Here is a 54,288-nt window from a genome sequence, read left to right as displayed (position 1 = left end):
CCGTGCTGGAGCGCCACCTCGGCGACCGGCTGGAGGCGATCCACCTGTTCGGCTCGGCCCTGGACGGTGGACTGCAAATCTTCAGCGACGTGGACCTGATGGTCACGGTGAGCGCGCCCCTGGCCGAGCCGGTGCGCCGCGCGCTGATGGTGGATCTGCTGTCCGTCTCCGCGCCACCCGGCACCGAGGGACCGCTGCGCGCGCTCGAAGTCACGGTGCTCGCGCGCGGCGACGTGGTGCCCTGGCGGCATCCCGCGCGGCGCGAACTGCAGTTCGGCGAATGGCTGCGCGACGACCTGTTGGCCGGCACCACCGAGCCCGCCATGGAGGACCACGACCTGGCGATCCTGCTGAGCAAGCTGCGGCAACACAGCGTTGCGCTGATGGGGCCGCCCGCGGCCGAGCTGTTCGAGCCCGTGCCTCCTGCCGATTTCGCGCAGGCGCTGCTCGACACCGTGGCGCAGTGGAACGAGGCGCCCGACTGGGTGGGCGACGAACGCAACGTGGTGCTCGCCCTGGCGCGCATCTGGTTCAGCGCGGTCACCGGCGGGATTGCCTCCAAGGACACCGCCGCCACTTGGGCGCTCGAGCGCCTGCCCGAAAGGCATCGGCCTGTCCTGGCCAAGGCGCGCTCGGCCTACCTGGGCCACGCGCGAGACGATCTGGCCGAACACGCGGAAGGCGTGGCGGCGTTCGTGCGGCATGTCCGGGCCGAGATCGAGCGCGTGGGTTCGACGGATTGAGCCTACGCCCACTGTGCCGATCAAATCCGCCTATATTTTTCACCCATGAACCTGCCCGCATCGCCCATTGCCGGGGTCGCCAGCCCGACCTCGATCGACAAGAAAAAGATCAAATTCCTGCTGCTGGAGGGCGTGCACCCCTCTGCGGTGGAGGTGCTGCGTGCCGCTGGCTACAGCCAGATCGAGAGCCTGCCCGGCGCGCTGCCCGAGGACGAGCTCAAGCACCGGATCGCCGACGTGCATTTCCTGGGCATCCGTTCCCGCACCCAGCTGACCGCCGAGGTGCTGGCCCATGCCCAGCGGTTGGCGGCGGTGGGGTGCTTCTGCATCGGCACCAACCAGGTCGACCTGAGCGCGGCCAGCGCGCGGGGCGTGGCGGTGTTCAATGCGCCGTTCTCCAACACCCGGTCGGTGGCCGAGCTGGTGCTGGCCGAGGCGATTCTGCTGATGCGCGGCATCCCCGAGAAAAACGCGGTGTCCCACCGGGGTGGCTGGCTCAAATCGGCCAGCCATTCCTACGAGATCCGGGGCAAGACGCTGGGCATCGTGGGGTATGGCTCCATTGGCGCGCAGTTGTCGGTGCTGGCGGAAGCGCTGGGCATGCAGGTGGTGTTTTTCGATGTGGCCACCAAGCTGCCGATGGGCAACGCGCGCCAGGTGCCGAGCCTGGCCGATGTGTTGAGACAGGCCGACGTGGTGAGCCTGCACGTGCCGGAAACCGCCGCGACGCAATGGATGATCGGTGCGGCCGAACTGGCCCTGATGAAAGCCGAGGCGGTGCTGATCAATGCGGCGCGCGGCCAGGTGGTGGTGATCGAAGCCCTGGCCGAAGCCATTCGGCAGAAGCGCCTGCTGGGTGCGGCGATCGATGTGTTTCCCCAGGAGCCCCGCAGCAACGACGACCTCTTCGAGTCGCCGTTGCGGGGTCTGGACAACGTGATTCTGACGCCGCACATCGGCGGCTCGACGAAGGAGGCGCAGGAAAGCATCGGCGTGGAGGTGGCGGCCAAGCTGGTGAAGTACAGCGACAACGGCACCACGACCTCGTCGGTCAACTTCCCCGAGGTGGCGCTGCCGGCCCACCCCGGGCATCACCGACTGCTGCATGTGCACCAGAACGTGCCGGGCGTCATGTCCCGCATCAACCAGGTGTTCTCCGACAACCACATCAACATTGCCGGGCAGTTCCTGCAGACCCGGGGCGAGGTGGGCTATGTCGTGATCGATGTCGATGCGGCTTATTCGGACATCGCGCTGGCCCGCCTGCTCGATGTGCCGGGCACGCTGCGTTGCCGCGTGCTGTTCTGATACTGGCCCGGCGCCTGGCCCACATGGCGGCTGAAGGCGGTGCTGAAGCTGCTGGCCGAGCCGTAGCCCACGCGCTCGGCCACCTCGACCAACGCCATGCCGTCGCGGCGCAGCAGGTCCTTGGCCAGCGCCATGCGCCAGGCCAGCAGGTATTCCATGGGGCGCAGACCGACGGCGCGTGAGAAGCGGTCGAAGAAGGCCGAGCGCGACAGCGCCGCCTGCCGGGCGAGTTCGTCCACCGTCCAGGCGCGCGCGGGCTCGCCGTGCAGGAGGCGCATCGCCGCCGCCAGCCGCGCATCGGCCAGGCCGCGCAGCAAGCCGGGTGGGGCGCCTTCGCCGGTGGTGGAGCGCAGCGCCTCGATCAGCAGCACCTCCACCAGCCGGCCCAGCACCAGCTCGCGGCCGGCGCGCTGTTCGGTCGATTCCTCTCGCACCAGCCGCACCAGCACCGAGAGCCGCTCGATGCCGCGCACGTGCAACAAAGCGGGCAGCAGCGAGACCAGCAGGGCCGCGTCGGGCGAGCCGAAGGCGAAGTAACCGCCGAGCATGCGCACGTCCGGCGGGCCGTCGGGCCGGCCGTGGCGCAGGTCGCCCTGGGCGCCGGCCGCCTGCAGGGCGTCGATCGCCACCGGCTCCACCGGCTCGAAACCCGAGAGCGTGAAGCCCGGCGTGGCCGGCATCAACACGAAATCGCCCGCTTCCAGGGTGATGGGTTCCTGGCCCTGGACGGCGAGCAGGCAGCGGCCCTCGAGCAGGGTGCAGAAGCTGGGCTGCCCGAAGGCCGAGTAGCGCACGCCCCAGGCGCCGGCGCCGCTGATCACTTTCGAGAACACCGCGCGGGGCCGCAGCAAGGCGATGACGTCGGCAAGTGGATCCACCATGATTGGACTTTGGCGAATGATTGATGGACTTTTGATTCTAGTAAGTCCGTTTTTGTCGCGATATCGTGGCGACCTTCTCCACTTCATTTGCAAGGATCTCTCCATGAAAACCGTTCTGATCACCGGCTGCTCGTCTGGCTACGGCCTCGAAACCGCGCGCCACTTTCTCGCCCAGGGCTGGCACGTGGTGGCCACCATGCGCACGCCGCGCTGGGACCTGCTGCCGGCCTCGGAGCGCCTGACCGTCCTGCCGCTGGACGTGACCGACCCGGCCAGCATCGCCAGCGCCCTGCAGGCCGCCGGGCCCATCGACGTGCTGGTGAACAACGCCGGCCTGGGCCTGTTCGGGGCCTTCGAGGCCACGCCCCTGGCCACGGTGCGCGAGATCTTCGAGGCCAACACCTTCGGCACCATGGCGATGACGCAGGCGGTGCTGCCGCAGTTCCGCGAACGCCGCGCCGGGCGGGTGGTCAACGTCACCTCCAGCGCCACGCTCGCGCCCATGCCGCTGGTGGCGGCCTACACCGCGAGCAAGACCGCCATCGAGGGCTTCACCGCCTCGCTCGCGCACGAGCTGCAGGCCTTCAACGTGCGCGTGAAGCTGGTCGAGCCGGGTTACGCGCCCACCACGCGCTTCACCGAGAACGGCGCGCAGCGCATGCAGGGGCTGATCCCCGAGGCCTACGCGCCCTATGCGCAGAGTGTCTTCGCCAGCCTGGGCTCGGCCTCGGCCTTCACGGTGGAGTCGGACGTGGCCGAGGCCGTGTGGCTGGCCGCGAACGACGCCTCACCCCGGCTGCATTACCCGGCGGGCGCGGACGCGGTGGCGCTGGCCCGGCAGGCCGCCTGACGCGCGCCCGGTGCGGCTCACTCCGCCTCGATGCCGGCGGCCTTGATGACGCGGCCCCACATGTCGGTCTCGCTGGCCTGGAACTTCACCAGCTCGGCCGGTGAGGTGGGGAACACCTCGCCGCCGCTGCCGGCGAAGAACTGGCGCACGGCCTGGCTCTCGATGGCCTTGTGCAACAGCTCGTTGAGCCGCGTCACCACCGGCGCCGGGGTGCCGGCCGGCGCGTAGGCCGCGAACCAGTAACCCATGTCGTAGCCCTTCACGCCCGCTTCGGCGATGGTGGGCACGTCGGGCAGCGACGCCATGCGCCTGGCCGAGGTGACGCCCAGCGCACGCACCTTGCCGGTGGTGATCTGCGGCATGCCGGTCGAGGCGTCGGTGAACATCATGGTGATCTGCCCGCCGAGCAGGTCGGTGATGCCCATGGGGTTGCTGCGGTAGGGCACGTGCAGGATGTTGACGTTGGCCATCTGCTGGAACAGCTCGCCCGCCACGCGGCTGGACGAACTGCCGCTGCCGAAGGACAGCTTGCCCGGCGCCTGCTTCGCGGCGGCCAGCACGTCGGCCACGCTCTTGTAGGGCGCGTCCGCGCGCACGATCATGATCTGGCCGCCCTTGCCGATGCCGGTGATGGCGGCGAAGTCCTTCACCGGGTCGTAGGAGAGCTTCTTGTACAGGTGTTGGTTGGCCGCGTGCGTGGTGTTGGTGGTGATGAGCACGGTGTGGCCGTCCTTGGGCGCGTTGGCCGCGGCCTGGGCCGCGATCATGCCGCTGGCGCCGGCCTTGTTGTCCACCACCACCGGCTGCCCGGTCTGCTCGCTGACCGATTGGCCCAGCGCGCGCGCCAGGATGTCGGTGGCGCTGCCGGCGGCGAAGGGCACGATGAAGGTGATGGGCTTGGTGGTGAGCGAAGCCTGGGCGAAGGCGGCCGGCAGGGCCAGCAACGAGGCGAGCGCGACCACGGCGTGGCGGCGGGTGAAGGGGCTGTTGTTCATGTCTGTCTCCTGGGGTGGATGGTGAAGGAAGAAGCGCCTCAGCCCGAGGGGCCGTGCAGTTGGGAAACCAGGTGGGCGGGGACCTCGAGTTCGAGTTCCAGCAGATGGAAGGACAGGGCCTTGCCGTGGCTGTCCAGGTTCAGGGCGTCGTTGACACCGCCGTCGAGCACGTCGTCCAGCACGAAGTTCATCGCGTGCAGCCTGGGCAGCAGATGGCGCACCACCTGACTGGGCTGGCGGTACCGGAAATGCGCGGCGACGCGCTCGGCGGTGATCTGCGCCACGATCAAGGGGTAAAGCGCCTCGCTCCAGGCGATCACGCTGATGTTGGATCGGTTGCCCTTGTCGCCGGTGCGGCCGTGGGCGGCGCGCCAGAGGGGCACGGTGAGGACGGTGGGGCTCACTGGAGTACCTTCGCCCTGTGGGCTGCGGTGCGAGCTTGCTTGGGAGCGGCCCTGCGCTGCGCTCATGCGCCGTCTCCTTCGTCCAGCAGGCGAAAGCCGGTGGGCACCAGCGCGCGGTCCATGGGGCAGGAGGCGGTGCCCAGGGTGGGGCGCAGCGCGGTGCGCACGCCACCACCACCCGCCGGGCCGCAGGTGTAGAGCGCCGTCACCTCGCGCATCAGCCGCTGCGCCATGGCCTTGTCCGCGTGGCGCGTGGCCACGCGCAAGCGCACGTCGGTGGCCGAGCCGGGATCGGTGTGCTGCAGCCAGCGGCCCTGGTCGTCGGCCAGCACGCTGGCCACGCCGATCAGGTCGATGCGCAGCGGGCCCAGCCCGTTCAGGCGCTGGGTGAGCACCTCGGCGGCAAGCCTGGCGCGCTGCTCCGCGCGCACGCCGGCGTAGGAGATCTCGCCCTCGGCCAGCCAGCCGCTCTCGAAGCACACGTTCACCTTCAGCGTGTCCGGCCGCCCATGGCCGCGCACGCCGCTGAGCCGCACCCGGTCCCGGCCTACCTGTTCGACGCGGGCCTCGGTGATGTCGGCCACCACATCGGGCGTGAGGTAGGCGCGCGGGTCGTGCACCTCGTAGAGCAGCTGTTCCTTGACGGTGTGCCCGTCCACCATGCCACCGGTGCCCTCGGGTTTGAAGACCGTGCAGTTGCCGTCCTGCGCGATGGCCGCAATGGGGTAGCCCACTCGCGCCAGGTCCGGCACGTCCTTCACGCCGGGGTCGGCGTAGTAACCGCCCGTGACCTGCGCGCCGCACTCCAGCAGGTGGCCGGCCATGGTGGCGCCCGCGATCCGGTCCCAGTCGTCCAGGGCCCAGCCATGGTGGGCCAGGGCCGGTCCGAGCACCAGGGACGGGTCGGCGACGCGGCCGGTCACCACCACGTCGGCGCCCGCGCGCAGCGCATCGGCGATGGGCTGCGCGCCGATGTAGGCGTTGGCGCTGATGACGGCGCGGCCCGCCAGCTGTGCCGCCAGGTCGGCGGACATCAGCGTGTCCGCCACGCGGTGGGCCACGTCGTCGCCGTGCACCACCGCCACGCGGGGTTCGCGCAGGCCCAGGGAGCGCGCGATGGCCTGGATGCGCCGGCCCGCGCCGAGCGGGTTGGCCGCGCCGAAGTTGCTCACGATGGGAATGCGGTGCGCCAGGCAGCGCGCGAGCACGGGCCGCACCAGCTCGTCCAGCATCGGCTCGAAGCCGCCGTCCGGGTCCTGCAGCCGCGCCAGTTGCGCCAGCGCCAGCGTGCGCTCGGCCAGGGTTTCGAAGATCAGGCAGGCCGGGCCGCCGGTCTGGATGAGCGCATCGACCACCGGCCCGGCGGCGTCGGTGCGGTCGCCGGAGAAGCCGGCGGCCGAACCCACGTGAATCACCGTTGTGTTTGCCATGCCGCGCACTGTAGGCGCCGGGCACTCATCCTGTGAAACTCAAACTTCAGATATATTGATCTGAAATGCAGATCAATCTGTCCACCCGCGAACTGCGTGCCTTCGTGGCGCTGGCCGAGCAGCGCAACTTCACCCGCGCGGCCTCGCTGTGCCACCTGTCCCAGCCCGCGTTCTCCGCGCTCATCCAGTCGCTGGAAGCCAACCTGGGTGGCCGCCTGTTCGAGCGCACCACGCGCCACGTGGAACTCACCGCCGAGGGCGAGGCCTTTCTGGACGCCGCGTTGCGCCTGCTCAAGGACGCCGACACCGCCATCGAAGGGGTGCGCGACCATGTGGCGCGGCGCCGGGGCCGGGTGGCGATCGCCATCCTGCCCTCGCTCGCGGCGGGCTGGTTGCCGCCCCTGCTCGCGCGCTTCCACCAAGCCCACCCCGGCATCGAACTCGATGTGGCCGACGTGCTGTCCGACGAATGCCTGGAGCGGGTGCGCGCCGGCCGGGCGGACTTCGCCCTGGCCTCATCGCGCACCGACGCGGCCGAGCTGCACACCGAGCGCTTCTGCTCGGACGATTTCCATGTGGTGTTTCCCGAAGGCCACGCGCTCGCGGCCGGTGCGGGTGCGGTGCGCCTGGCCGAGTTGCATGCCTTCCCGATGGTGCAGCTGGCCCGCTCCAGCAGCGTGCGCCAGTACGTCGAGGCCGCGATCTACCCGCACCGCATGCGCACGGTGATGGAGCTGGAGCAGCTCAGCACCGTGGCCGGCATGGTGCGCGCGGGCCTGGGCATCACCATCGTGCCCTCGCTCACGCTGTTCCACTTCGAGCAGCCCGGCCTGGGCGCGCGCCAGATCAAGTCGGCCGGGCTGAAGCGGCAGGTGTTCCTGGTGCGCCGCGCGGACCGCGCGCTGTCCTCGGCGGCGCAGGGGCTTCACAGCCTGCTGATGAAGCACCGGCCCTGAGCCGGTGTTCCCCGAGGTGGCTTCCGAACTTTCCGGACGATGGGGGCACTTAGCGGCCCATGATCAACCGTTCCCAAGATTCTTTCGTGCATTCCAGCAGCGTCGGCTGGCCCAGCAACTCCTCGCTCAGCGCCGACGACGTGCGGATGGACAAGCGGTCCACGCTGGCCGTGCACCAGCTGTTCTTCGACCAGTTGAACCACGTCGCCAACCTGGGCAGGGGCCCGCTCAAGGGCCATTGGTTCAAGGGCATCGACAGTGGCGATGAAAGCGCCATCCGCGAAAGCATGGACGCCGCGCTGTCGCAGAACAAGTGGGCCGCCGTTCAAACACTCCATCTGTATGCCAGGGCGCTCAGAGAGCACCAGACGACGGGCTCCTGCTGCCTTTCCCACACCGACCGGATTCAGAAGCTGATTGCGCTGCGCCTGACCAGTGAAGACGTGTGGCGCGAGCTGAGCACGATCGATCTTTCGCGTGGTGTGAACGTCATCGGCGACCAGAACAACGTGAACGTCGGTGGCGACCACAACACCGTGAATGTCATCGGCCACAGCAACCAGGTGACCGTCAACGGCCACCACAATCAAGTGGCCCGCACCAACCCCATCGATGCCTGGACATCGGCCCACAACGCCAACGTGTCCACGACGGCCAATCCCAACCATTCCGACGTTCTCGGCCTTCGCGAGAACGCCTTTCCCTGAGGCGGTCCGGTCAACCCAGCTCCGCCAGCCCCGGGTTGAACACCACTTCCCACAGGTGCCCGTCCGGGTCCTGGAAGTGGCCGGCATAGCCGCCGTAGAAGGTCTCTTGCGCGGGCTTGACGATGCGCGCGCCGGCTTCGGTGGCCTGCCGCATCACGGCGTCCACCGCCTCGCGCGAGTCCACGTTGTGGCCCAGCGAGAGTTCCAGCGCGCTCGACGCCTGCGCGGTGGGCGAGAGCAGCGGCAAGCCGGTGTCGGCCGCCAGGCTGCGGCGCGGCCAGAGCGCGAGCTTCAGGCCGTTTTGCAGATTGAAGAAGGCCACGGCGCCGTTCTCGAACTCGGTGCCGATGATGCCCTTGGTGGCCAGGCCCAGGCCGTCGCGGTAGAAAGCCACCGCGCGTTCGAGGTCGTCCACGCCGAGGGTGATGACGGTGATGCGGGGCTTCATGGCCAGGGCTCCCTTCAGCGGCGCAGCTTGTAGCCGGTGCGGAACACCCACCAGATGAAACCCAGGCACAGCGCCATGAACACCAGCGTCATGCCCGTGCTCACGGCGATGTGCACGTCGGCCACGCCGTAGAAGGCCCAGCGGAAGCCGCTGATGAGGTAGACCACCGGGTTGACCAGCGAGACCGTCTGCCACAGCGGCGGCAGCATGTTGATGGAGTAGAACGCGCCGCCCAGGAAGGTCAGCGGCGTCACCACCAGCAGCGGGATCACCTGCAGCTTCTGGAAGTTGTCGGCCCACAGGCCGATGATGAAGCCGAACAGGCTGAAGGTGACGGCGGTGAGCAGCAGGAAGCCGAGCATCCACACCGGGTGCGCGATGTGGTACGGCACGAACACGCGCGCCGTGAGCAGGATCAGCAGGCCCAGCATCACGGACTTGGTGGCCGCCGCTCCCACGTACCCCAGCAGCACCTCGATCCACGACACCGGCGCGGACAGCAACTCGTAGATGGTGCCCGACCACTTGGGCATGTAGATGCCGAACGAGGCGTTGGAGATGCTCTCGCTCAGCAGCGAGAGCATGACCAGGCCAGGGATGATGAAGGCGCCGTAGGTGACGCCGTCGATGTCGCCCATGCGCGAGCCGATGGCCGTGCCGAAGACGATGAAATACAGCGAGGTGGTGAGCACCGGCGCGAGGATGCTTTGCGTGATGGTGCGGAAGGTGCGCGCCATCTCGAAGCGGTAGATGGCCTTGATGCCGTGGATGTTCAGGCTCATGCGCGGGCCTCCTGTTTCTTGTGGACGAGGCTCACGAAGATGTCTTCGAGCGAGCTTTCACTGGACTGCAGGTCTTTGAAGTCGATGCCCTGCGCGTGCAGCGTGCGCAGCAGTTCGGCGATGCCGGTTTCGTCCTTCTGGGTGTCGAAGGTGTAGGTGAGCGTGTGGCCGGCGCCGGAGAGTTCGAGCGGCCAGCGCGCGAGCGCCTCGGGCACGCGCTCCAGCGGGTGCTGCAGCGTGAGCACCAACTGCTTCTTGCCGAGCTTGCGCATCAGCACGTCCTTGTCTTCCACCACGATGAGTTCGCCCTGGTTGATGACGCCGATGCGGTCGGCCATGTCCTCGGCTTCCTCGATGTAGTGCGTGGTCAGGATGATGGTGGTGCCGCGGTCGCGCAGCTCGCGCACCATGCGCCACATGTCGTGCCGCAGCTCCACGTCCACGCCCGCGCTGGGCTCGTCGAGGAACAGGATCTTGGGCTCGTGCGACAGCGCCTTGGCGATCAGCACGCGCCGCTTCATGCCACCCGAGAGCGTGAGGATCTTGTTGTCCTTCTTGTCCCAGAGCGAGAGATCGCGCAGCACCTTCTCGATGTAGACCGGGTCGGGCGCCTTGCCGAACAGGCCCCGGCTGAAGCTCACCGTGGCCCAGACGGATTCGAAGGCGTCGGTGTGCAGTTCCTGCGGCACCAGGCCGATGGCGGCGCGCGCCGCGCGGTAGTCGCGCACGGTGTCGTGCCCGTCGGCGATCACCACGCCCTCGCTCGCATTCGCAATGCCGCAGACGATGCTGATGAGCGTGGTCTTGCCCGCGCCGTTGGGGCCGAGCAGGGCGAAGATCTCGCCCCGGCGGATGTCGAGATCGACGCGCTTGAGTGCCTGGAAACCGCCCGCGTAGGTCTTGCTCACGCCGCGCACGGACACGATGGGGTCGGCGGTGTTCACCGCCTGGGAAGAAAGGGACATGGAGCCTCCTGAAGCGCCACACTCTAGCACTGTTTTTGTGTACAGTGGTCATCCCATGCCGAACGTCCACATTCCGATTCAGGCCATCAAGGGCCGGGGGATCAGCCACCAGCAGCCGCACCGCTTCCTGCGCGACGAGCGCCAGGCGTTCGACGACGGCTGGGGTGCGCTGGACGAGGCCGCACTCGCGCGGGGCGAGGTGCCGCCCCCGGCCACCCAGGTGACCTGGGAAAACTGCAAGAGCGCGATCACCAGGAACGACTCGCCCGACGTGGGCTTCATGCTCGGCCTCAACCCCTACCGGGGCTGCGAGCACGGCTGCGTGTACTGCTACGCGCGGCCCACGCACAGCTACCTCAACCTCTCGCCGGGCCTGGACTTCGAGACCAAGATCATCGCCAAGCGCAACCTCGCCGAGGTGCTGCGGCGCGAACTCGCCAGCCCGCGCCACGTGCCCGGCCTGCTGGCCATCGGCACCGTGACCGACGCCTACCAACCCATCGAACGCGAACTCAGGCTCACCCGGGCCGCGCTCGAGGTGCTGGCGCAGGCGAAACACCCACTGGCCATCGTCACCAAGGGCAGCGGCGTGGAGCGCGACATCGACATCCTCGCGCCCCTGGCCGCGCAAGGCCTGGCAGCGGTCTACGTGACCATCACCTCGCTCGACGGCAAGCTCGCCCGCGCGCTGGAGCCGCGCGCGGCCGCGCCGCACCGGCGCCTGCGCATCCTGCGCACGCTGGCCGACGCGGGCATTCCGGTGGGCGTGAGCGTGGCGCCGCAGATCCCCTTCATCACCGACGACATGGAGCAGGTGCTCGAAGCCGCGTGGGACGCCGGCGCGCGCCGCGCCTTCTACACCGTGCTGCGCCTGCCGTGGGAACTGAGCCCGATGTTCCGCCAGTGGCTGGACCTGCACTACCCGGACCGCGCCCTGCGCGTGATGGCGCGCGTGCAGGAAATGCGCGGCGGCAAGGACTACGACGCGGACTTCGCGCAGCGCATGCGCGGCAGCGGCATCTGGGCCGACCTGATCCGCCAGCGCTTCAACAAGACCTGCGCGCGCCTGGGTTTCAACACCGAGCGCGAGCCGCTGGACACCTCGCAGTTCAAGCCGCAGGCGCTGCGGGCGCAGCAGGAGCTGTTCTGAACCGCGCGATCAGCCCGGCATGAGCTCCGGCGCCGCCGCCAGATACTCCGTGGCGCGACGCTTGGCGCGGATGTCGTCGTACACGCGCTGCGCCTGGGCCGGCGTCATCTTCAGCGCGACCGCGAGTTCTTCGGCCGAGCGGCCGTGTTCCAGCGCCCACAGCGCGATGTCCATCTGCGCGTACGGCAGCGCGAAGTAGAACTCGTCCTGGCCTTGCGGCAGGGTGTAGGTGTCGGTCGTGGGCACGGCGTTGCAGATCGCGTCGGGCAGGCCGAGGTGGCGCGCCATGGCGTAGACCTGGGTCTTGTAGAGGTGCGCGATGGGTTTGAGATCGGCCGAGCCGTCGCCGTTCTTCACGAAGAAGCCCTGGTCGTATTCCAGCCGGTTGGGCGTGCCCACCACGGCGTAGTTGAGCCGGTCGGCGTGGTAGTAGTCCATGGTCTTGCGCACCCGCTGCTTGAAGTTCGTGGCGGCCACGATCTGCAAATACTCGCGCAGCGGCAGGCGCACGCTTTGCTGTTCACCGCCGGGCGATTGCACGACGAGTTTGAAGAAGTTGATGCCGCCTTCCACACCGCCGGCGATCACGATCTTGTTCTTCCAGCCTTCGCCGTACGCGGGCACCACGCGGCGGATGGCTTCGTCGCGCTGCTCGTAGCAGCCCAGGGCTTCGAGCGCGGGCGCGATGTCGTGCACCTGGTATTCGATGCCCAGGTGCTCGGCCAGCTGGCGGCCGCGCTCGGTGCTGAAGCCGCTGGAGTCGCGCTCGGGCAGCAGCAGGCCGAACACCTTTTTCGCCCCCAGCGCGCGCACGGAGAGCGCGGCGCACACCGAGCTGTCGATGCCGCCGCTGATGGCCACCACCAGGCCGCGCCGGCGCAGCTTCTGCGTGAGCACCTGCGGGATCCATTGCGCGATGCGCTGCAGCTCGGCCTCGCAGTCCAGCGCCAGGGACTCGGGGCCCAGGGGCACGGCGCTCATCAGGCCACCCCTTGCTGTTTGCGCTGCACGAAGGCCTCGATGGCGTTCAGCGAGTCCAGGTTCTCCGGCACCATCTCGTCGTCGCCGATCTTGAAACCGTAGGTCTCTTCCAGGTGCGCCACCAGTTCCAGGAAGCCGGTGGAGTCCAGCACCTGGTGCTCGAGGAAGGAGTCGTCGTCGCCGGGCGAGACGGCGCCTGCGCCGAGCAGGAAGTTCTCTTCGATGTAGCGCCGCACGTCGGCTTTGATGGTGCTCATGGATGGGGTTCCGTTGGGGGTTGCAAGGTTGAAAGAAGAAAACATCAGGCCAGGTCGCGGCGGCGCAGCTTGCCGGACTCGGTGAGCGGCAGCTCGTCGACGAAGGCCACGGTCTTGGGCGCCATCCAGCTCTCCAGCCGGGCCAGGCAATGGCGGATGATCTCGCGTTCGCTCAGCGTCGCGCCCTCGCGCAGGCGCACGAAGGCTTTCACGGCCAGGCCCAGGCGCTCGTCGGGCGTGCTGGTGACGGCGGCTTCGCGCACGCCGGGCAGTTCGCAGATGGCGTGTTCCACCTCCAGCGGGTAGACCTTCTCGCCGCGCGACTTGAACATGTCGTCGGTGCGGCCCACGCAGTAGAGCCAGCCGTAGGCGTCGCTGCGGAAGACGTCGCCGGTGCGCAGGGTGTTCTCGCCCGGGCGCGGGCCGGGCGAGAGGCGGCTGGGCTGGCCGGCGGGCGCGTTCCAGTAGCCCGCGCTCACGTGCGCGCCGCAGACCACCAGTTCGCCGGTGCTGCCATGGGGCAGGCGCTGGCCGCTCTCGTCTTCCAGCCAGTGTTCCTGGTGCGGGATGCCGCGCCCCACGCTCTCGGGCCGGGTGTCCACTTCCTCGTGCGGCAGGTAGCTCGCGCGCATGCATTCGGTGAGGCCGTACATCAGCAGCAGCCGCGCGTGCGGCAGGCGCTCGCGCAGCTGCGCGGTGTGCGCGGCGGGCAGGGCGGCGGCGGCGTTGGTGATGAGGCGCAGCGCGCTCAGGTCGTGCGCGCTCAGGTCCAGCGCGAGCAGGCTGGCCCACAGCGTGGGCACGCCGGGGAACACGGTGACGCGCTGCGCGGCGAGCCGCTGCAGCAAGCGCATGGGGAAGGCGGCGGTGTTCTCCAGCACCAGCGTGGCGCCGATGCCCAGGCCCATGAGCACGTGGTACAGGCCGTAGCTGAAGGTGGGCGGCAGGGCCAGGCCGATCACGTCGTCGTGCGCCAGGTGCAGGTAGGCCTGCACCGCGCGCCAGGCCGCGAGCATGTTGGCGTGGCTGAGCATCACGCCCTTGGGCACGCCGGTGGTGCCCGAGGTGTAGATGAGCGCGGCGAGGTCGCCCGGATTGCCGGGCCCGGCATGGGCCGTGGCCGTGGTGGTGGGTTGCGGCCAGGGCTGGGCGTTCGTGTCGCCCTGGGCCCACACCAGGGGTGCCTGGGGCGTGTCGGCCAAGGCCGCTGCCCACGCCGTGGCCAGCGAGGCCTGGGTGAGCAGGGCGCGTGCGCCGGTGTCGGCCAGCACGTGGGCGAGCTTGGCGGCCTTGGTCTGCGGCCCCAGCGGCACCACCACGGCGCCCAGGCGCCAGACCGCGTGCAGGCCGGCCACGTAGTCCACGCCGCTGTCGAGCAGCAGCACCACGCGGTCGCCCGCGCCGATGCCGGCGGCGTGCAGCGCGTTGGCGACGCCGTTCACGCGCTCGTTGAGTTCGCGGTAACTGACGTCGCGGTCGGCGACGATCACGGCGGTCTTGTCGGGCACTTCGAGGCAGCGCGCATCGAAGGCGCTGTGCACGAAGGGGCCGGGCAGGAAGGCGAGTGCGCTCATGCCAGCTCCAGCGCGGGGGTGGCGGGCCGCACGAACTGCCCGTGCAGCAGCATGGTGGAGAGCACGCCCACGAAGGCCATGTTGTCGGCGAAGCCGATGGCGCGGCCGGCCGCGCACTTGGCGCTCAGGCGCGCGACGGCGGGCGCGTCGAACAGGCCGGCGTCGCGCACGCTGGCCTCGCTCAGCAGCTCGGCCACCCAGGGCAGGGGTTTACCGGCCTCGAAGAAGCTGGCGCTGTCGGGTGAGCGGTAGGGCTGCTTGGTGCGGCGGCCGATCTGCGGCGGCAGCTCGTGCGCGAAGGCCTCGCGCAGCAGCAGCTTCTCGCTCAGGCCGCGCATCTTCAGGCGCGGCGGCAGGCGGCTGGCGAAGGCGATCACGCGCGGGTCGAGGAAGGGGTAGCGCCCTTCGATCGACGCGGCCATGGCCATGCGGTCGCCCTGCGCGGCGAGCAGGTAGCCGCTCATGAGGGTGTGCGCTTCCACGTACTGGTCGCGCGCCATGGGCAGCCACTGGCCGAAGCCGTCCGGCAGGCGCGCGCGCAGCTGGGCGGCCGGGTCGTGCCGCGCCAGGGCCTGCTGCTGTTCGGGCGTGAAGAAGGCCCAGGCGCGCCGCGTGGTGGACAGGCGGGTCTGGTGCGCGAAGACCGCGTCGTCGCCGGGCACGGTGCTGTCGGTGAAGAAGCGTTGCGACATCGCGTTGGAGCCGCCGGGCGAGCGCGCGAGCCAGGGGTAGAGCCGCTCGACCACGCGGGCGCGGCGCGGCGAGTCGGGCAGTTGCGCGACGAAGCGGCGGATCTTCGCTTCCTTGAACAGGTCGTAGCCGCCGAAGACCTCGTCGGCCCCTTCGCCGGTGAGCACCACCTTGTAGCCGGCGGCGCGCACGCTGTCGGCCAGGCGCAGCATGGGCGTGGGGGCGGTGCGCACCAGCGGGGTCTCGGCGTGCCACACGGTGCGCGCGAATTCGGCGGCGATGTGGTGCCGGCCGCAGCCGATGGACGAGTGCTGCGTGTTCAGGTGCCGCACCATGGCCTGCTGGTGCTCGCTTTCGTCGAACTCGGCGTCGTCGAAGGTGAGCGAGAAGCTGCGCAGCGGTGTGTCGGTGTGGCGGCGGATGATGGTGGTGAGGATGGACGAGTCCAGCCCGCCGCTGAGGTAGGCGCCCACCGGCACATCGGCGCGCAGCTGCAGGCGCACCGCGTCCACCAGCAGGGCGTGCAGTTCGTCGGCCAGCGCGTCTTCGTCCACCGGCGCGAAGGGGTCGGTGACGGGGAAGTCCCAGTCCCACCAGCGCGTGAGCGTTTCGCCCTGCGCGTCCACCACCAGGCAGTGGCCGGGCGGCAGGCAGTGGATCCCTTCGAAGGCCGAGCGCGGCGCGAGCGGCGCCCACCAGCCGAAGCTGGCGGCCAGGCCGGCGGGGTCCAGCCCGCGCGGCACCTCAGGCAGCGCGAACAGGGCCTTGGCTTCGGAGGCGAAGGCCAGGCGCGGGCCCACGCGCGTCCAGAACAGCGGGCGGATGCCCACGCCGTCGCGCGCCAGCAGCAGGCGCTGGCGCGGGCCGTCCCACAGGCCGAGGGCGAACTGCCCGTTCAGGCGCGAGAGAAAGGCATCGCCCCAGGCCTGATAGGCGTGCAGCAGCACCTCGGTGTCGGAGTCGGTGGCGAAGCGGTGGCCGGCCTGGCGCAGCTCTTCGCGCAGCTCGATGTAGTTGAAGATCTCACCGTTGAAGACCAGCTGCACGCGGCCGTCCGCGCTGCCCATGGGCTGGGCGCCGCCTTCAGGGTCGATGATGGCCAGCCGCGCATGGGCCAGGCCGATCGGGCCTTCGACCCAGGTGCCTCGTCCGTCCGGGCCGCGGTGGCCCAGCGTGCCGATCATGGCGTCCAGCTCGGCCCGCGCGGGCGGGCGCCGGGGGCTGAAGAGGCCTGCGATGCCGCACATGTTCAGGCCCTCGCAGCGCGGTGTGGCGGGTCAGAGCGCATCGCTGTCGTCGCTCGCGTCGGTCAGGCCCCAGCGGGCCTTGGCCAGGCGCCTGGCCAGGGCCGGGTCGCGCGACTGCACGCCGCACAGGCGGCCTTCGTCGTCGCGCGAGGGCAGGAAGCCGGCGCGCGCGGCCACGCGTTGCGTGGCGCTGTCCTGCAGGTTCAGCCGCACGCAGCTGCAGCGCCGGGCGGCGGCTTCGCGCACCGCGTCGTGCAGCAGGCCCATCAGGGTGGCGTCGTTGTCGTGGTGCCAGTCGATCACGTGCAGCTCGGGCCGGCCCTTGTCGTCGGTTTCCATCGCCCAGGCGATCAGGCCCACCACCTTGCCTTCGCGGCGCGCCACGCGCACCACGAGCGAACGCCGGGGGTTGCCCAGCAGCCGCTGCTGCAGGTAGCTGCTGTCGCGGCGCAGGTGCACGCTGGCCGGATCGAGGGTGTCGGGCACGGCCAGTGCCGGGTCGAGCTGGGTGGTGTTTTCCAGCGTGAGGCCGCGCGGCCGGTGGCGGCGCAGCGCGAGCCGGCGCAGGGCCAGGCCGCCGTTGGCCACGCGCATGGCCAGGGGCAGGCCGGCCACCGCCGGCCAGCGGCGGCGCACGAAGGGCGCGAGGTCCAGCGGGTGGGTGAAGGTCAGGCGCGAGGGCAGCGGCTCGAACATGCGGCGCACGATGCCGGCCGAGTTCTGGTTGGCGCCCACCGCGAGGGTGAAGTCGTACCGCGCGAGCATGGCCTGGTTGAGCCAGATGCCCAGGCCCGACTCCTGCGTCTCGGGGCGCACCAGCAGGTCCATCACCTGGGCGCCCGCGTGCAGCTGGCCGTCGTGCTCGACGCGCAGTTCCTCCACGCCGATGATGGCCAGCAGCCGGCCCTTGGCGCGCAGGCACCACAGGTCGCCAAAGCCGCCGCTGGCGCGCCCGAGCCGGTAGCGCCAGCGCAGGTAGGTGTCGTCGTCCCAGCCGCCGTTGAGGTGCTCGCGGCGCAGCGCGATGACCTCGGGCAGGTCGGCGAGCAGGGCCGGGTTCAGGCCGAGCTGCAGCGCCGTGGCGTCCAGCCCCAGGCTGCGCGCCACCAGCCGGCCGAGCTTCTCGTGCTCGGGCAGGCGGGGGGCGGGCGCCACGGAGCGCCGCACATCAGGCGTTTTCACTCAGCACCCCGTGCACCTTGAGGAAGGCCAGCACATCGCCGATGCGGGTCATCTCGCGCGAGACCTCGGCCGTGAGCTCGATGCCGAAGCGCTCGTCGAGTTCGGCCATGAGCATGAGCGCGCCCATGGAATCCCAGTCGTCGATGGCGTCGCGCTGCAGGTCGGCGTGCATGTCTTCCACGGGCAGGTTGAAACACTCGGCGAGCATGGCGAGGGCATCGCTCACGGACACCTGGGTCTTGGATTTCTCACTCATCGGTGGCACCTCGATTCAATGACAGGCCTTCACCGTCGTCGTGCAGCAGCACGGCGCGGTCGTCGATCTGGATCATGGCCGATCCCCATGACAGTCCGACGCCATAGCCCAGCAGCATCCAGTGCAGCCGCTGCCCCGGCGCGGGCGGGGTGAGCCGGCGCGTCATGGCCACGGCCACCGAGGGGCCGCCGCAGTTGCCGCTGTCCTCGATGGACATCGGCACCCGGTCGTCCGGCAGTCCGCTCTTCTTCATCAGGTGTTTCATGATGAAGCGGTTGGACTGGTGGAACACGAAGGCGTCGACGTCGGCCACGGTCTTGCCCGCGAAGGCCAGCGTCTCGGCGATCAGCGGGGGCACGCGCTTGATGGTGAAGTTGAAGATGGCCGCGCCGTCCATTTCCAGGAAGTGGTGGCGCGGGTTGGTCGGCTCGCGGTCGCGGAAGGCGCCGCCGCGCAGGATCAGCCCGTCGGCGCCGCTGCCATCGGTGTGCAGCACGAACTGGCCGCCGGCCCCGGGCGTGTCGTCGAGCTCCAGCGCGGTGGCCGAGCCGGCGTCGCTGAACAGCAGCACGGTGGCCTGGTCTTCGGGGCTCACGAAGCGGCTGGGCGTTTCGCCATGCAGCATCAGCACGCGCTGGTGGCCCCCGGCGCGCAGCATCGCGGCCGCGATGTACAGGCCATAGGGATAGCCGGAGCAGCCCAGGCCGACGTCGAACGCGGCGCAGGTGTCGGGCAGGCCCAGGCGCTGCTGCAGCAGGCAGCTGGAGGAGGGCAGGAAGTGGTCGGGCGTCTGGGTCACGAAGATCAGCGCGCTCACGCTCTCGGGCGCCCAGCCCAGGCGCTCCATCAGCCGCGTGGCGGCGCGGTGGCACAGGTCGGCCGAGGTGATGGACGGGTCCACCACGCGGCGTTCGCGCACGCCGGCCATGGCCACGACCTTGCGCACGTCCTCCGGCGGGAAGCCCAGGGCCGGGTCGAGGTTGTCCACGACCATCGGAGGCAGGCACGTGCTGATGCCTGCGATGCGGAAACCGCCGATGTTCGATTGACTCACTCGACTTCCCTCTTTGATTCGGTCGCGTCCCCTGGGCGCTGAGGCGGGGCGCTGGTTTTGTACCCCGACCAGTATACGGAAGGGCCCCGGGCCGAGGCGCCGCCCGGGCCCGGGGCCGGTCAAATGTCACAAAAGGCGGGCCAGCGCGTCCTCCCGCCAGTGGTGCAGGGCGGTGTAGAAGCCTTCCCAGACGCAGCCGTTGCAACCCCGCCCGCAGCAGGTGGCGGGCTCGGGCGGTGGCGGGCGCAGGATGCTGTCCAGGTCCATGCCCCGGCGCTGCGCCAGGCCGCGCAGGTGGGCGACGAGCGCCTGCGCGGTGGGCAGGTCGGCCAGCGGCACGCCGGCCGGGTCGTGCCGCGTGAAGCGCGCTTGCTCGCGCCCCTCGAACGTGCCCACCTCCGCGAACATGGCCGCCGGCCGCACCCACAGGCCCCAGCCGCCGTAGAGCGCGCGGTACAGGGTCATGCCCTGCAGGGTTTCGCTGCAGCGCACGGTGTCCAGCACCTCGTACCAGCCGCCCTTGTAGTGGCGGTAGAGGCCAGGTGGCGTGGGGTTCAGCGGGGGTAGGTCGTCGTCGGTCATGGCGGGGAGTTTAGGCGCCGGCCTTGATCGGGATCGACGGCACCGGCACGTAGAACTCGCCGCCCGCGGCCTTGAACTCGGCCGACTTGCCGGCCATGCCCTGTTCGGCGTAGTCGCGCACGTCCTGCGTGATCTTCATCGAGCAGAACTTCGGCCCGCACATGCTGCAGAAGTGGGCTTCCTTGCTGCTGTCCTTGGGCAGGGTCTCGTCGTGGAAGTCGCGCGCGGTGTCCGGGTCCAGGCCGAGGTTGAACTGGTCGTGCCAGCGGAACTCGAAGCGCGCCTTGCTCATGGCGTCGTCGCGCGCGCGGGCGCCGGGGTGGCCTTTGGCGATGTCGGCCGCGTGCGCGGCGATCTTGTAGGCGATCAGGCCCTGCTTCACGTCGTCGCGGTCGGGCAGGCCCAGGTGCTCCTTGGGCGTCACGTAGCAGAGCATGGCCGTGCCCATCCAGCCGATCATGGCCGCGCCGATGGCCGAGGCGATGTGGTCGTAGCCGGGCGCGATGTCGATGGTGAGCGGGCCCAGGGTGTAGAACGGGGCCTCGTGGCAGTGCTTGAGCTGCTCGTCCATGTTGGCCTGGATCAGGTGCATCGGCACATGGCCCGGGCCTTCGATCATGGTCTGCACGTCGTGCTTCCACGCGGTCTGCGTGAGCTCGCCCAGGGTTTTCAATTCGGCGAACTGGGCTTCGTCGTTGGCGTCGGCGGCGCTGCCGGGGCGCAGGCCGTCGCCGAGCGAGAAGCTCACGTCGTAGGCCTTCATGATCTCGCAGATCTCGTCGAAGTGCGTGTAGAGAAAGCTCTCCTGGTGGTGCGTGATGCACCACTTGGCCATGATGGAGCCGCCGCGCGAGACGATGCCGGTGCGCCGGTTCGCGGTGAGGTGGATGAAGGGCAGGCGCACGCCGGCGTGGATGGTGAAGTAGTCCACGCCCTGTTCGGCCTGCTCGATCAGCGTGTCGCGGTAGATCGCCCAGCTCAGGTCCTCGGCCACGCCGCCCACCTTCTCCAGCGCCTGGTAGATCGGCACCGTGCCGATGGGCACCGGCGAGTTGCGCACGATCCAGTCGCGCGTGGTGTGGATGTTGCGGCCGGTGGAGAGGTCCATCACGTTGTCCGCGCCCCAGCGGATCGCCCACACCAGCTTGTCTACTTCCTCCTCGATGCTGGAGGTGACGGCCGAGTTGCCGATGTTGGCGTTGACCTTGACCAGGAAGTTGCGGCCGATCGCCATCGGCTCCACCTCGGGGTGGTTGATGTTGGCCGGGATGATGGCGCGGCCGCGCGCCACCTCGTCGCGCACGAACTCGGGCGTGATGATCTCGGGGATGCGCGCGCCCATGGGGTTGCCGCGCAGGCGCGCTTCGCGCGCCGCGTCGCCCAGGTACTCGGCCATCCATTCGCGCTTGCCGTTCTCGCGCACGGCCACGTATTCCATTTCGGGCGTGACGATGCCGCGGCGCGCGTAGTGCATCTGCGTCACGTTCGAGCCGGTGCGCGCGCGGCGCGGCGTGCGCTGCAGGCCGATGGCGGAGGCGCGCAAGGCCTCGATGCGTTCGGCGTCGCGGGCTTCGTGTTTCACACCATCGTCCAGCGCCTGGCGCGCGCGGCCCTCGTAGGTTTCGGTGTCGCCGCGCGCGGCGATCCAGGCACCGCGCGCCTCGGGCAGTCCGCGCGTCACGTCGATCGCGGCCGTCGGTTCCGAGTACGGGCCCGAGGTGTCGTACACCACGACGCGCTCGCCGTTGGTGAGCGCGATCTCGCGCATGGGCACGCTCACGCCGGGCAGCTGGCCGGGCACGTGGATCTTGCGGGAGGCGGGAAAGGGTTCGCGGCTGAGCGCGAGCGAGGCGGTGGGGATCTTGTCGGGGGCGTTCATGGTGGCGGTCTCCGGTTCCGGTGGATGGGCATGGATGAATGCTCCGGAGGACCGCCCCAGTGACCGCGTGCGCGGGCGCCGCCCTTCCGCCGGGGGAAGGGCCGCACCCGCATGCCGCCGTGGGGCATGCGCTCTTCTTTCGCCGGTACTAACCGGATCAAGTTCACGGGTTCGGCCGTCAAGCCGTCTCAGCGCCGGACCCTTTCGAGTCCGTGCACCCCGGAGCAGGGCAGAGTGTACGCGGACACGCTTTGTCACAAGAACACGACAGAACAGCGATAGATTGCCGCGCAAGATGGATTCCACAGAAAGGCAGGATGCAAACATGGACAAATCAATGATGAAGGGCCTGGTCGTCGGCGGTCTCGCCACGGTCGTCATCGGCGCCAGCGGCGTCACCGGCTACCAGACGCTCATGAAACCCAAAGTCGCCGAGGTGGTCGAGGTGAAGGAAGTCATGGCCACGGTGGTCACGCCGCGCGAGCATTGCGAGGACGTGACGGTGCAGCGGCAGGCGCCCGTGAAGGACCAGCACCGCATCGCCGGCTCTGTGATCGGCGGCGTGGCCGGCGGCCTGCTGGGCAGCACGATTGGTGGCGGCAGCGGCAAGACGCTGGCGACCGTGGCCGGTGCCGCGGCTGGCGGCTACGCCGGCAACCAGGTGCAGAAGAACATGCAGCAGAAGGACACGGTCGCTTCGGTGGAGCGGCGCTGCAAGACGGTCAACGAAAAGACGCAGAAGCTCAGCGGCTACCAGGTGACCTACCGCCTGGATGGCAAGGACGGCACGGTGCGCACCTCGTTCAAGCCCGGCGCGACGCTGCCGGTGAAGGACGGCCAGGTGGTGACCACACCACCGCCCGACGCGAAGTCGTGAAGCCGGCGCGGCGCAGTTGCAAGAAAGTGCAACGGCGCCGAGCGGGCCCTCAGATCAGGATGTCGAACAGGTTGGAGAAGGTGTCCGTCCACGGCCGGAAGCCCGGGCGCGGTGTCAGCACCTGAGCCCCCCGCAAGGCGGGCGGCAGGTTCGCCGCCTGCGCCGGGTTGACGAACACCACCCACGAGGAGCGCCGGCAGAACGGGTCGCCATGGCCCGACGGCAATTCCAGCAGCAGCGCCACCTTGCCCATGTGCAACGCGGCCGAGGCCATCACTGGGCGCAGGTCCAGGTAGGTGTTGGTGATGTGCACCGCGAGCAGCCCGTCCGGCCGCAGGTGGCGCTGGTAGGCGTCAAAGGCCTCGAGCGTGAGCAGGTGGGTGGGAATCGAGTCGCCTGAAAACGCGTCCATGGCCAGCAGGTCGAAGGCCTGCGGGGCCTCGCGCTCCAGCATCAGGCGGCCATCGCCCAGCACCGGCACGGTGCGCGCGGCGCTGTCCGAGAGAAACGTGAAATGCCGCCGCGCCAGGTCCAGCACCTGGTCGTTGATCTCGTACAGGCGCATCTCGTCGCCCGCCCGGCCGTACACCGCGAGCGTGCCCGCGCCCAGGCCCACCACGCCGAGTTTGCGCGGCCGGTCGGTGGGCAGGCTCAACAGCGCGCGGCCGATGCCGGTGCGCTCGCAGTAATAGGCGGTGGCGCGCTTCGGGTGGTTGAGGTACTGCTCGCCGTGCGTGATGCTGCCGTGCACCATCTTGCGGACCGGGCCCAGGCCGTCCTCGTCCACGCTCTGCTCGATGCGCGTCTGGCTGTAGAAGTTGCGCACCACCTCGGTGTAGCCCTGCACGTAGTCCAGCGAGATGCTGGCCAGGCGCGCGCCGTAGAGCAGCAGCGCCAGCAGCAGGGCGGCGCGCCAGCGCGCGCGCAGCCCGGGCCAGAGCACCCGCACCGTCAGCAGCGCGCACAGGAACAGGCCCAGCGGCAGTTCGAAGTAGGCGTTGAAGACCGCTGGTGCCACCAGGCCCACGAACAGGCCGCCCAGTGCGCCGCCCACCGAGAGCATCAGGTAGAACAGCGTGAGGTGGCGCAGCGGCGGGCGCCGGCGCACCAGCTCGCCGTGGCAGACCATGCAGAACACGAACACCGCCGCACACAGCAGGGCCACCAGCACCGGCACGTCCAGGCCTTCGTTCATCGCGAAGTCCAGCGCGACGAAGGCCAGCGGCAGGGCGCCCAGGAAAAGCGGGCGCACGTAGTAGCGCGGCGCGTCGAAACACAGGATGAAGCTCAGCAGGTACAGCGCCAGCGGCAGCACCCAGAGGAAGGGCACGGGCGCCACGTCCTGCGTGAGGTGGCGCGTGATGGCCAGCAAGAGCATGGAGGCGGTGGCCGCCAGGCCCACCCACAGCAGGCACTCGCGCCAGCTGGGGCGGGGCGCGTCTTCGAGCTGGGCGGTGTGGGCCGTGGCGCCGTTCTGGCGCCGCACCGTGTAGCCCGCCGTGGCCACGCAGACCAGCACGAACAGCGCGTAGCCGGCCGACCACACCCAGGCCTGTGGCTTCACCGCCAGCACCGGCTCGACCAGCACCGGGTAGGACAGCAGCGCCAGCATGGACGCCAGGTTGGACAGCGCGTAAAGCCGGTAGGGCTGCGCGCCCCGGGCCACGAAGGCGCGTGCGTACCAGGCCTGCATCAGCGGGCCGGTGGTGGACAGCAGCAGGTAGGGCACGCCCACGGTGGTGGCCAGCACGGCGAGCACGCTCCAGGTCGGGTGCGCCTGGGCGTCGAGCTTCCAGGACGGATCGGCCACCACAGGCAGGGTGGCCAGGCTGAGCAGCAGCAGCACGCCGTGCACCCAGGGCTGGCGCCGCGCGCTGAGCTTCTCGTGCACCAGGTGCACATAGGCGTACCCCAGCAGCAGCTCCACCTGGAAGAACACCATGCACAGCGTCCAGACCGAGGACGATCCACCGAACCACGGCAGGATCATCTTGGCCACGATGGGCTGGATCTGGAACAGCAGGAAAGCGGACAGGAAAACCGTGGCTGCGAACAGAGGCATGGTGAGGGGTCCTGAGCGACGCGATGCCGGAGTATGGCCGCTGTGCCTCCGAACGGACCGCTCAGGACGCCGCTGGATGCCGCCGCCGGCCTTCGGCGATGAAGGCCTCGACCTCGTCGTCGAACTGCCGCAGCTGACGCACCACGACCTTGCGCAGCAGGTCCAGTTCGCTCACGGTGAGGGGGTCGTCGGAGCGGGCGGGCACCGCCATGAACAGCGAGCAGCGCAGCGCGGGGCGCCGGATGCGGTGCAGGCGCACGGTCTTGTCGCCGATGCAGGAGTGCACGCCGCTGAGCGGGATGACCGAGCAGCCATGGCCGTTGCGCACCAGGTCCAGGATGGCCGTGAGGTTGGCGATCTCGTGCACGACCTGGGCGGTCTTGCCCAGCCGGGCCAGCGCGGCCGAGAGCGTGACGTGGATGGCATTGCCCTCGCCCGCGGTGATCAGGGGCAGGCGAGCGATGTCGGCCAGCGGGACCGAGCTGCCGGGCTCGGTGCCGCCGGCCATGGCCTGGGCCGTCACGAGGTACAGGTCTTCCTCGGCGATCGGTGTGAGCAGCACCTTGTCGGTGGGGGCGGTGTTGTAGACCACCGCGCAATCCAGCTTGCCCGCCGCGACCAGGTCCATCAGGTTGGCCGAGAGGCCGTCCACCGAGCGCATCGCGACTTCGGGGATGTCGTTCTGAAAGGCTTCCACCAGCGGGACCACGATGGTGCGCGCCAGGCTGGGCGGCAGGCCCACGGCCAGGCTCAGGCGGGCCGCCTTGCCGTCGCCCCGCACCACGCGCGGAATCTGCGCCATCTGCTGCAGCACCAGGTGGGCCTGCTCCAGCAGCCGCCGCCCCGCGGGCGTGAGGTCCAGGCCCCGGCCGGTGCGGCGAAACAGCGCCACCTGGAGTTCGGCTTCAAGCATCGCGAGCTGCCGGCTGAGCGCGGCCTGGGTCAGGCCCAGACCGTGGGCCGCCGCCGTGAGGCTGCCCACCTCGGCCACCTTGCAGAAATTCTGGAGTTGTTTGACGTCCATGCGAGCCATGAAAAAAAGTGATGTCCGGTTTCGGTGAATCTACCATTCAAACGCGCGAGACATAGAACTAGATTAACTCTGTTAGCAGAAATACTTGTATCTGATTTCAGGAGTTGACCGCCATGAACGAGCTCGCGAAGCCCATCACCCTCCACGCCAGACCCCGGGGTGCCGACCGCCACCAGTACCTCACCCAGACCAACGCCGGCACACCCGCCGGCGAGTTGCTGCGCCGCTACTGGCAGCCGGTGGCGCTGGTGGCGTCCCTGCCGGCCGGCGCGCCGCCGCAACCGATCCGCATCCTGGGCGAAGACCTCGTGCTCTTTCGCGACGACCAGGACCGCGTGGGCCTGATCGACCGCAAGTGCGCGCACCGCTGCACCGACCTCGCGCTGGGTCGCATCGAGGACGGGGGCATCCGCTGCCCGTATCACGGCTGGTTGTTCGATGTGGCGGGCCGTTGCCTGGATCAGCCCGCGGAGGCCTCGGCCACGGCCAGGCACCGCATCCAGATGAAGTCCTATCCGCTGCACCAGGCCGCGGGCGCGTTCTGGGTCTACATGGGGCCCGGAGAGCCGCCGCTGTTCCCGAACTACCCGGCGCTGCAGGGCGGCGCGGCGCATTGCTACACCACGCGCTGGCTCGGGGAGTGCAACTGGCTGCAGGCCAGCGAAGGCAACATCGACCCGGTTCACACCTCGTACCTGCACCAGCTGGAGCTGGCGGACGAGCAGATGAAGGCGCGCTGGGGCGTGTTCGCCAACCAGGCGCGCCCCGAGCTGTCGATCGAGGACACGCGCTTTGGTGTTCGCCTGTACACGCGCCGGCAGATCGAAGGCACGGACCGCTGCTCCCTGCGCATCACCAACTTCGTGATGCCCAACGCCTGCGCGGTGGGCGGCTTCGAGGGTTACCTCGGTGAAGGGGGCCTCACCATGCTGTGGGACGTGCCGATCGACGACGAGCGCCACTGGCGCTGGGAGTTCATCTTCCACCGCAGTGGGTCGCTGGACACGGCGGCGCTGGAAAAGCAGTACCAGGCGGAGAAGGAGGAGGGCGACCGCATGTGGCGGCGCAAGGACGGCCTGTACGCGCAGAACCGGGAGGCGATGAAGCGCGAGGAGTACCTGGGCCTGGGCCAGTGCTTCTCGGTGCACGACATCGCCATCACCCAGTCGCAGGGCGTGGTCCACCAGCAAAGGGACGAGCACCTGTCGTCGTCCGACATCGCCATCGTGCGCGCGCGCCGCATGCTCGACGAAGCCGTGGACACCGTGCAGGCCGGAGGCGACCCCCGCGGCGTGGTGCGGCAGGCGCAGGAGAACGACTTCCGGGACATGGTGGTGGTCACCGGCGAGCTGCCGAACGCGATGCCCAAGGAAGCGTATTGCGCCCGCTACGCGGCCGATGCCACGCTGTTCGCGCCCCAGACCGCCGGTTCGCACGCTGGTGCGGCGGCATGAGCGCGCTCATCGTGGCCGAGCGGCAGGCACCGGCTCGCCAGGGGCTGGAGACCATTCGCGTGCGCGTGCGCTCGGCCCGGCGCGTGGCGCTGGACGTGCGTGAGCTCACGCTCGAGGCGCTCGACGGCGGTGAGCTGCCGGCTTACACGCCCGGTGCGCACATCGACCTGCATCTGAAGCCCGGCCTGGTGCGCCAGTACTCGCTGTGTGGCGATGGCGGCGACCGCGCGAGCTACACGGTGGCGGTCAAGCTCGAGGCCGCCTCGCGGGGCGGTTCGCGCTTCATGCACGAGGCCGTGGCCATCGGCACCGTGCTCGACATCGGGACGCCCCGCAACCATTTCCCGCTGCTGACGGATGCGGCGCACAGCGTGCTGGTCGCCGGCGGCATCGGCATCACGCCGCTGTTGAGCATGGCGCGCCACCTGCAGGCCGGTGGCAAGCCGTTCGAGCTGCTGCATTTCGTGCGCGCCGCGGAGCACGCGGCCTACCGGGAGCTGCTGGCGTCCGATCCTTTTTCGGCCCACTGCCGGTTCTGGTGCGGCCTGCCACCCGAGGCGGTGCGCGAGCAGCTGGAACGCGCGCTGTCCAGGCCGCCTGCGGGCGCCCACCTCTACCTGTGCGGACCGGCCGGTTTCATGGACACGGTGCTCGCGGTGGCGGCGCGCCACTGGCCGCCCGGCCAGGTGCACCTGGAGCATTTCGCCGCGCCCAGCACCGCCTCGGAGGCCGCCGACAGCGCGTTCGAGGTCCGCCTCGCGCGCGGTGCCCGCACGGTGACCGTGCCGGCGCACATGACCATCGTGGACGCGCTGCGCGAGCAGGGCGTGGCCGTCGAGACCGCGTGCGAACAAGGCATCTGCGGCACCTGCGTCACCCCCGTGCTGGAGGGCGAGGTCGACCACCGCGACGGCTTCCTGACCGACACCGAAAAAGCGCAAGGCGGCTGCATCGCGCTGTGCGTCTCGCGCGCGCGCGGCCCGTTTCTCACCCTGGACCTCTGAGTCCAACCCTTTCCCCACAACGAGGAGACACCCCATGAAAACCAGCCTCACCCTGGCGGCCCTGCTGGGCGCGCTGACCAGCGCCCACGCGCAAGCACCCACGCCCGGCGGCGTGCAGCTCTACGGGGTGCTCGACACCGGCGTGGAGCACCTCAACAACGTGGGTGCGTCCGGCGCCAGCGTGACCCGCATGCCCTCGCTCAGTGGTGGGCAGCTGCCCTCGCGCTGGGGGCTGCGCGGCAACGAGGAACTGGGCGGCGGCCTCAAGGCGGTGTTCACGCTCGAGTCCGGCTTCGGCGTGGACAACGGCACGGCCCTGCAGGGCGGGCGGGCTTTCGGCCGCCAGGCCTTCGTGGGACTCTCCGCGCCCTGGGGCACGCTGACCCTGGGGCGCCACTGGACCATGAGCTTCTATTCGATGCTCGACGCCGACGTGGTGGGCCCGGCGGTGTTCGGCTCGGCCGCGCTGGACCCTTACCTGCCCAATGCCCGCACCGACAACGCGATCGCCTACCGGGGCAGCTTCGGCGCGCTCACGGTCGGTGCCACCTATTCGCTGGGGCGCGATGCCCTGGCGCCGGCCAACTGCGCGGGCGAGAACACGGCGCGCGAGTGCCGCGCCTGGTCGGCCATGGTGAAGTACGACGCACCCCGCTGGGGTGTGGCGCTGGCGCACGACCTGCAGAAGGGGGGCGCCGCGGGCAATTTCTTCGGGCAGCCTCCCGGCACGCTGCCGGCCGCCGGCAACCTGGACCGCCGCACCCTCCTCACCGGCTACGCGAAGCTGGGCAGCGCGAAGATCGGCGCCGGCTGGATCCAGCGCCGGCTGCGGGCCTCGCCGACCCCGCTGTCCACCGACCTCGTGTTCGTCGGCGCCAACGTGCCCCTGTCCGGCGCCTGGAGCGTGGACGCGCAGGTGCTGCAGCTGCGCGACGAGCGACCCGACGCGAACGCCCGCATGCTCGTGCTGCGCGGGAACTATGCGCTGAGCCGGCGCACCTCGGCCTATGCGCTGTTGGGCCGGGTGTCCAACGACCGCCTGGCGGCCTATTCGATTTCCGCGGGCGAGCTGGCCAGCGCCGCACCGCTGGCCGGGCGCGGTCAGACCGGTTTCATGCTGGGCATGCGCCACAGCTTCTGAAACCCACGGCACGTTTTCATCGAACCCCGAACGAGAAGATCCCCATGAACGAGATGCACACCAACCGACGGCGCTTCATCGCGGGCCTTGCCGCGACCACCCTTCCTGTCCACCACGCGCGGGCCTCGGACCGGCTGCCCGGCGTCGTGAAGCTGCTGGCGGGCTTTCCCGCGGGCGGCGCGATCGACGTCGTGGCCCGGCGCATCGCCGAGTTCGTCCGCGGCGTGGCCGCCGACACCGCGGTGGTGGAGAACAAGGCCGGTGCCGGCGGGCGCATCGCCATCGACACCCTGCGCCACGGCCCGGCCGATGGCAGTCAGTGGCTGGTGACGCCGGGGTCGATGATCGTCATCTACCCCCACGTGTACACCCGGCTCAGCTACGACCCGGTCAAGGACCTGGTGCCGGTGGCCCAGATCGCCACCGTGCCGCTGGCGCTGGCGGTGGGGCCGGCCGTGCCCGCGCAGGTCGGCGATGTGAAGGCCTTCGTGGCCTGGCTCAGGGCCAACCCCACGGCCCTGAACGTGGGTTCGCCGGCCGCGGGCAACATCACCCATTTCCTGACCTACCTGCTGCAGAAGTCGTCGGGCCTCCCGTTGCAGCACGTGCCCTACCGGGGCTCGGCGCCGGCCATCGCCGACCTGCTGGGTGGCCAGATCCCCGCGGTCATCAACCCCATCACCGACATGCTGCCGCACCTGAGCGGGGGCAAGCTGCGCGTGCTGGGGGTGACGGCGCGCGAGCGCAGCGGCTTCGTGCCGGAGGTGCCCACCTTCCTGGAGCAAGGCATGCCCGAGGTGCTGGGTTCCGAATGGATCGGCATGTTCGCCAGGCCCGGCACCCCGGCGCCGCACATCGACCGCATGTCCACCGTCGTGCGCGCCGCCTTGCGCACGCCGGCCGTGAAGGAGAGCTTCGCCAGGCTGGCGCTGGTGCCCGCCGAGCTGGACGGCGCCGCGCTGGCCACGAAGATCCGCAGCGAGCTCGCGGGCTGGCGCGAGGTCTCGCGCACCTTCGGGTTCCGGCTGGACGAGTGACCCCGCGGACGCCGCGATCTACACTGCGTCGAGCGGTGATCCTCCCTGCGGGCAGGGGGGCGCCGTCCGCAGGAGCGCTGGCATGAACAGTTTTGGCAAACGGGCGCAGGGCGAGCGCCTGGAGCGCATGCGCGCTTCGCCCCTGTGGGACGGCACGGGCTTTCGCAACCTGCACCCGGTGCTGCCCGGGCTGCGCGACCCCACCGCGCCCCGGCCCACGCTCAAGGAGTTCCTGAGCGCGGGCGACCGGCGACTGCCCGGCGTCGCACTGCCCTCGCTGGACCCGCGCGAGCGCTGGGGCCGCCCGGCCCAGAGCGGCCTGCGCGCCACCTGGCTGGGGCATTCCACGGTGCTGATCGAGATCGACGGCCACCGCGTGCTGACCGATCCCGTGTGGGGCACGCGCGCCTCGCCGTTCCGGCTGCTCGGCCCCAAGCGTTTCCAGCCCGTGCCGCTGCGGCTGCGCGAGATGCCCGAGGTGGACGTGGTGGTGATCTCGCACGACCACTACGACCACCTGGACTACCCCACCATCCGCGCGCTCGCGCGGCACAGCCGCGTGCCCTTCGTCACCTCGCTGGGCGTGGGCGCGCACCTGCAGGCCTGGGGCGTGGCGGCCGAGCGCATCACCGAGCTGGACTGGTGGGACAGCCACCGCGTGCCCGGCACCGGCATCACGGTCACGGCGGCGCCTTCGCAGCACTTCTCCGGCCGCAGCTTCAAGGACCGCAACGCCACGCTGTGGTCGTCGATGGTGATCGCCAGCGAGCGGCACCGCGTCTTCTTCAGCGGCGACACCGGCCTGACCACGGAGTACGCCACCATCCGCGAGCGCCTCGGGCCGTTCGATCTGGTGATGCTGGAGGTGGGTGCCTTCCACCCGGCCTGGGGCGACATCCACCTGGGGCCGGCCAACGCCCTGAAGGCGCACGCGCTGCTGGGCGGCGGCGCCCTGCTGCCGGTGCACTGGGGCACCTTTAGCCTGGCCATGCACGCCTGGGACGAACCGGTGGAGACCTTGCTGGCCTTGGCGCAAGGGCAGGGCACGCCCTTGCTCATGCCCCGCCTGGGTGAGGCCGTGGAGCCGGCCGCGCTCGAGGTGGTGACGCCCTGGTGGCGCTCGCTGGACGCGGGCCACGAAGCCCCGAAGGCGCCCGACGGGCCAGCGGCCCTGCAGCGCGACCTGCCCTGGCCCCTGGATTGAATGAAGAAAGACCCTGCATGAACACCACCGTGGCCGGCCCCGATGGCCAACCCCGCTGCCGCTGGTGCGCCGCCGCGCCCGAGTTCTTCGCGTACCACGACCGGGAGTGGGGCTTCCCCGTCGGCGACGACCGCCGGCTGTTCGAGAAGCTGTGCCTGGAGAGTTTCCAGTCCGGCCTGAGCTGGCGCACCATCCTTGCCAAGCGCGAGAACTTCCGCGCCGCCTTCCACGGGTTCGACTTTCACCGCGTCGCCCGCTTCACGGCCCAGGACGTGGAGCGCCTGCTGGGCGACGAGGGCATCGTGCGACACCGCGGCAAGATCGAGGCGGTCATCAACAACGCGCGGCGCGCGCAGGAGATGGTGAAGGCCGAAGGCTCGCTGGCGGCGTTCTTCTGGCGCTACGAACCCGACGAGGCGGACCTGGGCGCGCCACAGACCGTGTCCACATCGGACGCCTCCGTGCGCCTGTCGAAAGACCTGAAGAAACTCGGCTGGGCCTTCGTCGGCCCGACCACGGTGTTCGCCTTCATGCAGGCCATGGGCCTGATCAACGACCACGCCGAGGCCTGCGTGATGCGCGCGCAGGCCGCGCAGGCGCGCCTGCGCTTCAAGCGGCCGCGTTAGGCCTCAGAGCGGGTCGGCCAGCAGCTTGGAGAGCGCCGCGATGTTGGCCGCGCTGGGCACCTGGGGCTTCATTTCGTCCTCTTCGGCCGTGGCGTTTTCGTGCGCCTGGATCGCGTTGACCATGGCGTACTGGTTCTCCCACGACAGGGTCTTGCCCTCGGGGCAGAGATCGCGCACGGTGCCGAACCAGTAGTAGCCATCCTTGCCGCCGAACAGCGCGTCGATGCCGCCGGCATCGCCCGGCTTGAGGCCATGCGCGGCCAGGATGAGCTTGAGCTTGTGGTGCGAAACGGAATACTGCATGGGGTAAGCGCGGGGTGAGGGGTCGGCGATTGTACTGAAGGCCCGCCGCCCGCGCTGCCCCTCAGGCGATGCCGCAGGCCAGCAGGTAGCGCGGTTCGTTTTCCAGCACGTGGCCGCGCAGCAGGGCGCAGGCCTTCGTGGCGTCGTGGTCTTCCACCGCGTCCACCAGCACCTGGTGGCTGGAGACCGCGTTGGTGATGGGCGAGCGGTGGCGCAGCGCGGTGAGCTGGTAACGCAGCAGCTCGTAGCTGGCGCGCAGGTAATGGTTGTCGCAGCTCTCGAAGAAGGCCTGGTGAAAGCTCATGTCGATGCGCGCGAGCGCGGGCAGGTCCTTCGCGCGCTCGGCGGTCTTCATTTCCTTCACGCACTGCGCCATGCGCTGCAGCAGCTCGCGCGGATGGGACTGCATGGCCTCGCGCAGCGCCTCGGTCTCCACCATCGCGCGGAACTGCAGCAGATGCGACAGCTCCTGCGGCGAGAGCGTGAAGACGAAGGTGCCGCGCTGCGGGTGGATCTCCACCAGGCCCTCGCTCTTGAGCCGCAGCAGGGCCTCGCGCACCGGCGTCTTGCTCACGCCCATGCGCTGGGCCAGCTGGGCTTCCGACACCTGCTCGCCGAGCTTGAGGTCGCCTTTGACGATGGCCTCGCGCAGCCGCTCGGCGACCACGTCGGTGAGCAGTCGGGGGCGTTGCAGTTCCAGGGCGGTGTTCATGGGGTGGTCGGTCTCGTGTGGCGAGGAGTATAGGGTTATTGCTGATTTAACATCTGAGATATCAGATACCATGGCGGCCGACACGTCAAGCTGAGCAACCCGGAGACATTCACGTGAGTTCCCCGCCTTCCCCATCTTCCCCCGCGCACCCGCTGGCGCGCGCCTTTCTCGCCGCCAACCGCTGGGTGCTCATCGTGCTGCTGGGGGTGATGGCCGCGCTGGTGATCGGCAACGTGTTCGCGCGTTATGCCTTCAGCCATTCCTTCACCTGGGTGGAAGAGGCCACGCGCTACATGATGATCTGGGCCGCCTTCATCGGCGCCGGCCCCGCGCTGCGCGTGGGCGGCCACATCGCCATCGACACGCTGCAGGCCTCGGTGCCGCTGCCCATGGCGCGGCTGCTGCGCGTGCTCATCGTGGCCATCGTCGCGGCCACGCTGCTGACGCTGGTCTGGCTGGGCATCGAGTACGTGGAGTTCGCCTGGTACCAGGAATCGCCGGTGCTGGGCTGGTCGCTGGGCAAGGTGTACCTCGCGCTGCCGCTGGGCGCGGCGCTGATGCTGGTGCACCTGGCGATGGTGGCGCGGCAGTGGATCGTGCTGGGCGAGTGGGACCGGGTCGAAGGCTTCGACCCGCAGGCCCTGTGAACCCGGAGGGCCTGCGATGACGACGGTTCTCGGTCTGGTCTTTCTGGCGCTGATGGTGATCGGCGCACCCATTGCCTTCGCGATGCTCATCGCCGGTCTGGTGGCGGTCTGGCTCAAGCCCGGCCTGTCCTCGCTGGTGGTGATGCAGAACCTCTTCAGCGGGCTCGACAGCTTCCCGCTGATGGCGATTCCCTTCTTCATCCTCGCCGCCGAGCTCATGACGGGCGGCGCGCTCACCGACGTGCTGCTCAAGTTCGCCGCGCGCCTGGTGGGCATGCGCCGCGGCGGCCTGGGCCACGCCAACATCCTCACGCTCACCTTCTTCTCGGGCATCAGCGGCTCGGCGCTGGCCGATGCGGCGGGTCCCGGCGCCATGCTCATCAAGATGATGCGCAAGGCCGGCTACAAGGACGCCTACGCCGCCGCGCTCACCGCGAGCACCGCCATCGTCGGCCCCATCATCCCGCCCTCGATCATCATGATCGTCTACGCGATGACCGACAACAGCGTGAGCATCACCGGCCTGTTCCTGGCCGGCGTGGTGCCGGGCTTCCTGATCGCGCTCTCGCTGATGGTGGTGAACCACATCGTGAGCGTGCGGCGCGGCTACCGCTCCTCGCCCGAGCTGCTCGACCCGGCACCGCTGCTGCGCCTGTTCTGGCGCGCGCTGCCTGCGCTGATGCTGCCGGTGATCATCCTGGGCGGCATTCACCTGGGCATCTTCACGCCCACCGAGGCCTCGGCCGCCGCCGTGCTGTATGCGCTGCTGGTGGGCCGCTTCGTCTACGGCACGCTGCAATGGAACATGCTGCCCGCCATCCTGTTCCGCTCGGCGCTGATGACGGCCTCCATCCTGTTCATCGTCGCCACCTCGGCGGTGTTCGCCTGGGTGCTCACCGTGGGCCAGATCCCGCAGACCATGGCCGCCTGGATCGCCGGCATGTCGCTCTCGCCGATCGAGCTGCTGATCGCCATCAACGTGCTGCTGCTGCTCGTGGGCATCTTCATCGAGCCGCTGCCGGGCGTGATGATCATGGTGCCCATCCTCGGCCCCTTGGCCGAGGCGGCCGGGCTGAACTCCCTGCATTTCGCCATCGTGGTCATCGTGAACCTCACGCTGGGCATGGTCACGCCGCCCGTGGGTGGGCTGCTGTTCGTCACCTCCGCCGTCTCGGGCGTGCGCATGGGCCCCATGGTGCGCGAGATGGTGCCCATGCTGGTCGCGCTGTTCGGCGTGCTGATGCTGCTCACTTTCGTTCCCGCGTTTTCCACCTGGTTGCCCGGCGTGCTCGGCTACCAACACTAACCACAGAAGGAGACTCCCCGTGAAGATTCATCGCAAGCACTTCCTGGCGGCCGTGGCCGCCCCCGCCCTGCTGGCGCTCGGCGCCGGCCCCGCGTTCGCGCAGAAGGTGCTGAAGTACACGCATTACCAACCGGCCGGCAACGACCAGCCCAAGCACGCCGCCGCGCTCGCGTTCAAGGACCACGTGGAGAAAGCCACCAACGGCTCGCTCAAGGTCGAGCTGTACCCCGCCGGCCAGCTGGGCCCGGCGCAGCAGGTCATGGAAGGCCTGCGCCTGGGCACGGTCGAACTCGCCGTGGTGCACGACGGCGGCATTCCCGGCGTCTACAAGACCTTCAACATCTTCGGCCTGCCCTTCCTGTTCAACGACCACGCGCACGCCTACGCCGTGCTCGACGGCAAGTTCGGCCAGGAGCTGGCCGAGGACATGCGCAAGCGCACCGGCATCCGCCTCATGGCCTACGCCGACAACGGCATCCGCCACTTCACCAACAGCAAGCGCGCCATCAAGACCCCCGAGGACATGAAGGGCCTGAAGATCCGCGTGCAGCCCAGCCCGGTGTTCGTGAAGCTGGTCGAGTCGCTGGGCGCGAGCCCCACCGCGATCGACTGGGGCGAACTGCCCGCCGCGCTCGCGCAGGGCACAGCCGATGGCCAGGAAAACGGCGTCACCAACATCATGGCCGCCAGCCTGTTCCAGCACCAGAAACACATCACGCTGGACGGCCACGTCTACAGCCTGCACGCCTACATGGTCAGCGAGCGCTTCTTCAACGGCCTGAACGCCACCGAGAAGAAGGCCGTGACCGAAGGTGTGGACATCGCCAAGAAGATCCACCGCGACATGACGCGCGCGCAGGACCTCTCGGCCAAGAAGGTGCTGACCGAAAAGGGCATGACGGTGACCGAACTCAGCCCGGCCGAGATCGACCGCTTCCGCAAGGTGGCGCAGCCGCCGGTGCGCGCCTACCTCGAGGCCGAGGTGAGCAAGGAGTGGACCGAGAAGCTGCTGCAAGCCGCTGCCGCCAAGTGAGCGACGGGGTGACGCAAGACCGCCTGGTGGTGGCCCTGGACGACGGCTACGCCGCCTACGACCAGGAAGAGGCCCTGCTGGGCGCCGAGGGCGCGCGCTTCGAGGTGCGCCCCTGCCGCCGCGACGAAGACGCGGCGGCGGCCTCGGTGGTGGACGCCGACGTGGTGCTGGTGCGCGAGTCGCCGGTGTCGCGCCGGGTGATCGACGCCATGACCCGCTGCCGCGCGGTGATCCGCTACGGCATCGGTGTGGACAACATCGACCAGGCCGCCGCGCGCGAGCGCGGGATCATGGTGGCCAACGTGCCGGACTACGGCACCGACGAAGTGAGCTCGCAGGCCGTGGCGCTGGCGCTGGCCGTCTCGCGCCGCATCGGCCTGCACGACGCCGAGGTGCGCGCGGGCCGCTGGTCCACCGGCGTGCTGCAGCCCATGTTCCGGCTGCGCGGGCGCACGCTGGGCCTGGTGGGTTTCGGCCGCATCGCGCGCATGACGCTGGAGAAACTCGCCGGCTTCGGTTTCGGCCGCGTGCTGGTGCACGATCCCAAGACCGACATGCCCCCCGGCGTGGAACGCACCGACCTCGACACCTTGTTCGCCGAGGCCGACGTGATCTCGCTGCACGCGCCGCTGAACGCGCACACGAAACACATGGTGGACGCGCGGCGCATCGCGCTCATGCGGCCCACCGCCATCCTGGTGAACACGGCGCGCGGCGGCCTGGTGGACACGCAGGCGCTGTACGAGGCCTTGCGCGAGCGCCGCATCCTGGGCGCGGGGCTGGACGTGTTCGAGCAGGAACCCCCGGGCGCGCACCCGCTGTTCGGCCTGGACAACGTGGTCGTGACCAACCACATGGGCTGGTACAGCGAAGAGGCCATGCGCGAGCTGCAGCTCAAGACGGCGCAGGAGGCGGTGCGCGTCCTGCGCGGAGAACAACCCTTGCACTGGCTCAACCGCTGGTGATTTTTTTGATGGAACGGAGAAACGATGAACAAGGAATTGAAGGAGCTGGTCGACGGCTTCAACCAGGTGGCCGTGGCCTCGGTGGCCGACGCGGTGGACAAGGTCTGCGGCCAGCGCGGCTACATGGACACGCCCATCAAGCCGCGCATCAACGACAAGCGCCTCTGCGGCCCGGCCGCCACCGTGCTCGAATCGGCGACCGATGAGTTCGTGCCGCCCCAGCACGCGCTGGACCTGATCGACGAAGCCGAACCGGGCAGCGTGATCGTGATCTCCATCGACGGCGGCCAGCCCGACGTGGCGGTGTGGGGCGGCCTCATGACGGCCGGTGCCGTGGCCAACGGCCATGCCGGCGCGGTGCTCGATGGCGGCGTGCGCGACCTCACCGAGATCCGGCGCGACTACGGCTTCCCGGTGTATGCCCGCGACGTGAGCCCCGGCACCACGCTGGGCCGCTTCCGCACGGTGGCCTCGCAGGTGCCGGTGCGCGTGGGCGGCATCGTGGTGCACCCGGGCGACATCGTGGTGGGCGACGTGGACGGCGTGGTCGTGGTGCCGCGCGCGCGGGCCGCCGAGGTGCTGGCCGCCTCGCGCGAGATCGACGAACGCGAGCTGGAGCAGGCCAAGCTCATCATGGCCGAGAAGTCGCTGCGCAAGGGCCTGGCCAAATATGGCCGCATCTGAGGCACCCAGCCACGCCGGGGCCGCGCAGATCGTGGCCTTGGGCGAGGCCATGGTCGAGTTCAACCAGACCGGGGAGAACGGCGGGCGCAGCTACCTGCAGGGCTTCGGCGGCGACACCTCCAACTTCGCCATCGCCGCCGCCCGCCAGGGCGCGCGCGTGGCCTACGTGAGCGCGCTCGGCGACGACCCCTACGGCGCCCTGCTGCGCCGCCTGTGGGACGAGGAGGGCGTGGACCACAGCCACGTGCTCAGCGACCCGGCGGCCTTCAGCGCCATCTACTTCGTGACCCACAACGACCAGGGCCACCACTTCAGCTTCTTCCGCAGCGGCTCGGCCGCGAGCCGGCTCACGCCGGCCACGCTGCCGCGCGCGCCGATCACGACGGCGCGCGTGCTGCACCTCTCGGGCATCTCGCTGGCGATTTCGCCGAGCGCCTGCGACGCGGGTTACGCCGCCATCGAATGCGCGCGCGCCGCCGGGGCCTGGGTCTCGTTCGACACCAACCTGCGGCTCAAGCTGTGGTCGGTCGAGCGCGCGCGCGCCGTCATGACGGACGTGATCGGCCTGAGCGACATCTGCCTGCCGAGCTACGACGACGTGGTCGCCATCACCGGCCTGCGCGAGCCCGACGCGCTGGTGGACCACTGCCTGCGCCTGGGCGCGAAGACGGTGGCGCTCAAGATGGGCGAGCAGGGCGCGATCGTGGCCACGGCCAGCGAGCGCCACCGCATCGCGCCCGCGCGCTGCCAGCCGGTGGACGCCACCGGCGCGGGCGATGCCTTCGGCGGTGCCTTCGTGGCGCGGCTGGTGGCCGGCGACGACCTGCCCACCGCCGGGCGCTACGCCGCCACGGTGGCCGCGCTCTCCACCGAGGGTTATGGCGCGGTGGCGCCGATTCCGCACGCCGCGCGCGTGCGCGAGGTGCTCGCGGCCGACCGGCCCTGAGCGCCGCTCAGTCCAGCAGCGAACGCACCACCGACTCGCGCGTGCGCAGGCGCGTGGTGCGCTGGAAGAACAGGCTGTTGGGCACGCGCAGGTAGGAGGGCTCCGCGCCGTCGGCGGTGTCTTCGCGCAGCGTGGTGTAGATCAGGTTGATGTCCATCACCTCGCCGGCCAGGCCGGGCTTGTCGCCGCCTTCGAGCAGCTCGATGCGGTCGCGCAGGCCGAACGGGCGCGAGGTGAAGATCAGCACCGCGCAGAAGATGTTGGAGAGCACGCTCCAGGCCGCGAAGAAGGCGATGGCGCCCACGGCGGCGAAACCGGTGAAGGCGGTCCAGATCACCATGCCGGAGACGCCCACGCGGTCCAGCACCAGCAGCAGGGCGGCACCGAACAGCAGGAAGGTGACCACGCGCCGGCCCCCGATCACGAGTTCCAGCGGCAGGCGCTTGTCCTCCCCCACGCGGGTGATGAGGCGGTGCAGCAGCGAGCGCAGCAGCAGCGCCACGAAGACGATCAGCGCCATCTGCAGCGCGATGGTGATGACGTCGATGAAGGGGTGGGCGTAGGCGGGGAGAAAGTCTTTCATGGGGCGGTGGCGGCGGGGGCCACCGAGGCGCCCTGGATGTGGTGCTGGTTCAAGGAAGCGGCCACGAAAGCCGACGACTTCATGTCTTCCACGAAAGCGTGCAGGTAACGCGCGGCGTCGGCGCCGCGGTCCTTGGGCAGGCCCATGGCCTGCTGGATCACCATGAAGCGGCCCGGCAGCAGCCGCAGGCCCGGGTGGCGCTGCTGGTCGTGTTCCAGCTGCTGTCGCACGCCGGCGGCCACGTCCAGCCCCTGGCGCACGAACTCGTCGACCACGGCCTGCGAGCTGGCCACCCGCACGATCTCGGCCTGCCGCAGCTCGCGCGAGAGAAACAGGTCGTAGGCGCTGCCCTTGCCCACGGTCACCCGCGTGCCCGGCCGGTCCACCTCGTGGTTGCTCTGCAGCGGGGATTCTTGGCGCACCAGGTAGCTGCCTTCGATCAGCACGTAGGGCGCGGTGAAGGCGATGCCCTCGCCGCGCAGCGGGTCGATGGCGAAGAAGCCGACGTCGGCCGCGCCGTTCCTCACCGCCTCGACCGATTGGCCGGCCGTGTCGAACACCACCAGCTCGATCCCGACGCCGAGCCGCTGCGCCAGGCGGTGCGCGAGGTCCACCGAGACGCCGAACGGCTGCCCGGTGGCGGGGTTGCGGTTGGCCAGGAGGGGGTTGCCCAGGTTGATGGAGGCGCGCAGGCGGCCGGTGGGCGCGAAGCTGTGGGATAGGGGGAGGGGAGCGGTCATGGCGATGAGGGGGAAGGCGGGTGAACGTCCATGGCTTGTCGCGTGGCCTCGGGCCCGCGGCAAAGGATGACCATGGTAACGGCCCTCCCGGGTCACCGGGAGGGCGTCAGGGGGACGGCGGCTCGATGTGGCGGCCGGGATGCCGGTCGCGCACGATGGCCTGGACGAAGGCCGTGGCGTCGTGGCCGACGACCAGCCCCGGGTCCGCCTGTCCCGACGGCAGGGTCGGGGACACGCCCGCCGCTTCGAGCAGCGCGCGGGAAGCGGGCATGGCCAGGATGGCCTTGCCGCTGCGGTGCTGGTCGCGGATGAAGTCCAGCGTGTGGGTGTCGCGCGCGAGGGCCTGCACGCCTTCGTCGCCATCGGGCAGGGCGAGCGCGTCGAACAGGAAGCCGGGTTCGTTCTGCAGCGAAGCCTCCGCGTCGACGAACACCCCGTCCACGGTCTTCACCGGGCCGATCCGGGGTGCCACGAAACAGGGCTGGGCGCCGAGGGCCAGCAAGGTGGCGTGCAGACCCACGGCGCTTTTGCCGACGATGCCGTGCGCGACCAGGATGGCCACCTTGCGGGCCCGGATCGAGGGATCGCCGGCCAGCACGGCGTGTTGGAGGGAGGGCGGGAGCTGAGCCATACCCGCCATTGGGGCAAATGGCGTGCCTGGGAAAATCGCCCTGCCGCGCCGGTCATCTTGTAGAGTTGCAGACGTTTTTTCCGCAGGAGACGGCATGGCCACCAGCAAGAAGGCAACATCGGGCGCGATCCGGTCGGGCGTGGGCGGCTGGACCTACGAGCCCTGGCGCGACAACTTCTACCCCAAAGGCCTGGCGCAGAGCAAGGAGCTGGCCTACGCCAGCACGAAGCTGACCGCGATCGAGGTCAACGGCACCTACTACAGCACCTTCAAGCCGCCCACCTTCGCCAAGTGGCGCGACGAGACGCCCGAGGGCTTCGTGTTCTCGCTGAAGGCCAACCGCTTCACCACCAACCGCCGCGTGCTGGCCGAGGCCGGCGAGTCCATCGAACGTTTCGTGGGCAGTGGCCTGAGCGAACTCGGCCCCAAGCTCGGGCCGCTGGTCTGGCAGTTCGCGCCCACCAAGCAGTTCGACCCGGTGGACTTCGAGGCCTTCCTGAAGCTGCTGCCGCGCGAGGTGGACGGCCTGCCGCTGCGCCACGCGCTGGACGTGCGGCACGCGAGCTTCCTGGACCCGGCCTACCTCGCGCTCGCGCGCAAGCACCGCTGCGCCACGGTGTTCACCGACTCCGACGACTACCCCTCGTTCGCCGACCTGACCGGCGACTTTGTCTACGCGCGCCTGATGCGCACCGACCCGAAGGTGAAGACCGGTTACGCCCCCAAGGCGCTGGACCGCTGGGCCGAGGCCGCGAGGACCTGGGCCGCCGGCGGTGAGCCGGCCGACGTGCCGCGGGTCGACGGCGCCGGCCCGAAGGCCAAGGCGCGGGACGTGTTCATGTACTTCATCAGCGGCGCCAAGGAGCGCGCCCCGGCGGCCGCGATGGCGCTGATCGAGCGCCTCGGCTAACGCTCCAGCCGCACCCAGCGCGCGTTCTGCTGGTGGCTGTTCAGCACGGCCTCGATGAAGGCCATGCCGTCCAGCCCGTCCAGCAGGCCGGGCATGTTGGTGCTTGCTTCGCCGCGCCAGGCGCGCGCGAAATCGCGGTACAGCTCGGCGAAGGCCTCGAAGTAACCCTCCGGGTGGCCGGCCGGAATGCGGTTGGCGGCGATCTGCGGCGCCATGCCCCGGCGCAGTTGCCGCACCGGGCCGCCCAGCGGGGCGAAGTTCAGGAATTCGGGCTGCTCCTGGTCGAAATGCAGCGAGGCGCGCGTGCCGTAGACGCGCAGGCGCAGCGCGTTGCAGGCGCCGCTGGCCACCTGGCTGGCCCACAGCATGCCGCGCGCGCCGCCGTCGAAGCGCAGCATGGCCTGCACGTGGTCGTCCAGCGCGCGGCCGGGCACGAAGCGGGTGAGTTCGGCCGAGAGTTCCTGCACCTGCAGGCCGCTCACGTAGCGCGCCAGCTGGTAGGCGTGGGTGCCGATGTCACCCAGCGCGCCGGCCGGGCCGGCGCGATTCGGGTCGGCGCGCCATTCGGCCTGCTTGTTGCCCTGGTGCTCGACCGGTTCGCCCAGCCAGTCCTGCGCGTACTCCACCTGCACGATGCGCAGCTCGCCGAGTTCGCCGGCGGCGACCATCTCGCGCGCCTGGCGCACCATGGGGTAGCCCGCGTAGGTGTGGGTGAGCAGGAACAGCAGGCCGCGCTCGCGCACCGCCTGCGCGAGCGCCTGGGCCTCGGCCAGCGAGGTGGCCAGCGGCTTGTCGCAGATGACGTGGATGCCTTGCTCCACGAAGGCGCGCGCCACCGGCACGTGCAGGTGGTTGGGCGTGACGATGGCCACGGCGTCGATGCCGTCCTCGCGCCGCGCCTCGGCCTGCGCCATGGCGGTGTAGTCGGCGTAGCTGCGCTCGGGCGCGATGTGCAACCGGGCCGCGCTGGCGTGCGCGCGTTCGGCGGTGGACGAGAGCGCGCCGGCCACCAGCTCGAACTGGTCGTCCAGGCGCGCGGCGATGCGGTGGGCCGCGCCGATGAAGCTGCCGTCGCCACCGCCCACCATGCCCAGGCGGATGCGCCGCGCCGCGCGCCCGTCGTTCGTGCTCATGCCGCGCCCCGGTTCAGGCCGAGCAGGGCGGCCAGGGTGGCGGGGTCGCCCGCGCTGGCGGCGAAGTCGTCGAAGGCGCGGTCGGCCACGCGGATGAGGTGCTCGCGGATGAAGGCCGCGCCTTCGCGCGCGCCGTCTTCCGGGTGCTTGAGGCAGCACTCCCACTCCAGCACGGCCCAGCCCGCGTAGTCGTGTTGCGCCATCTTGGAGAAGATGCCCCTGAAGTCCACCTGGCCGTCGCCGAGCGAGCGGAAGCGGCCCGCGCGGTCGATCCAGCTGGAGAAGCCGCCGTACACGCCCTGCTTGCCGTTGGGGCGGAACTCGGCGTCCTTCACGTGGAAGGCGCGGATGCGCTCGTGGTAGTGGTCGATGAAGGCCAGGTAGTCGAGCTGCTGCAGCACGAAGTGGCTGGGGTCGTAGAGGATGTTCGCGCGCGGGTGCTGGCCCACGGCGTCGAGAAAACGCTCGAAGGTGATGCCGTCGTGCAGGTCTTCGCCGGGGTGCAGTTCGTAGCAGACGTCCACGCCGGCTTCATCGAAGGCGTCGAGCACCGGGCGCCAGCGCTTCGCGAGTTCGGCGAACGCGGCTTCCACCAAGCCGGGCGGGCGTTGCGGCCAGGGGTAGAGGTAGGGCCAGGCCAGCGCGCCCGAGAAGCTGGCGTGGGCTTTCAGGCCCAGGCGCCGCGAGGCCTTCGCGGCCAGCAGCAGCTGCTCGTGCGCCCAGGCCGTGCGCGCCGTGGGGTTGCCGCGCACCTGGGGGGCGGCGAAGGCGTCGAACTGCAGGTCGTAGGCGGGGTGCACGCACAGCAGCTGGCCCTGCAGGTGGGTCGAGAGCTCGGTGATCTGCAGGCCGTGCGCGGCGAGCCGGCCCTTCACCTCGTCGCAATAGGTGTCGCTGGTCGCGGCACGCTCGAGGTCGAAGATCGCCGCGTCGCTGGTGGGGATCTGCACCCCCCGGTAGCCCAGCGAGGCGGCCCAGCCGGCCAGGCCGTCGAGCGTGTCGAACGGCGCGGCCGTGCCGATGAACTGGGCCAGGAAGATCCCGGGTCCCTGGATGGTTTTCATGGGGTCCTCCTGGCGCGCGGACTCAGAACGGCGAGTCGGGGAAGTAGAAGTCCTTGGCGTTCGCCTTGGTGATCAGCACCGAGGGCACGATGGTCGACGGCGGCAGCTTCTCGCCCTTCTTGCGCGCCAGCGCGGTCATCTTGATGGCGTCGTAGAGGAACTTGGGCGAGTAGGACACGTTGGCCTGGATCAGCGGGTTGCTGCCGTCCATCAGCGTCTTGACCATGGCCTTGGCACCGGCGCCGCCGAAGACGATCTTGATGTCCTTGCGCTTGGCCTGTTCGATCGCGCGCAGCACGCCGAAGGCCATGTCGTCGTCGGCCGCCCACACGGCGTCGATCTCCTTGAAGCGCGTGAGGTAGTCCTGCATCACCTTGAAGGCGTCGTCGCGGTTCCAGTTGCCGTGCTTGGCGTCCAGCACCTTGATGCCGGGGTGGTTCTTCATCACCGCGTTGAAGGCGTCCATGCGCTCGTTGTCGATGGTGGTGGGGATGCCGCGCAGCGCCACGATGTTGCCCTTGCCGTTGAGCGCCTTGGCCAGGTACTCGGCCGGCACCTTGCCGAAGGCGGTGTTGTCGCCCGAGACGTAGGCGTCCTGCGCGCTGGTGTCGGTGAGGCCGCGGTCCACCACCGTCACGTACACGCCCTTGGCCTTGACCTGCTGCACCGGGCGCGTGAGCGCGGCGGATTCGAAGGGCAGGATCACCAGCGAATCGATCTTGGTCGCGGTGACCAGGTCCTGCAGCTGGTTGGCCTGCTCGGGCGCACCGCTGGCGGTCTTGATCGTGACCTTGATGTTGGGGTCCTTCTCCAGTTCTTTCTTGGCTTCGTTGGCCCAGTACACCAGGCCGGCGGCGAAGCTGTGGGTGGCGGCCGGGATGGCCACGCCCAGGTTCACCTTGTTCTGGGCCTGCGCCAGCAGCGGGCTGGCCATGCCCAGCGCGGCCAGGGCGGCCAGCGCGAGCAGACGGGAACGGTACTTCATGCTTGTCTCCTTGATGTGTTGATGACAGGGAAAGAAAGAAGGCATGGCGTGCCTTCAGGGACGCCGCCGCTGCATGAATGCGACGGCGATGATCACGAAACCCTGCACCGCCGCGTTGAGGTACACGCTGATGATGCTGGTGAGGTTGAGGATGTTGCTGATGACCGAGAGCAGGATGGCGCCGATCACGGTGCCGCCGATGCTGCCGGCGCCACCGCGCAGCGCGGTGCCGCCCACGATCACGGCCGCGATGGCTTCGAGCTCCCACAGCAGGCCGGTGGTGGGCGAGGCCGAGCCCAGGCGCGGCACGTAGAGCAGGGTGGCGATGCCCACGCACACGCCCAGCAGGGTGTAGGTGAGCACCTTGATGCGGTCCACGTCCACCGCGGCGTAGCGCGCCACCTGCTCGTTGGAGCCGATGGCCTGCACGTAGCGGCCGAAGGCGGTGCGGTTGAGCAGCAGGGCGCCGGCCAGGGCCACCAGCGCGAAGATCCACACCGGGATGGGCACGCCCAGCAGGCTGCCGTAGTACACCGGGCCGTAGGCGTCGGCCAGCGCGTTGTCGAGCGCGAGCGCGCCGCCGTCGGCGAAGTAGGTGAGGTAGGCGCGGAAGATGCCCAGCGTGCCCAGCGTGACGATGAAGGGCTCGATGCGCCCGCGCGTGATGAGCAGGCCGTGCGCCAGGCCGAACAGCGCGCCCAGCAGCACGGCGGCGGCCATGCCCACCATCACCACCGCCACCGGTGGCCAGCCCAGCGGGGCGATCTTGTTCATGAGCAGGATCACCACGCCCGCGATCAGCGCGGCCATGGAGCCCACCGAGAGGTCGATGCCGCCCGAGATGATCACGAAGCACATGCCCACGGCGATGATGCCGATGAAGGCGGTGCGCGTGAGCACGTTCATGGCGTTGTCCACCGTGGCGAACTCGCGGTTGAGCAGCGTGCCGGCGATGCACAGCAGCACCAGGCCGAGCAGCGGGCCCAGGGTGGGCAGGCGCCAGGCGCGGCCGGCGGCCGGGGGCGGTGCCGGGGTGGCGTCAGTGCGTTCCTGTGGCATGGGCGATGAGCTCCTGTTCGTTGAGGTCGGCGGCCGAGAGCGTGGCCTGCAGGCGGCCCGAGCGCATCACCGCGACGCGGTGGCACAGGCCGATGAGTTCCATGAGTTCGGACGAGATCACGACCACCGCGCGGCCGCTGGCGGCCAGGCGCTGGATGAGGGCGTAGATGTCGCGCTTGGCGCCGATGTCCACGCCGCGCGTGGGCTCGTCGAGCACCACCACGCGCGGGTCCGGGTGCAGCACCTTGGCCAGTGCGAGCTTCTGCTGGTTGCCGCCCGAGAGCGAGCCGGCCGGCACGTCGAGCGAGCCGGTGCGGATGCCGAAATCGCGCACCGCCTGGGCCAGCGCGGCGGTCTCGCTCGCGGGCTGCAGCCAGGGGCGGGCGTGCTTCTGCAGCGCCATCAGCGTGAGGTTCTCGCGCAGGCCGAAGCGCACGTGCAGGCCGCGGCCCTTGCGGTCTTCGCTCAGGTAGGTGAGGCCGGCGTCGGCCGCCTCGCGCGGCGAGCGCGGCAGCAGCTCGCGCCCGGCCACCTGCACCGCCTGCGCGCTGCGCTCGCGCAGGCCCAGCAGGCCTTCGAAGAGTTCGGTGCGCCCCGCGCCCACCAGGCCGGCGAAGCCGAACACCTCGCCCGCGCGCACCTCGAAGCTCACGTCCTGCGCCCAGCCGGGCACGCTCAGGGCGCGCACCGAGAGCAGCACGGGCGCGTCGGCCGGCACCTCGGTGCGCGGCGGGTAGAGGTCGGCGAGTTCGCGGCCCACCATCAGGTTCGCCATCTGCGCGCGCGTGAGCGTGGCCGTGGCCTGCTGCGCCACCAGGCGGCCGTCGCGCATCACGACCACCTCTTCGGTGATGCGCTCCACCTCGTCGAGCTTGTGCGAGATGAAGACGATGGTCACGCCCTCGGCCTGCAGGCGCGCGACCAGGCCGAACAGCCGGCCGGTCTCGCCCGGCGTGAGCGTGGCGGTGGGCTCGTCCATGATGAGCACGCGCGCGTGGCGCGACAGCGCCTTGGCGATCTCCACCAGTTGGCGCTCGGCCACGATGAGGTCGCGCACGCGGGTGTCGGGGTGCACCTTGCTCAGGCCCACGTCGTCGAGCACGCGGCGCGTGGTGGCGCGCATGGCGCCGTCGTCGAGCCAGAGGCCGCGCCGCTTTTTCTCGTGGCCCAGGAAGATGTTCTGCGCCACCGTGAGGTCTTCGGCCAGGTTGAACTCCTGGTGGATCAGCACGATGCCTTCGGCCTCGGCCGCGCGCGGGCCGTCGAAGCGCACCGCGCGGCCGTTCACCTGCAGCGTGCCTTCGCTGGGCCGTTCGTAGCCCGCGAGGATCTTCATGAGGGTGGACTTGCCCGCGCCGTTCTCGCCCAGCAGGCCGTAGACGCGGCCGGGCTCGAAGGCCAGGTCCACGCCGTGCAGCACCTGCACCGGGCCGAAGCGCTTGACGATGCCGCGCAGCTCGACGCGCACGCCAGCGGCCGCCATCACGCCAGCTCCATCTGCCGCAGGCTTTCCTGCATGGCCAGCACGCCCGCGCCGATGAGCCCGGCGCGTTCGCCCAGCGGCGTGTACTGGATCTCCAGGTGCCGCGTGGAGAGCGCGAGCGAGCGGTGGTACACGCTCTGGCGCACGGCGGCCAGGAACAGCGGCCCCACGCGCGTGACGCCGCCGCCGATGAACACGTGCGAGGGGTTGAAGAAGTTCACCACCGAGGCGAGCATCTGCCCCACCAGCGCGCCCGAGCGCTGCACCACCTGGTTGGCCGCCATGTCGCCCGCGCGGCTGGCCTCGGCCACGTCCTGCAGGCGCAGCGGGCCGCGCTCGGCCAGCATGCGCGCGAGCAGCGGGCTCTGGCCGGCCTGGGCGGCCTCGGTGGCCATGCGCGCGATCGCGGGCCCGGCGGCCAGCGTCTCCACGCAACCGAGGTTGCCGCAGTGGCAGCGCGGGCCGTCGGGCACCACGCAGATGTGACCCACGTCGCCGGCCGAGCCGTTGGCGCCTCGGTAGACCTGGCCCTGGCAGACGATGCCGCAGCCCACGCCGGTGCCCACCTTCACCACCAGGAAGTTGGGCAGGCTGCGCTGCATGCGCCAGAGCTCGCCCAGGGCCATCACGTTCACGTCGTTGTCCACGAAGACGGGCGCGCTGAAGTCGGCGGCGAGGTCGTCGCGGATGGAGTAGCCGTCCCACAGCGGCATCAACGGCGGGCTCACGAGCTGGCCGCTGTCGAAGTCCACCGGGCCGGGCAGGCCGATGCCGATGCCGATCACCTGGCGCGGCGCCACGCCGCAGCGCGCCAGCAGCTCGTGCATGAGCACGCGGATGCGCGAGAGCACCGGGCCGGGGCCGTCGTGCACGTCGGCCGGTTCGCTGTGGTGGGCCATCACGGCCAGGTCGGGGCTGAGGATGCCCACCTCCAGCCCGGTGGCGCCCACGGCCACGCCGATGAGCACGCCCAGGCTGCGGCTCAGGCGCAGGGTGTCGGCGCGGCGCCCGCCGGTGGGCACCTGCTCGCCGGTCTGCTCCAGCAGGCCTTGTTCGAGCAGCTCGGCCACCGCCGCGTTGGCGCGGGTCTTGGAGAACGAGGCCGCGGCGGCCAGGGCGTCGCGCGAGATGCCGCTGGCCCAGAACACATGGTCCAGCACGGTGCGCTCACCGGTTTTCAGGCCTTTCCAGTTCAAGATGCGTGTCTCCGTTGGTGTGCCGTCGTCGGGCGCGGCACTGGAGACGCATGCTATGCGGTCGAATTCGACCCGACAAGATCAAATTTCGACCCAAATCGGGTCAATCCACCTCACAGCAAGGCGGAAAGCGACTTCGCGCCTTCCAGCAAAGGGGGCAGCAGCTGCTCCACCATCTGCGCGGGCGTCATGCGGCCGGACTGCACGCTGGCGGTCATCGCCACGTCCACGCGGCCGTGCGCGTTGGGCACCGGCACCGCGATGGAGCGCAGGCCGATCTCGTACTCCTCGTCGCTGATCGCATAGCCCTGCGCGCGGGCCTGGTGCACCGCCTCGAGCACCGCGCGCGGCGTGGCGCGTGTGTGCGGCGTGAACTGCTGCAGCGGGCTGTGCCCGAGCAGCAGCAGCACCTCGGCATCGCTGCGGTGCGCGAGCAGGGCGCGGCCGGCCGAGGAGCAATAGGCCGGCAGCCGCGTGCCCACCCCGACGGTGGGCGAGAACACGCGGCGGCTCTGCGAGCGCGCCACGAAGACCACGGCGGTCTCGTCGAGCACGGCCACCGAGGTCACTTCGTCGGTCTGCCAGCCCACGGTGTCGAGCACGGGCTGTGCCTTGCGCGGCAGCGGCGCACCCGACAGCAGCCCATAGCCCAGGCGCAGCACGCGCAGGTCGAGCGAGAAGTGTTTGCCGTCGTAGTCGGCGTAACCCAGCTTGGTCAGCGTGAGCAGGTAGCGCCGCGCGGCGGCGCGGGTGAGCGAGGTGCGCTGCGCCACCTCGGTCAGCGTGAGGCGGGTGTGCTGCGCATCGAAGGCCTCGATCACGGCCAGCCCGCTTTCCAGCGAGGCCACGAAGTCGCGTCGTTCCAGTTTCATGCCGTCTCTCCAAAAAAGTGCGCATTGCGGACTTTAACCCAGGCTGCATTGATTCATGTCGGTGATGCTTCGATAATTTGCCCCACACACCGCCCCAACGAACGATGTGCGCAATGCGCACTGAACAGAGACCATGCAAGAAGCACCCATCGACATCAGCGGCCTGACGGCCCCGCGGACCTGGCCCGAAGGCGGCCTGACCCGCATCCCCTACTGGATCTACCGCGACGAGGCGATCCGCCAGCGCGAGCAGGACCGCATCTACCAGGGCGCCACCTGGAACTACCTCTGCCTGGAGGCCGAGCTGCAGCAGGCGGGCGACTACGTCAGCACCTTCGCCGGCGAGACGCCGGTGGTGGTGGCCCGCGACCACGACGGCGAGCTCTACGCGTTCGAGAACCGCTGCTCGCACCGCGGCGCGCTGATCTGCCTGGAGAACGCTGGCCATGCCGAGAACTTCTCCTGCGTCTACCACGCCTGGTCCTACGACCTGCAGGGCAACCTCACGGGCGTGGCCTTCGAAGGCGGCGTGAGCGGCAAGGGCGGCATGCCCGAAGGCTTCTGCAAGGAAGCGCATTCGCCGCGCAAGCTGCGCGTGTCCACCGTCTGCGGCCTGGTGTTCGGCAGCTTCAGCGACGACGTGCCGCCGATCGAGGAGTACATCGGCGAGGCCGTGCTCGGGCGCATCCAGCGCGTGCTGCGCGACAAGCCGCTGCAGATCCTGGGCCGCTTCACGCAGGCGCTGCCCAACAACTGGAAGCTGTACTTCGAGAACGTGAAGGACAGCTACCACGCCAGCCTGCTGCACCTCTTCCTCACGACCTTCGAGGTCAACCGCCTCACGCAGCGCGGCGGCCTGATCGTCTCGGACGACGGCGGCAGCCACGTGAGCTACTCCATGATCGACAAGACCGAAGAGGCCGGCTCGGAGTACCGCGACCAGGGCATCCGCTCGGACAACGAGCAGTACCGCCTGAACGACCCGAGCTTTCTCGAAGGCACGGACGAGGTGGGCGACGGCATCACGCTGCAGATCCTCTCGGTGTTTCCCGGCTTCGTGCTCGGTCAGATCTGGAACAGCATCGTGGTGCGCCAGGTGCTGCCCCAGGGCGTGGGCCAGACCGCGCTGAACTGGACCTACATCGGCTTCGCCGACGACACGCCCGAGATGCGCTACGCGCGGCTCAAGCAGTGCAACCTGATCGGGCCCGCCGGCCTGGTCTCGATGGAGGACGGCTGCGTCGGCGGCTTCGTGCAGCGTGGCACGGTGTCGGCGCAGGAGGACACGGCCATCGTGCAGATGGGCGGCACCAGCACCGAAACGCAGGACACGCGCGCCACCGAAGCCTCGGTGCGCGGTTTCTGGAAGGCCTACCGGGCCCACATGGGGATCTGAGCCGATGAACCGCCTTGAACTCCACCTGGCCGTGAGCCTGCTCAACGCCGCCTACGCCGACTGCATCGACGCCGACCGGCTCGAGGCCTGGCCCGACTTCTTCACGCCCGACTGCTTCTACAGCATCACCACGCTGGAAAACCACGCGCGCGGCTGGGACGCCGGCCTGATCTTCGCCGACTCGCGGGGCATGCTGAAAGACCGCGTCTCGGGCCTGCGCGAAGCCAACATCTACGAGCGCCACAGCTACCGCCACATCGTCTCCGTGCCGGCCCACCTGGCCACCGAGGGCCAGACCGTGCGCACGCGCACGCCCTTCGCGGTCTACCGCGTGATGCGCAACGGCACCAGCCAGGTCTTCGTCACCGGCTGCTACCACGACGAACTGCGCATCGAGGGCGACGGCGAACTCAAGATCGCCCGCCGCGTGGTGGTCTGCGACAGCTCGGTCTTTGACACCCTGCTGGCCATCCCGCTGTGAGCACCGCCGTGTACCGCATCACCACCGCCGACGAGGCGCTGGACTTCGAGTGCGCCGCGCACGAGTCCGTGCTCGCGGCCGCCGAGCGCGCCGGCTGGGCCTTGCCCGCGTCGTGCCGCGCGGGGGTGTGCGGCAGCTGCGAAGGCGAGGTGCTCAGCGGCACGTTCGTGACGCCGGGCCGCCAGGACCTGGGCCCGCAACAGGAAGGCCCCGCCTCGGCGGTGAAGCTGTGCCGCGTGCGGCCCTGCTCCGACCTGCGCATCGCCCCGCGCGAGGTGCACCGGCGCGACCTGGCGAGCGAGAAGGTGATCACCGCCAAGGTGCTGCGCATCGAACGCCCGGCCGCCGAGGTGGCCGTGCTCAAGCTGCGCTTTCCGGCCGGCGTGCGCGCGAAGTTCCGCGCCGGGCAGTACCTGCGGGTGCTGCTCGACGACGGGCAGGAGCGCAGCTTCTCCATGGCCAACCCGCCGCAGCAGAGCGACGGCGTGGAGCTGCACATCCGCTACCTCGAAGGCGGGCGCTTCGCCGAGCAGGTCTTCCACCAGCTGCAGCCGGGCGACCCGGTGCGGCTGCGCCTGCCCCTGGGCGATTTCTACCTGCGCGAGAGCGAGGCCCCGATCGTGTTCGTCGCGGGTGGCACGGGCTTCGCGCCGGTGCAGTCCATCCTCGAGGAACTGCTGAAGAAAGGCACCCAGCGCCGCCTGCACCTCTACGTGGGCGCGCGCACGCCCGAGCTGCTGTACCGCCACGCGCTGGCCCAGCGCTGGGCCGACGCGGGCAAGACGAGTTACGTGCCCGTGGTCTCCGCGGCCGCCGCTGCCGACGGCGGCTGGAGCGGGCGCACCGGCCGGGTGCACGAGGCGGTGGTCGAAGATCTGCCGGACCTCAGCGGCCACGAGGTCTACGCCTGCGGCTCGCCCGCCATGGTGGCGGCGGCGCGCGAGGCCTTCGCGCAGCGCGGCCTCGACCCGGCCCGTTTCTATTGCGACGCCTTCGCGCCTTCCCAGGACGTGGCCATGTAAACGCGTTTCCCGATCCGATCCCACCGACCCCGACCCAACACCGGAGACAACCCCATGAACCGCCGCCCCTTCACCCGCCTCGCCCTGTGCGCCGCCGCGCTGCTGTCCTTCGCCCTGCCGGGCGCCGCCCAGGACGGCCCCTACCCGAACAAGCTCGTCACCGTCGTCGTGCCGTTTCCTGCGGCGGGCACCACCGACTCGATCGCGCGCATCGTGGCCGACAAGCTGCGCGCGCGCTTCCAGCAGAGCGTGATCGTCGACAACAAGCCCGGCGCGGGTGGCAACATCGGCGGCGCGCACGTGGCGCGCTCCGCGCCCGATGGCTACACCCTGTTCGCCAGCCCGCCCGGGCCGCTGGCGATCAACTTCAACCTCTACAAGAGCATCAACTACGACGCGCGCAAGTTCGTGCCGATCACCACCATCGCCAACATGCCCAACGTGATCGTGGTGGGCCCCTCGGTGAAGGCGCGCAACCTGCAGGAGCTGATCGACTACGCCAAGGCCAACCCGGGCAAGCTCAGCTTCGCCTCGCAGGGCAATGGCAGCACCTCGCACCTGACCGCGCTGTACTTCGAGAGCCGCCTGGGCATCAAGATGGTCCACGTGCCCTACCGGGGCTCCGCGCCGGCCCTGACCGATCTGATGGCCGGCACCGTGGACCTGATGTTCGACAACGTGACGACCACGCTGCCCTTCCACCAGAGCAAGCGCGTGCGCATCCTGGCCTCGGCCACCAAGGAGCGCGTGGGCTTCATCCCCGACGTGCCGACCATGCACGAAGCCGGTGTGCCGAACTTCGAGTCGGGCACCTGGGTCACGCTGGTCGCGCCCGAGCGCACGCCGCCGGCCATCGCGCAGACCCTGGCCAGGGAAGTCGCGGCCATCGTGAAGATGCCCGACGTGGTCAAGCAGTTCGAGGCGCTGGGCGCCGACCCGGTGGGCAGCACGCCCGAGGCCACCGCCGCGATGCTGCGCGAGGAGTCGGCGCGCTGGAAGAAGGTGATCGATTCGGCGCAGATCACGCTGGACTGATGCCAGGACACAGGACCTCACCATGAACCAGGCATTGCCGGCGGACGCCGCCCGGACCGTGTGCACCGAATCCGTGGCCGAGGCCTTCCTCGTGCTGCTCAAGGACCGCGGTGTGGACCATTTCTACGTGGGCGCGGGCACCGACACCGCGCCCGTGATCGAGGCCTATGCGCGCGCCGCCGAGGCCGGCCTGGTGCTGCCCGAGCCGGTGCTCATCGGGCACGAGAACCTGGCCATCGGCATGGCGCACGGCTTCTACATGGTGGCGCGCCGCCCGCAGGCGGTGATGTTGCACGTGAGCGTGGGCACGGCCAACGCGGTGTGCGGCCTGTTCAACGCGATCCGCGCGCAGGTGCCGCTGCTGCTGGCGGCCGGGCGCACGCCCTGGTTCGAACAGGGCCGCGCCGGCTCGCGCACCCACGAGGTCCATTGGGCGCAGGAGATGTTCGACCAGGGGGCCATGGTGCGCGAGCTGGTCAAGTGGGACTACGAGTTGCGCGACGGCCACCACGTGGCCGAGGTGGTGGACCGTGCGCTGGGCGTGGCGAGCACCGAGCCGCGCGGCCCGGTCTACCTCACGCTGCCGCGCGAGGTGCTGGCGCAACCGCACGCTGCCTGCCGCGTGGGTGGCCAGGTGCCGGTGGCCTCGGCCGCCCACCCCGACCTCGAGGCCGTGCTGGCCCTGGCGCGCGCGCTGGCCGCGGCCGAATGCCCGGTCATCGTCTGCACCAGCAGCGGCGCGGACCCGCAGACCGTGGCCCAGCTCAGCGAACTCGCGGACCGCTTCGGCATCGGCGTGGCCGAGAACCGGCCGCGCTACGTGAGCTTTCCGTCCTCGCACCCGCTGCACCTGGGTTACGAGATGGGCGCGGTGCTGCCGCACGCCGACGCGCTGCTGTTCCTTGAAACGGACGTGCCCTGGATTCCCGCCGTCGCCACGCCCCGGCCCGGCGCTTTCGTGGCGCTCGCGGGCAGCGACCCGCTCTTCGAGCGCTACCCGATGCGCAGTTTCCCGTCCGACCTCTGCATCACCACCAACGCCAGCGCGCTGCTGGCCGCGCTGGGCCCCGCGCTCGAAGCCGTGGGCGCGCTCTCGCAGGCCGAGCGGCGCCGCCAGCGCGCGCAGGCGATCGGCGCGGCGGTGCGTGGCGAGATCGCGGCCCGCGCGCAGCGCGACGAGGCGCGCGGCGGCGCCATCAGCAAGCTGTTCCTCTCGCGCTGCCTCGAGGCCGTGCGGCCGCGCGACGCGATCCTGGTCAACGAGTACTCGGCCGTGCGCGAGCAGATGGGTTTCGAGGAAGCCGGCGGCTTCTTCCAGCTGCCGTCCTCGGGCGGGTTGGGCT

The 54,288-nt window shown here is 70.1% G+C and carries 55 protein-coding genes, 1 pseudogene and 1 riboswitch (1 of these 57 only partly in view); of the genes and pseudogenes, 25 read left to right on the top strand and 31 right to left on the bottom strand.

Annotated features, from left to right (window positions below):
• Positions 1–743, top strand: the 3' portion of a protein-coding gene (locus AC3WPZ_RS11195) for an AadA family aminoglycoside 3''-O-nucleotidyltransferase (RefSeq protein ID WP_492439579.1). 52 nt of this gene lie to the left of the window's left edge; only the last 743 of its 795 coding nucleotides appear in the window; its start codon lies off the left edge, out of view; it ends in the stop codon at positions 741–743.
• Between the two features lie 45 nt (positions 744–788).
• On the top strand, positions 789–2,051 hold the full coding sequence (gene serA / locus AC3WPZ_RS11190; RefSeq protein ID WP_492439577.1) for a phosphoglycerate dehydrogenase: 1,263 nt from the start codon (positions 789–791) through the stop codon (positions 2,049–2,051).
• Here the strand turns inward: serA and AC3WPZ_RS11185 are convergent.
• Positions 1,982–2,932: an AraC family transcriptional regulator gene (locus AC3WPZ_RS11185; RefSeq protein ID WP_444688323.1), complete on the bottom strand. Its 951-nt coding sequence runs from the start codon at positions 2,930–2,932 to the stop codon at positions 1,982–1,984. The two genes, serA and AC3WPZ_RS11185, sit on opposite strands and share 70 nt — an antisense overlap.
• Positions 2,933–3,035: 103 nt before the next feature.
• On the opposite strand from AC3WPZ_RS11185, the gene AC3WPZ_RS11180 reads away from it, so the two are divergent.
• The gene (locus AC3WPZ_RS11180; RefSeq protein WP_444688322.1) at positions 3,036–3,782 is read left to right on the top strand and encodes an SDR family oxidoreductase; all 747 of its coding nucleotides are present in this window, start codon (positions 3,036–3,038) and stop codon (positions 3,780–3,782) included.
• 17 nt (positions 3,783–3,799) lie between these two features.
• Here the strand turns inward: AC3WPZ_RS11180 and AC3WPZ_RS11175 are convergent, their stop codons facing one another.
• The 3 genes from AC3WPZ_RS11175 to AC3WPZ_RS11165 all read right to left on the bottom strand — a co-directional run bounded on the left by AC3WPZ_RS11175 (position 3,800) and on the right by AC3WPZ_RS11165 (position 6,611).
• Positions 3,800–4,777, bottom strand: a complete 978-nt coding sequence (locus tag AC3WPZ_RS11175) for a Bug family tripartite tricarboxylate transporter substrate binding protein (protein ID WP_492439575.1) — start codon at positions 4,775–4,777, stop codon at positions 3,800–3,802.
• 38 nt (positions 4,778–4,815) lie between these two features.
• On the bottom strand, positions 4,816–5,181 hold the full coding sequence (locus AC3WPZ_RS11170) for an AtuA-related protein (protein WP_492439583.1): 366 nt from the start codon (positions 5,179–5,181) through the stop codon (positions 4,816–4,818).
• A 62-nt stretch (positions 5,182–5,243) separates the two neighbouring features.
• Positions 5,244–6,611, bottom strand: coding sequence for an acyclic terpene utilization AtuA family protein (locus AC3WPZ_RS11165; protein WP_492439573.1), 1,368 nt, complete (start codon positions 6,609–6,611; stop codon positions 5,244–5,246).
• A 65-nt stretch (positions 6,612–6,676) separates the two neighbouring features.
• Between AC3WPZ_RS11165 and AC3WPZ_RS11160 the strand changes: the two genes are divergently transcribed.
• Together AC3WPZ_RS11160 and AC3WPZ_RS11155 are read left to right on the top strand one after the other, a co-directional pair.
• Positions 6,677–7,567: a LysR family transcriptional regulator gene (locus tag AC3WPZ_RS11160; protein WP_382323538.1), complete on the top strand. Its 891-nt coding sequence runs from the start codon at positions 6,677–6,679 to the stop codon at positions 7,565–7,567.
• Positions 7,568–7,653: 86 nt separating this feature from the next.
• Positions 7,654–8,274: a hypothetical protein gene (locus tag AC3WPZ_RS11155; RefSeq protein WP_492439571.1), complete on the top strand. Its 621-nt coding sequence runs from the start codon at positions 7,654–7,656 to the stop codon at positions 8,272–8,274.
• A gap of 10 nt (positions 8,275–8,284) precedes the next feature.
• Here the strand turns inward: AC3WPZ_RS11155 and AC3WPZ_RS11150 are convergent, their stop codons facing one another.
• Genes AC3WPZ_RS11150 through AC3WPZ_RS11140 form a run of 3 tightly spaced genes read right to left on the bottom strand, consistent with a single transcriptional unit; the run spans position 8,285 to position 10,469 of the window.
• Positions 8,285–8,722 (bottom strand): VOC family protein, encoded by a 438-nt coding sequence (locus AC3WPZ_RS11150; RefSeq protein WP_444688318.1) that lies wholly within the window; start codon positions 8,720–8,722, stop codon positions 8,285–8,287.
• 14 nt (positions 8,723–8,736) lie between these two features.
• A complete protein-coding gene (locus AC3WPZ_RS11145; RefSeq protein ID WP_291116570.1) occupies positions 8,737–9,498 on the bottom strand; it encodes an ABC transporter permease in 762 nt (253 codons plus the stop codon).
• A 2-nt stretch (positions 9,499–9,500) separates the two neighbouring features.
• Entirely contained in the window at positions 9,501–10,469 is a 969-nt protein-coding gene (locus AC3WPZ_RS11140) for an ABC transporter ATP-binding protein (protein WP_382160600.1), read from the bottom strand.
• A gap of 55 nt (positions 10,470–10,524) precedes the next feature.
• Between AC3WPZ_RS11140 and AC3WPZ_RS11135 the strand changes: the two genes are divergently transcribed.
• Positions 10,525–11,619, top strand: a complete 1,095-nt coding sequence (locus AC3WPZ_RS11135; protein WP_382327225.1) for a PA0069 family radical SAM protein — start codon at positions 10,525–10,527, stop codon at positions 11,617–11,619.
• 9 nt (positions 11,620–11,628) lie between these two features.
• Here AC3WPZ_RS11135 and nadE read toward each other — a convergent pair whose 3' ends face one another.
• The 10 genes and pseudogenes from nadE to thiC form a co-directional block, all read right to left on the bottom strand.
• Positions 11,629–12,600 carry an NAD(+) synthase gene (gene nadE / locus AC3WPZ_RS11130; protein WP_492439569.1) on the bottom strand — a complete coding sequence of 324 codons (972 nt, stop codon included), beginning with the start codon at positions 12,598–12,600 and terminating at the stop codon, positions 11,629–11,631.
• Positions 12,600–12,857 (bottom strand): acyl carrier protein, encoded by a 258-nt coding sequence (locus AC3WPZ_RS11125; protein WP_492433165.1) that lies wholly within the window; start codon positions 12,855–12,857, stop codon positions 12,600–12,602. The genes nadE and AC3WPZ_RS11125 overlap by 1 nt, the downstream gene beginning before the upstream one ends.
• Positions 12,858–12,901: 44 nt before the next feature.
• Positions 12,902–14,431, bottom strand: a complete 1,530-nt coding sequence (locus tag AC3WPZ_RS11120) for a class I adenylate-forming enzyme family protein (protein WP_492439567.1) — start codon at positions 14,429–14,431, stop codon at positions 12,902–12,904.
• Positions 14,428–16,368, bottom strand: a complete 1,941-nt coding sequence (gene asnB / locus AC3WPZ_RS11115; protein WP_492439565.1) for an asparagine synthase (glutamine-hydrolyzing) — start codon at positions 16,366–16,368, stop codon at positions 14,428–14,430. The genes AC3WPZ_RS11120 and asnB overlap by 4 nt, the downstream gene beginning before the upstream one ends.
• Positions 16,369–16,398: 30 nt before the next feature.
• The gene (locus AC3WPZ_RS11110; RefSeq protein ID WP_382160580.1) at positions 16,399–17,550 is read right to left on the bottom strand and encodes a hypothetical protein; all 1,152 of its coding nucleotides are present in this window, start codon (positions 17,548–17,550) and stop codon (positions 16,399–16,401) included.
• Complete coding sequence (locus tag AC3WPZ_RS11105) at positions 17,537–17,806, bottom strand: acyl carrier protein (protein WP_382160577.1); 270 nt, start codon at positions 17,804–17,806, stop codon at positions 17,537–17,539. The genes AC3WPZ_RS11110 and AC3WPZ_RS11105 overlap by 14 nt, the downstream gene beginning before the upstream one ends.
• Positions 17,799–18,860, bottom strand: a complete 1,062-nt coding sequence (locus AC3WPZ_RS11100) for a 3-oxoacyl-ACP synthase III family protein (RefSeq protein ID WP_492439563.1) — start codon at positions 18,858–18,860, stop codon at positions 17,799–17,801. The genes AC3WPZ_RS11105 and AC3WPZ_RS11100 overlap by 8 nt, the downstream gene beginning before the upstream one ends.
• Before the next feature lie 126 nt (positions 18,861–18,986).
• Positions 18,987–19,127 carry an oxidoreductase-like domain-containing protein gene (locus AC3WPZ_RS11095; RefSeq protein WP_444688572.1) on the bottom strand — a complete coding sequence of 47 codons (141 nt, stop codon included), beginning with the start codon at positions 19,125–19,127 and terminating at the stop codon, positions 18,987–18,989.
• A gap of 87 nt (positions 19,128–19,214) precedes the next feature.
• Positions 19,215–19,442: pseudogene (locus AC3WPZ_RS11090) on the bottom strand (DUF1653 domain-containing protein); the annotation flags it as partial.
• A 10-nt stretch (positions 19,443–19,452) separates the two neighbouring features.
• On the bottom strand, positions 19,453–21,321 hold the full coding sequence (gene thiC / locus AC3WPZ_RS11085; protein ID WP_492439561.1) for a phosphomethylpyrimidine synthase ThiC: 1,869 nt from the start codon (positions 21,319–21,321) through the stop codon (positions 19,453–19,455).
• 117 nt (positions 21,322–21,438) lie between these two features.
• Positions 21,439–21,553, bottom strand: a riboswitch (TPP riboswitch).
• Between the two features lie 93 nt (positions 21,554–21,646).
• Between thiC and AC3WPZ_RS11080 the strand changes: the two genes are divergently transcribed.
• Positions 21,647–22,198: a glycine zipper 2TM domain-containing protein gene (locus AC3WPZ_RS11080; RefSeq protein WP_382323551.1), complete on the top strand. Its 552-nt coding sequence runs from the start codon at positions 21,647–21,649 to the stop codon at positions 22,196–22,198.
• Positions 22,199–22,247: 49 nt separating this feature from the next.
• On the opposite strand, the gene AC3WPZ_RS11075 is transcribed toward AC3WPZ_RS11080, so the two are convergent.
• Both AC3WPZ_RS11075 and AC3WPZ_RS11070 read right to left on the bottom strand, forming a co-directional pair.
• Entirely contained in the window at positions 22,248–24,260 is a 2,013-nt protein-coding gene (locus tag AC3WPZ_RS11075) for a spermidine synthase (RefSeq protein ID WP_492439559.1), read from the bottom strand.
• 61 nt (positions 24,261–24,321) lie between these two features.
• Positions 24,322–25,284 carry a LysR substrate-binding domain-containing protein gene (locus AC3WPZ_RS11070; RefSeq protein WP_382327219.1) on the bottom strand — a complete coding sequence of 321 codons (963 nt, stop codon included), beginning with the start codon at positions 25,282–25,284 and terminating at the stop codon, positions 24,322–24,324.
• Between the two features lie 122 nt (positions 25,285–25,406).
• On the opposite strand from AC3WPZ_RS11070, the gene AC3WPZ_RS11065 reads away from it, so the two are divergent.
• The 6 genes from AC3WPZ_RS11065 (at position 25,407) to AC3WPZ_RS11040 (ending at position 31,759) form a co-directional block, all read left to right on the top strand.
• Positions 25,407–26,747 (top strand): Rieske 2Fe-2S domain-containing protein, encoded by a 1,341-nt coding sequence (locus AC3WPZ_RS11065; RefSeq protein WP_492439557.1) that lies wholly within the window; start codon positions 25,407–25,409, stop codon positions 26,745–26,747.
• Complete coding sequence (locus AC3WPZ_RS11060; protein ID WP_492439555.1) at positions 26,744–27,751, top strand: PDR/VanB family oxidoreductase; 1,008 nt, start codon at positions 26,744–26,746, stop codon at positions 27,749–27,751. Before AC3WPZ_RS11065 ends, AC3WPZ_RS11060 begins: the two co-directional genes overlap by 4 nt.
• Before the next feature lie 34 nt (positions 27,752–27,785).
• On the top strand, positions 27,786–28,892 hold the full coding sequence (locus AC3WPZ_RS11055) for a porin (protein WP_492439553.1): 1,107 nt from the start codon (positions 27,786–27,788) through the stop codon (positions 28,890–28,892).
• Positions 28,893–28,936: 44 nt separating this feature from the next.
• Positions 28,937–29,929 (top strand): tripartite tricarboxylate transporter substrate-binding protein, encoded by a 993-nt coding sequence (locus AC3WPZ_RS11050; protein ID WP_382160551.1) that lies wholly within the window; start codon positions 28,937–28,939, stop codon positions 29,927–29,929.
• Between the two features lie 82 nt (positions 29,930–30,011).
• Positions 30,012–31,133 (top strand): MBL fold metallo-hydrolase, encoded by a 1,122-nt coding sequence (locus AC3WPZ_RS11045; RefSeq protein WP_492439552.1) that lies wholly within the window; start codon positions 30,012–30,014, stop codon positions 31,131–31,133.
• Between the two features lie 17 nt (positions 31,134–31,150).
• Positions 31,151–31,759, top strand: a complete 609-nt coding sequence (locus AC3WPZ_RS11040; protein WP_492439550.1) for a DNA-3-methyladenine glycosylase I — start codon at positions 31,151–31,153, stop codon at positions 31,757–31,759.
• 3 nt (positions 31,760–31,762) lie between these two features.
• On the opposite strand, the gene AC3WPZ_RS11035 is transcribed toward AC3WPZ_RS11040, so the two are convergent.
• Together AC3WPZ_RS11035 and AC3WPZ_RS11030 are read right to left on the bottom strand one after the other, a co-directional pair.
• Positions 31,763–32,062 (bottom strand): hypothetical protein, encoded by a 300-nt coding sequence (locus tag AC3WPZ_RS11035; protein ID WP_291116509.1) that lies wholly within the window; start codon positions 32,060–32,062, stop codon positions 31,763–31,765.
• 61 nt (positions 32,063–32,123) lie between these two features.
• Complete coding sequence (locus tag AC3WPZ_RS11030; RefSeq protein ID WP_382160542.1) at positions 32,124–32,774, bottom strand: GntR family transcriptional regulator; 651 nt, start codon at positions 32,772–32,774, stop codon at positions 32,124–32,126.
• 113 nt (positions 32,775–32,887) lie between these two features.
• Between AC3WPZ_RS11030 and AC3WPZ_RS11025 the strand changes: the two genes are divergently transcribed.
• From AC3WPZ_RS11025 to AC3WPZ_RS11000, 6 genes are read left to right on the top strand one after another with little or no spacing between them, the layout of a single operon-like run.
• Positions 32,888–33,421: a TRAP transporter small permease gene (locus AC3WPZ_RS11025; protein WP_382323560.1), complete on the top strand. Its 534-nt coding sequence runs from the start codon at positions 32,888–32,890 to the stop codon at positions 33,419–33,421.
• A gap of 16 nt (positions 33,422–33,437) precedes the next feature.
• Positions 33,438–34,727 (top strand): TRAP transporter large permease, encoded by a 1,290-nt coding sequence (locus AC3WPZ_RS11020; RefSeq protein ID WP_382323561.1) that lies wholly within the window; start codon positions 33,438–33,440, stop codon positions 34,725–34,727.
• 19 nt (positions 34,728–34,746) lie between these two features.
• A complete protein-coding gene (locus AC3WPZ_RS11015) occupies positions 34,747–35,760 on the top strand; it encodes a TRAP transporter substrate-binding protein (RefSeq protein ID WP_492439547.1) in 1,014 nt (337 codons plus the stop codon).
• Between the two features lie 8 nt (positions 35,761–35,768).
• Positions 35,769–36,725 (top strand): C-terminal binding protein, encoded by a 957-nt coding sequence (locus AC3WPZ_RS11010; RefSeq protein WP_382323563.1) that lies wholly within the window; start codon positions 35,769–35,771, stop codon positions 36,723–36,725.
• Between the two features lie 24 nt (positions 36,726–36,749).
• A complete protein-coding gene (locus AC3WPZ_RS11005; RefSeq protein ID WP_382160527.1) occupies positions 36,750–37,409 on the top strand; it encodes an RraA family protein in 660 nt (219 codons plus the stop codon).
• Positions 37,396–38,355: a sugar kinase gene (locus AC3WPZ_RS11000; RefSeq protein ID WP_492439544.1), complete on the top strand. Its 960-nt coding sequence runs from the start codon at positions 37,396–37,398 to the stop codon at positions 38,353–38,355. Before AC3WPZ_RS11005 ends, AC3WPZ_RS11000 begins: the two co-directional genes overlap by 14 nt.
• 7 nt (positions 38,356–38,362) lie before the next feature.
• Here AC3WPZ_RS11000 and AC3WPZ_RS10995 read toward each other — a convergent pair whose 3' ends face one another.
• The 3 genes from AC3WPZ_RS10995 to AC3WPZ_RS10985 all read right to left on the bottom strand — a co-directional run bounded on the left by AC3WPZ_RS10995 (position 38,363) and on the right by AC3WPZ_RS10985 (position 40,309).
• Positions 38,363–38,938: a mechanosensitive ion channel domain-containing protein gene (locus AC3WPZ_RS10995; protein WP_444688295.1), complete on the bottom strand. Its 576-nt coding sequence runs from the start codon at positions 38,936–38,938 to the stop codon at positions 38,363–38,365.
• Positions 38,935–39,678, bottom strand: coding sequence for an ABC transporter substrate-binding protein (locus AC3WPZ_RS10990; RefSeq protein ID WP_492439542.1), 744 nt, complete (start codon positions 39,676–39,678; stop codon positions 38,935–38,937). The genes AC3WPZ_RS10995 and AC3WPZ_RS10990 overlap by 4 nt, the downstream gene beginning before the upstream one ends.
• Before the next feature lie 106 nt (positions 39,679–39,784).
• Positions 39,785–40,309, bottom strand: a complete 525-nt coding sequence (locus AC3WPZ_RS10985; protein ID WP_444688294.1) for a DJ-1/PfpI family protein — start codon at positions 40,307–40,309, stop codon at positions 39,785–39,787.
• 94 nt (positions 40,310–40,403) lie between these two features.
• Between AC3WPZ_RS10985 and AC3WPZ_RS10980 the strand changes: the two genes are divergently transcribed.
• Positions 40,404–41,219 carry a DUF72 domain-containing protein gene (locus tag AC3WPZ_RS10980; protein WP_444688293.1) on the top strand — a complete coding sequence of 272 codons (816 nt, stop codon included), beginning with the start codon at positions 40,404–40,406 and terminating at the stop codon, positions 41,217–41,219.
• On the opposite strand, the gene AC3WPZ_RS10975 is transcribed toward AC3WPZ_RS10980, so the two are convergent.
• The 7 genes from AC3WPZ_RS10975 to AC3WPZ_RS10945 form a co-directional block, all read right to left on the bottom strand.
• A complete protein-coding gene (locus tag AC3WPZ_RS10975) occupies positions 41,216–42,352 on the bottom strand; it encodes a Gfo/Idh/MocA family protein (RefSeq protein ID WP_444688292.1) in 1,137 nt (378 codons plus the stop codon). The two genes, AC3WPZ_RS10980 and AC3WPZ_RS10975, sit on opposite strands and share 4 nt — an antisense overlap.
• The gene (locus tag AC3WPZ_RS10970) at positions 42,349–43,416 is read right to left on the bottom strand and encodes a sugar phosphate isomerase/epimerase family protein (protein WP_444688291.1); all 1,068 of its coding nucleotides are present in this window, start codon (positions 43,414–43,416) and stop codon (positions 42,349–42,351) included. Before AC3WPZ_RS10970 ends, AC3WPZ_RS10975 begins: the two co-directional genes overlap by 4 nt.
• Positions 43,417–43,438: 22 nt before the next feature.
• The gene (locus tag AC3WPZ_RS10965) at positions 43,439–44,401 is read right to left on the bottom strand and encodes a substrate-binding domain-containing protein (protein ID WP_444688290.1); all 963 of its coding nucleotides are present in this window, start codon (positions 44,399–44,401) and stop codon (positions 43,439–43,441) included.
• A 54-nt stretch (positions 44,402–44,455) separates the two neighbouring features.
• Positions 44,456–45,460, bottom strand: coding sequence for an ABC transporter permease (locus tag AC3WPZ_RS10960; RefSeq protein ID WP_382327211.1), 1,005 nt, complete (start codon positions 45,458–45,460; stop codon positions 44,456–44,458).
• On the bottom strand, positions 45,441–46,943 hold the full coding sequence (locus AC3WPZ_RS10955) for a sugar ABC transporter ATP-binding protein (protein WP_444688289.1): 1,503 nt from the start codon (positions 46,941–46,943) through the stop codon (positions 45,441–45,443). The genes AC3WPZ_RS10960 and AC3WPZ_RS10955 overlap by 20 nt, the downstream gene beginning before the upstream one ends.
• Positions 46,943–48,139, bottom strand: coding sequence for an ROK family transcriptional regulator (locus AC3WPZ_RS10950; protein WP_382160502.1), 1,197 nt, complete (start codon positions 48,137–48,139; stop codon positions 46,943–46,945). The genes AC3WPZ_RS10955 and AC3WPZ_RS10950 overlap by 1 nt, the downstream gene beginning before the upstream one ends.
• 113 nt (positions 48,140–48,252) lie before the next feature.
• Complete coding sequence (locus tag AC3WPZ_RS10945; protein WP_382323571.1) at positions 48,253–49,011, bottom strand: IclR family transcriptional regulator domain-containing protein; 759 nt, start codon at positions 49,009–49,011, stop codon at positions 48,253–48,255.
• A 133-nt stretch (positions 49,012–49,144) separates the two neighbouring features.
• On the opposite strand from AC3WPZ_RS10945, the gene AC3WPZ_RS10940 reads away from it, so the two are divergent.
• The 5 genes from AC3WPZ_RS10940 to AC3WPZ_RS10920 form a co-directional block, all read left to right on the top strand.
• On the top strand, positions 49,145–50,407 hold the full coding sequence (locus AC3WPZ_RS10940; RefSeq protein ID WP_444688288.1) for an aromatic ring-hydroxylating dioxygenase subunit alpha: 1,263 nt from the start codon (positions 49,145–49,147) through the stop codon (positions 50,405–50,407).
• Positions 50,408–50,411: 4 nt separating this feature from the next.
• On the top strand, positions 50,412–50,888 hold the full coding sequence (locus AC3WPZ_RS10935; protein WP_382323573.1) for an aromatic-ring-hydroxylating dioxygenase subunit beta: 477 nt from the start codon (positions 50,412–50,414) through the stop codon (positions 50,886–50,888).
• Complete coding sequence (locus AC3WPZ_RS10930) at positions 50,885–51,910, top strand: 2Fe-2S iron-sulfur cluster-binding protein (protein ID WP_382323574.1); 1,026 nt, start codon at positions 50,885–50,887, stop codon at positions 51,908–51,910. The genes AC3WPZ_RS10935 and AC3WPZ_RS10930 overlap by 4 nt, the downstream gene beginning before the upstream one ends.
• A gap of 54 nt (positions 51,911–51,964) precedes the next feature.
• Positions 51,965–52,945 carry a Bug family tripartite tricarboxylate transporter substrate binding protein gene (locus AC3WPZ_RS10925; protein WP_382323575.1) on the top strand — a complete coding sequence of 327 codons (981 nt, stop codon included), beginning with the start codon at positions 51,965–51,967 and terminating at the stop codon, positions 52,943–52,945.
• 22 nt (positions 52,946–52,967) lie between these two features.
• The coding region (locus AC3WPZ_RS10920; protein WP_492439539.1) for a thiamine pyrophosphate-binding protein at positions 52,968–54,288 on the top strand (1,321 nt) is incomplete at its 3' end.

The organism is Hydrogenophaga sp. FW305-3-2-15-A-LB1 (assembly GCF_058787875.1).
The sequence above is the reverse complement of the archived record's forward strand: the minus strand, read 5'-3'. Positions and strand labels throughout refer to the sequence as shown.

Coding starts and splice junctions, on each gene's coding strand:
- serA (WP_492439577.1), top strand. CDS start 789: ATGAACCTGCCCGCATCGCCCATTGCCGGGGTCGCCAGCCCGACCTCG.
- AC3WPZ_RS11185 (WP_444688323.1), bottom strand. CDS start 2,932: ATGGTGGATCCACTTGCCGACGTCATCGCCTTGCTGCGGCCCCGCGCG.
- AC3WPZ_RS11180 (WP_444688322.1), top strand. CDS start 3,036: ATGAAAACCGTTCTGATCACCGGCTGCTCGTCTGGCTACGGCCTCGAA.
- AC3WPZ_RS11175 (WP_492439575.1), bottom strand. CDS start 4,777: ATGAACAACAGCCCCTTCACCCGCCGCCACGCCGTGGTCGCGCTCGCC.
- AC3WPZ_RS11165 (WP_492439573.1), bottom strand. CDS start 6,611: ATGGCAAACACAACGGTGATTCACGTGGGTTCGGCCGCCGGCTTCTCC.
- AC3WPZ_RS11160 (WP_382323538.1), top strand. CDS start 6,677: ATGCAGATCAATCTGTCCACCCGCGAACTGCGTGCCTTCGTGGCGCTG.
- AC3WPZ_RS11150 (WP_444688318.1), bottom strand. CDS start 8,722: ATGAAGCCCCGCATCACCGTCATCACCCTCGGCGTGGACGACCTCGAA.
- AC3WPZ_RS11140 (WP_382160600.1), bottom strand. CDS start 10,469: ATGTCCCTTTCTTCCCAGGCGGTGAACACCGCCGACCCCATCGTGTCC.
- AC3WPZ_RS11135 (WP_382327225.1), top strand. CDS start 10,525: ATGCCGAACGTCCACATTCCGATTCAGGCCATCAAGGGCCGGGGGATC.
- nadE (WP_492439569.1), bottom strand. CDS start 12,600: ATGAGCGCCGTGCCCCTGGGCCCCGAGTCCCTGGCGCTGGACTGCGAG.
- AC3WPZ_RS11125 (WP_492433165.1), bottom strand. CDS start 12,857: ATGAGCACCATCAAAGCCGACGTGCGGCGCTACATCGAAGAGAACTTC.
- AC3WPZ_RS11120 (WP_492439567.1), bottom strand. CDS start 14,431: ATGAGCGCACTCGCCTTCCTGCCCGGCCCCTTCGTGCACAGCGCCTTC.
- asnB (WP_492439565.1), bottom strand. CDS start 16,368: ATGTGCGGCATCGCAGGCCTCTTCAGCCCCCGGCGCCCGCCCGCGCGG.
- AC3WPZ_RS11105 (WP_382160577.1), bottom strand. CDS start 17,806: ATGAGTGAGAAATCCAAGACCCAGGTGTCCGTGAGCGATGCCCTCGCC.
- AC3WPZ_RS11095 (WP_444688572.1), bottom strand. CDS start 19,127: ATGGACCTGGACAGCATCCTGCGCCCGCCACCGCCCGAGCCCGCCACC.
- thiC (WP_492439561.1), bottom strand. CDS start 21,321: ATGAACGCCCCCGACAAGATCCCCACCGCCTCGCTCGCGCTCAGCCGC.
- AC3WPZ_RS11080 (WP_382323551.1), top strand. CDS start 21,647: ATGGACAAATCAATGATGAAGGGCCTGGTCGTCGGCGGTCTCGCCACG.
- AC3WPZ_RS11075 (WP_492439559.1), bottom strand. CDS start 24,260: ATGCCTCTGTTCGCAGCCACGGTTTTCCTGTCCGCTTTCCTGCTGTTC.
- AC3WPZ_RS11070 (WP_382327219.1), bottom strand. CDS start 25,284: ATGGACGTCAAACAACTCCAGAATTTCTGCAAGGTGGCCGAGGTGGGC.
- AC3WPZ_RS11065 (WP_492439557.1), top strand. CDS start 25,407: ATGAACGAGCTCGCGAAGCCCATCACCCTCCACGCCAGACCCCGGGGT.
- AC3WPZ_RS11060 (WP_492439555.1), top strand. CDS start 26,744: ATGAGCGCGCTCATCGTGGCCGAGCGGCAGGCACCGGCTCGCCAGGGG.
- AC3WPZ_RS11055 (WP_492439553.1), top strand. CDS start 27,786: ATGAAAACCAGCCTCACCCTGGCGGCCCTGCTGGGCGCGCTGACCAGC.
- AC3WPZ_RS11050 (WP_382160551.1), top strand. CDS start 28,937: ATGAACGAGATGCACACCAACCGACGGCGCTTCATCGCGGGCCTTGCC.
- AC3WPZ_RS11045 (WP_492439552.1), top strand. CDS start 30,012: ATGAACAGTTTTGGCAAACGGGCGCAGGGCGAGCGCCTGGAGCGCATG.
- AC3WPZ_RS11040 (WP_492439550.1), top strand. CDS start 31,151: ATGAACACCACCGTGGCCGGCCCCGATGGCCAACCCCGCTGCCGCTGG.
- AC3WPZ_RS11035 (WP_291116509.1), bottom strand. CDS start 32,062: ATGCAGTATTCCGTTTCGCACCACAAGCTCAAGCTCATCCTGGCCGCG.
- AC3WPZ_RS11030 (WP_382160542.1), bottom strand. CDS start 32,774: ATGAACACCGCCCTGGAACTGCAACGCCCCCGACTGCTCACCGACGTG.
- AC3WPZ_RS11020 (WP_382323561.1), top strand. CDS start 33,438: ATGACGACGGTTCTCGGTCTGGTCTTTCTGGCGCTGATGGTGATCGGC.
- AC3WPZ_RS11005 (WP_382160527.1), top strand. CDS start 36,750: ATGAACAAGGAATTGAAGGAGCTGGTCGACGGCTTCAACCAGGTGGCC.
- AC3WPZ_RS11000 (WP_492439544.1), top strand. CDS start 37,396: ATGGCCGCATCTGAGGCACCCAGCCACGCCGGGGCCGCGCAGATCGTG.
- AC3WPZ_RS10995 (WP_444688295.1), bottom strand. CDS start 38,938: ATGAAAGACTTTCTCCCCGCCTACGCCCACCCCTTCATCGACGTCATC.
- AC3WPZ_RS10990 (WP_492439542.1), bottom strand. CDS start 39,678: ATGACCGCTCCCCTCCCCCTATCCCACAGCTTCGCGCCCACCGGCCGC.
- AC3WPZ_RS10985 (WP_444688294.1), bottom strand. CDS start 40,309: ATGGCTCAGCTCCCGCCCTCCCTCCAACACGCCGTGCTGGCCGGCGAT.
- AC3WPZ_RS10980 (WP_444688293.1), top strand. CDS start 40,404: ATGGCCACCAGCAAGAAGGCAACATCGGGCGCGATCCGGTCGGGCGTG.
- AC3WPZ_RS10975 (WP_444688292.1), bottom strand. CDS start 42,352: ATGAGCACGAACGACGGGCGCGCGGCGCGGCGCATCCGCCTGGGCATG.
- AC3WPZ_RS10970 (WP_444688291.1), bottom strand. CDS start 43,416: ATGAAAACCATCCAGGGACCCGGGATCTTCCTGGCCCAGTTCATCGGC.
- AC3WPZ_RS10965 (WP_444688290.1), bottom strand. CDS start 44,401: ATGAAGTACCGTTCCCGTCTGCTCGCGCTGGCCGCCCTGGCCGCGCTG.
- AC3WPZ_RS10960 (WP_382327211.1), bottom strand. CDS start 45,460: ATGCCACAGGAACGCACTGACGCCACCCCGGCACCGCCCCCGGCCGCC.
- AC3WPZ_RS10955 (WP_444688289.1), bottom strand. CDS start 46,943: ATGGCGGCCGCTGGCGTGCGCGTCGAGCTGCGCGGCATCGTCAAGCGC.
- AC3WPZ_RS10945 (WP_382323571.1), bottom strand. CDS start 49,011: ATGAAACTGGAACGACGCGACTTCGTGGCCTCGCTGGAAAGCGGGCTG.
- AC3WPZ_RS10940 (WP_444688288.1), top strand. CDS start 49,145: ATGCAAGAAGCACCCATCGACATCAGCGGCCTGACGGCCCCGCGGACC.
- AC3WPZ_RS10935 (WP_382323573.1), top strand. CDS start 50,412: ATGAACCGCCTTGAACTCCACCTGGCCGTGAGCCTGCTCAACGCCGCC.
- AC3WPZ_RS10925 (WP_382323575.1), top strand. CDS start 51,965: ATGAACCGCCGCCCCTTCACCCGCCTCGCCCTGTGCGCCGCCGCGCTG.